This window comes from Streptomyces panaciradicis (assembly GCF_023516615.1).
Lineage (GTDB): Bacteria > Actinomycetota > Actinomycetes > Streptomycetales > Streptomycetaceae > Streptomyces > Streptomyces panaciradicis.
On record NZ_JAMGBF010000005.1, the window covers coordinates 114880 to 170887 of the forward strand.

At 72.5% G+C, this 56008-nt stretch carries 53 protein-coding genes (2 of these 53 running past the window's edge); 19 read left to right on the plus strand and 34 right to left on the minus strand.

Annotation, left to right across the window (positions count from 1 at the left end; translation table 11 throughout):
- The 3 genes from M8J74_RS02845 to M8J74_RS02855 all read right to left on the minus strand — a co-directional run.
- Window positions 1-656: the 5' portion of an SCO2523 family variant P-loop protein gene (locus M8J74_RS02845; protein WP_249834882.1), read on the minus strand. Its footprint begins 262 nt before the window's first position; 656 of the gene's 918 nt are visible here — the first part of the coding sequence; its start codon is at window positions 654-656; its stop codon lies beyond the left edge, outside the window.
- A gap of 4 nt (window positions 657-660) precedes the next feature.
- The gene (locus tag M8J74_RS02850) at window positions 661-2511 is read right to left on the minus strand and encodes an SCO2524 family protein (RefSeq protein WP_249834883.1); all 1851 of its coding nucleotides are present in this window, start codon (window positions 2509-2511) and stop codon (window positions 661-663) included.
- An 88-nt stretch (window positions 2512-2599) separates the two neighbouring features.
- Window positions 2600-3394, minus strand: coding sequence for an SCO2525 family SAM-dependent methyltransferase (locus M8J74_RS02855; RefSeq protein WP_249834884.1), 795 nt, complete (start codon window positions 3392-3394; stop codon window positions 2600-2602).
- A gap of 275 nt (window positions 3395-3669) precedes the next feature.
- On the opposite strand from M8J74_RS02855, the gene M8J74_RS02860 reads away from it, so the two are divergent.
- The gene (locus tag M8J74_RS02860) at window positions 3670-4137 is read left to right on the plus strand and encodes a GNAT family N-acetyltransferase (RefSeq protein ID WP_249834885.1); all 468 of its coding nucleotides are present in this window, start codon (window positions 3670-3672) and stop codon (window positions 4135-4137) included.
- Between the two features lie 47 nt (window positions 4138-4184).
- Here M8J74_RS02860 and M8J74_RS02865 read toward each other — a convergent pair whose 3' ends face one another.
- A complete protein-coding gene (locus M8J74_RS02865) occupies window positions 4185-4856 on the minus strand; it encodes a response regulator (RefSeq protein WP_249834886.1) in 672 nt (223 codons plus the stop codon).
- Window positions 4853-6052 carry a sensor histidine kinase gene (locus M8J74_RS02870; protein ID WP_249834887.1) on the minus strand — a complete coding sequence of 400 codons (1200 nt, stop codon included), beginning with the start codon at window positions 6050-6052 and terminating at the stop codon, window positions 4853-4855. The genes M8J74_RS02865 and M8J74_RS02870 overlap by 4 nt, the downstream gene beginning before the upstream one ends.
- Window positions 6053-6184: 132 nt before the next feature.
- On the opposite strand from M8J74_RS02870, the gene M8J74_RS02875 reads away from it, so the two are divergent.
- The 3 genes from M8J74_RS02875 to M8J74_RS02885 all read left to right on the plus strand — a co-directional run bounded on the left by M8J74_RS02875 (window position 6185) and on the right by M8J74_RS02885 (window position 9506).
- On the plus strand, window positions 6185-7099 hold the full coding sequence (locus M8J74_RS02875; protein ID WP_249834888.1) for an ABC transporter ATP-binding protein: 915 nt from the start codon (window positions 6185-6187) through the stop codon (window positions 7097-7099).
- Entirely contained in the window at window positions 7096-7929 is an 834-nt protein-coding gene (locus tag M8J74_RS02880) for an ABC transporter permease subunit (RefSeq protein ID WP_249834889.1), read from the plus strand. The genes M8J74_RS02875 and M8J74_RS02880 overlap by 4 nt, the downstream gene beginning before the upstream one ends.
- Before the next feature lie 92 nt (window positions 7930-8021).
- Window positions 8022-9506 (plus strand): alpha/beta hydrolase, encoded by a 1485-nt coding sequence (locus M8J74_RS02885; RefSeq protein ID WP_249834890.1) that lies wholly within the window; start codon window positions 8022-8024, stop codon window positions 9504-9506.
- On the opposite strand, the gene M8J74_RS02890 is transcribed toward M8J74_RS02885, so the two are convergent.
- On the minus strand, window positions 9500-10600 hold the full coding sequence (locus M8J74_RS02890) for a glycoside hydrolase family 113 protein (protein WP_249834891.1): 1101 nt from the start codon (window positions 10598-10600) through the stop codon (window positions 9500-9502). The two genes, M8J74_RS02885 and M8J74_RS02890, sit on opposite strands and share 7 nt — an antisense overlap.
- Before the next feature lie 153 nt (window positions 10601-10753).
- On the opposite strand from M8J74_RS02890, the gene bla reads away from it, so the two are divergent.
- Complete coding sequence (gene bla / locus M8J74_RS02895) at window positions 10754-11599, plus strand: class A beta-lactamase (protein ID WP_249834892.1); 846 nt, start codon at window positions 10754-10756, stop codon at window positions 11597-11599.
- On the opposite strand, the gene M8J74_RS02900 is transcribed toward bla, so the two are convergent.
- Complete coding sequence (locus M8J74_RS02900; RefSeq protein WP_249834893.1) at window positions 11589-12023, minus strand: phosphatase domain-containing protein; 435 nt, start codon at window positions 12021-12023, stop codon at window positions 11589-11591. The two genes, bla and M8J74_RS02900, sit on opposite strands and share 11 nt — an antisense overlap.
- The gene (locus M8J74_RS02905; RefSeq protein WP_249834933.1) at window positions 12020-12733 is read right to left on the minus strand and encodes a FadR/GntR family transcriptional regulator; all 714 of its coding nucleotides are present in this window, start codon (window positions 12731-12733) and stop codon (window positions 12020-12022) included. Before M8J74_RS02905 ends, M8J74_RS02900 begins: the two co-directional genes overlap by 4 nt.
- A 229-nt stretch (window positions 12734-12962) precedes the next feature.
- On the opposite strand from M8J74_RS02905, the gene M8J74_RS02910 reads away from it, so the two are divergent.
- The 5 genes from M8J74_RS02910 to M8J74_RS02930 are packed head-to-tail and all read left to right on the plus strand — an operon-like array spanning window position 12963 to window position 19510.
- Complete coding sequence (locus M8J74_RS02910) at window positions 12963-14561, plus strand: ABC transporter substrate-binding protein (protein ID WP_249834894.1); 1599 nt, start codon at window positions 12963-12965, stop codon at window positions 14559-14561.
- 4 nt (window positions 14562-14565) lie between these two features.
- Window positions 14566-15525, plus strand: coding sequence for an ABC transporter permease (locus tag M8J74_RS02915; RefSeq protein ID WP_249834895.1), 960 nt, complete (start codon window positions 14566-14568; stop codon window positions 15523-15525).
- Entirely contained in the window at window positions 15525-17561 is a 2037-nt protein-coding gene (locus M8J74_RS02920; protein WP_249834896.1) for a dipeptide/oligopeptide/nickel ABC transporter permease/ATP-binding protein, read from the plus strand. Before M8J74_RS02915 ends, M8J74_RS02920 begins: the two co-directional genes overlap by 1 nt.
- Window positions 17558-18574, plus strand: coding sequence for an oligopeptide/dipeptide ABC transporter ATP-binding protein (locus M8J74_RS02925; protein ID WP_249834897.1), 1017 nt, complete (start codon window positions 17558-17560; stop codon window positions 18572-18574). Before M8J74_RS02920 ends, M8J74_RS02925 begins: the two co-directional genes overlap by 4 nt.
- Entirely contained in the window at window positions 18575-19510 is a 936-nt protein-coding gene (locus tag M8J74_RS02930; RefSeq protein WP_249834898.1) for a dihydrodipicolinate synthase family protein, read from the plus strand.
- Here M8J74_RS02930 and M8J74_RS02935 read toward each other — a convergent pair.
- From M8J74_RS02935 to leuA, 6 genes are all read right to left on the minus strand, one after another.
- A complete protein-coding gene (locus M8J74_RS02935) occupies window positions 19507-20691 on the minus strand; it encodes a sialidase family protein (protein ID WP_249834899.1) in 1185 nt (394 codons plus the stop codon). The two genes, M8J74_RS02930 and M8J74_RS02935, sit on opposite strands and share 4 nt — an antisense overlap.
- Entirely contained in the window at window positions 20688-21356 is a 669-nt protein-coding gene (locus tag M8J74_RS02940; RefSeq protein WP_142151866.1) for a response regulator transcription factor, read from the minus strand. Before M8J74_RS02940 ends, M8J74_RS02935 begins: the two co-directional genes overlap by 4 nt.
- Window positions 21353-22531, minus strand: coding sequence for a sensor histidine kinase (locus M8J74_RS02945; protein WP_249834934.1), 1179 nt, complete (start codon window positions 22529-22531; stop codon window positions 21353-21355). The genes M8J74_RS02940 and M8J74_RS02945 overlap by 4 nt, the downstream gene beginning before the upstream one ends.
- A gap of 56 nt (window positions 22532-22587) precedes the next feature.
- A complete protein-coding gene (locus M8J74_RS02950) occupies window positions 22588-24681 on the minus strand; it encodes an MMPL family transporter (RefSeq protein WP_249834900.1) in 2094 nt (697 codons plus the stop codon).
- A gap of 137 nt (window positions 24682-24818) precedes the next feature.
- Complete coding sequence (locus M8J74_RS02955; RefSeq protein ID WP_058925391.1) at window positions 24819-25514, minus strand: TerB family tellurite resistance protein; 696 nt, start codon at window positions 25512-25514, stop codon at window positions 24819-24821.
- Between the two features lie 184 nt (window positions 25515-25698).
- Window positions 25699-27420 carry a 2-isopropylmalate synthase gene (leuA, locus tag M8J74_RS02960; RefSeq protein WP_249834901.1) on the minus strand — a complete coding sequence of 574 codons (1722 nt, stop codon included), beginning with the start codon at window positions 27418-27420 and terminating at the stop codon, window positions 25699-25701.
- 348 nt (window positions 27421-27768) lie between these two features.
- Between leuA and M8J74_RS02965 the strand changes: the two genes are divergently transcribed.
- The 4 genes from M8J74_RS02965 to M8J74_RS02980 all read left to right on the plus strand — a co-directional run bounded on the left by M8J74_RS02965 (window position 27769) and on the right by M8J74_RS02980 (window position 31777).
- Window positions 27769-28842, plus strand: coding sequence for a M4 family metallopeptidase (locus M8J74_RS02965; RefSeq protein WP_249834902.1), 1074 nt, complete (start codon window positions 27769-27771; stop codon window positions 28840-28842).
- A gap of 21 nt (window positions 28843-28863) precedes the next feature.
- Window positions 28864-29130 carry a protealysin inhibitor emfourin gene (locus M8J74_RS02970; RefSeq protein WP_249834903.1) on the plus strand — a complete coding sequence of 89 codons (267 nt, stop codon included), beginning with the start codon at window positions 28864-28866 and terminating at the stop codon, window positions 29128-29130.
- A gap of 65 nt (window positions 29131-29195) precedes the next feature.
- On the plus strand, window positions 29196-30497 hold the full coding sequence (locus M8J74_RS02975) for a GH1 family beta-glucosidase (protein WP_249834904.1): 1302 nt from the start codon (window positions 29196-29198) through the stop codon (window positions 30495-30497).
- Window positions 30494-31777, plus strand: coding sequence for an MFS transporter (locus tag M8J74_RS02980; RefSeq protein ID WP_249834905.1), 1284 nt, complete (start codon window positions 30494-30496; stop codon window positions 31775-31777). The genes M8J74_RS02975 and M8J74_RS02980 overlap by 4 nt, the downstream gene beginning before the upstream one ends.
- Before the next feature lie 13 nt (window positions 31778-31790).
- Here the strand turns inward: M8J74_RS02980 and M8J74_RS02985 are convergent, their stop codons facing one another.
- Complete coding sequence (locus tag M8J74_RS02985) at window positions 31791-32645, minus strand: NAD-dependent epimerase/dehydratase family protein (protein ID WP_249834906.1); 855 nt, start codon at window positions 32643-32645, stop codon at window positions 31791-31793.
- Between the two features lie 119 nt (window positions 32646-32764).
- On the opposite strand from M8J74_RS02985, the gene M8J74_RS02990 reads away from it, so the two are divergent.
- Window positions 32765-33628: a helix-turn-helix transcriptional regulator gene (locus M8J74_RS02990; RefSeq protein WP_249834907.1), complete on the plus strand. Its 864-nt coding sequence runs from the start codon at window positions 32765-32767 to the stop codon at window positions 33626-33628.
- Here the strand turns inward: M8J74_RS02990 and era are convergent.
- Complete coding sequence (era, locus tag M8J74_RS02995) at window positions 33608-34561, minus strand: GTPase Era (RefSeq protein WP_249834908.1); 954 nt, start codon at window positions 34559-34561, stop codon at window positions 33608-33610. The two genes, M8J74_RS02990 and era, sit on opposite strands and share 21 nt — an antisense overlap.
- A 139-nt stretch (window positions 34562-34700) precedes the next feature.
- On the opposite strand from era, the gene M8J74_RS03000 reads away from it, so the two are divergent.
- Window positions 34701-36026, plus strand: coding sequence for an ammonium transporter (locus tag M8J74_RS03000; RefSeq protein WP_283947700.1), 1326 nt, complete (start codon window positions 34701-34703; stop codon window positions 36024-36026).
- Complete coding sequence (locus M8J74_RS03005) at window positions 36023-36361, plus strand: P-II family nitrogen regulator (protein WP_142151878.1); 339 nt, start codon at window positions 36023-36025, stop codon at window positions 36359-36361. The genes M8J74_RS03000 and M8J74_RS03005 overlap by 4 nt, the downstream gene beginning before the upstream one ends.
- On the opposite strand, the gene M8J74_RS03010 is transcribed toward M8J74_RS03005, so the two are convergent.
- From M8J74_RS03010 to M8J74_RS03060, 11 genes are all read right to left on the minus strand, one after another.
- On the minus strand, window positions 36255-37265 hold the full coding sequence (locus M8J74_RS03010; protein ID WP_249834909.1) for a WxL protein peptidoglycan domain-containing protein: 1011 nt from the start codon (window positions 37263-37265) through the stop codon (window positions 36255-36257). The genes M8J74_RS03005 and M8J74_RS03010 overlap by 107 nt on opposite strands.
- Before the next feature lie 58 nt (window positions 37266-37323).
- Window positions 37324-38640 carry a WxL domain-containing protein gene (locus tag M8J74_RS03015; RefSeq protein ID WP_249834910.1) on the minus strand — a complete coding sequence of 439 codons (1317 nt, stop codon included), beginning with the start codon at window positions 38638-38640 and terminating at the stop codon, window positions 37324-37326.
- A gap of 155 nt (window positions 38641-38795) precedes the next feature.
- Entirely contained in the window at window positions 38796-39275 is a 480-nt protein-coding gene (locus tag M8J74_RS03020; RefSeq protein WP_249834911.1) for a hypothetical protein, read from the minus strand.
- A gap of 189 nt (window positions 39276-39464) precedes the next feature.
- Window positions 39465-39818 carry a cytidine deaminase gene (locus tag M8J74_RS03025; protein WP_249834912.1) on the minus strand — a complete coding sequence of 118 codons (354 nt, stop codon included), beginning with the start codon at window positions 39816-39818 and terminating at the stop codon, window positions 39465-39467.
- A gap of 37 nt (window positions 39819-39855) precedes the next feature.
- Window positions 39856-40215: an MmcQ/YjbR family DNA-binding protein gene (locus M8J74_RS03030; protein WP_249834913.1), complete on the minus strand. Its 360-nt coding sequence runs from the start codon at window positions 40213-40215 to the stop codon at window positions 39856-39858.
- Window positions 40212-41516, minus strand: coding sequence for a hemolysin family protein (locus M8J74_RS03035; RefSeq protein ID WP_249834914.1), 1305 nt, complete (start codon window positions 41514-41516; stop codon window positions 40212-40214). The genes M8J74_RS03030 and M8J74_RS03035 overlap by 4 nt, the downstream gene beginning before the upstream one ends.
- On the minus strand, window positions 41513-42010 hold the full coding sequence (gene ybeY, locus M8J74_RS03040; RefSeq protein ID WP_133041065.1) for an rRNA maturation RNase YbeY: 498 nt from the start codon (window positions 42008-42010) through the stop codon (window positions 41513-41515). Before ybeY ends, M8J74_RS03035 begins: the two co-directional genes overlap by 4 nt.
- Window positions 42011-42024: 14 nt before the next feature.
- Window positions 42025-43098, minus strand: coding sequence for a PhoH family protein (locus M8J74_RS03045; RefSeq protein ID WP_249834915.1), 1074 nt, complete (start codon window positions 43096-43098; stop codon window positions 42025-42027).
- A 154-nt stretch (window positions 43099-43252) separates the two neighbouring features.
- Complete coding sequence (locus M8J74_RS03050; RefSeq protein WP_372500098.1) at window positions 43253-44398, minus strand: carbohydrate kinase family protein; 1146 nt, start codon at window positions 44396-44398, stop codon at window positions 43253-43255.
- A 102-nt stretch (window positions 44399-44500) separates the two neighbouring features.
- Entirely contained in the window at window positions 44501-45790 is a 1290-nt protein-coding gene (locus tag M8J74_RS03055; RefSeq protein WP_249834916.1) for a glucarate dehydratase family protein, read from the minus strand.
- Window positions 45787-46752, minus strand: a complete 966-nt coding sequence (locus tag M8J74_RS03060) for a 5-dehydro-4-deoxyglucarate dehydratase (protein WP_372500099.1) — start codon at window positions 46750-46752, stop codon at window positions 45787-45789. Before M8J74_RS03060 ends, M8J74_RS03055 begins: the two co-directional genes overlap by 4 nt.
- A gap of 76 nt (window positions 46753-46828) precedes the next feature.
- On the opposite strand from M8J74_RS03060, the gene M8J74_RS03065 reads away from it, so the two are divergent.
- Together M8J74_RS03065 and M8J74_RS03070 are read left to right on the plus strand one after the other, a co-directional pair.
- The gene (locus M8J74_RS03065; protein WP_249834917.1) at window positions 46829-47614 is read left to right on the plus strand and encodes an IclR family transcriptional regulator; all 786 of its coding nucleotides are present in this window, start codon (window positions 46829-46831) and stop codon (window positions 47612-47614) included.
- 187 nt (window positions 47615-47801) lie between these two features.
- A complete protein-coding gene (locus M8J74_RS03070) occupies window positions 47802-48989 on the plus strand; it encodes an MFS transporter (RefSeq protein ID WP_249834918.1) in 1188 nt (395 codons plus the stop codon).
- Here the strand turns inward: M8J74_RS03070 and M8J74_RS03075 are convergent.
- The 7 genes from M8J74_RS03075 to M8J74_RS03105 form a co-directional block, all read right to left on the minus strand.
- On the minus strand, window positions 48986-49975 hold the full coding sequence (locus M8J74_RS03075) for an adenosine deaminase (RefSeq protein ID WP_249834919.1): 990 nt from the start codon (window positions 49973-49975) through the stop codon (window positions 48986-48988). The genes M8J74_RS03070 and M8J74_RS03075 overlap by 4 nt on opposite strands.
- A 20-nt stretch (window positions 49976-49995) precedes the next feature.
- A complete protein-coding gene (locus M8J74_RS03080; RefSeq protein WP_249834920.1) occupies window positions 49996-50901 on the minus strand; it encodes a ribonuclease Z in 906 nt (301 codons plus the stop codon).
- Window positions 50902-50911: 10 nt separating this feature from the next.
- Window positions 50912-51265: a histidine triad nucleotide-binding protein gene (locus M8J74_RS03085; protein WP_249834921.1), complete on the minus strand. Its 354-nt coding sequence runs from the start codon at window positions 51263-51265 to the stop codon at window positions 50912-50914.
- Window positions 51266-51313: 48 nt separating this feature from the next.
- Window positions 51314-54514 carry a S41 family peptidase gene (locus M8J74_RS03090; protein WP_249834922.1) on the minus strand — a complete coding sequence of 1067 codons (3201 nt, stop codon included), beginning with the start codon at window positions 54512-54514 and terminating at the stop codon, window positions 51314-51316.
- Window positions 54515-54559: 45 nt separating this feature from the next.
- Entirely contained in the window at window positions 54560-55120 is a 561-nt protein-coding gene (locus tag M8J74_RS03095) for a hypothetical protein (RefSeq protein ID WP_249834923.1), read from the minus strand.
- An 82-nt stretch (window positions 55121-55202) separates the two neighbouring features.
- The gene (locus M8J74_RS03100) at window positions 55203-55595 is read right to left on the minus strand and encodes a VOC family protein (RefSeq protein ID WP_249834924.1); all 393 of its coding nucleotides are present in this window, start codon (window positions 55593-55595) and stop codon (window positions 55203-55205) included.
- A 22-nt stretch (window positions 55596-55617) separates the two neighbouring features.
- Window positions 55618-56008 carry the 3' portion of a 16S rRNA (uracil(1498)-N(3))-methyltransferase gene (locus tag M8J74_RS03105; RefSeq protein ID WP_249834925.1) on the minus strand. Its footprint extends 362 nt past the window's final position, so 391 of the gene's 753 nt are visible here — the last part of the coding sequence; the start codon falls outside the window, past its right edge — the gene reads right to left on this strand; its stop codon occupies window positions 55618-55620.

Sequence of the window (56008 nt, forward strand, 5' to 3'; positions counted from 1 at the left end):
GGCGACTCGGGGTCGGGTACGGCGGCCCGCACGAAGCGGATGGCGCCGCGCAGCTCCTCCTCGTCGTGGCCGCGGTCGACCCCCGCGGCGACGATGCCGCGCTCGCCGAGGACCAGGCTCGCGGCGGCAGCCACATGCTGGCGGGTCCAGCGGTGGAAGACCAGCCAGCGGGCGGTGACCTGGCTCATCTCCGGCCGCGCGGTGGCCTCCAGGACCATGTCGACGGCGTAGGAGCGGCCGGCGCTCAGGTCCACGAAGACCAGGTCGAACTCGTACGACAGTTTCATCAGCAGGTCGGCGCAGAGCCGCACGTGGTCGCCGGTGGTGGCGAACTCGCCGCCGCCGACGTCGCCCGGCATCAGGACGAGCCGGCCGCAGCCGGGCGGCGGGTCGCGCAGCACCTGGTGCTCGGTGACGGCCCAGACGTCTATGCGCTCCGGCTCGACGACCTGGCCGCCGAGGTAGGAGTGCAGACCGCCGCCCTCCAGGGCGAGGCGGGCGTCGGCGACGTCGAAGACGGCGGAGGCGGTGGGCGAGCCGAAGTCGAAGTCCAGGTAGCAGACGTCGTCGCCGGCCAGCGCCCGGTGGTAGGCGAGGTTGGCGCTGGTGACGGAGCGCCCGGTGCCTCCCTTGTCGGAGGCGGCGAAGATCAGCACGCGGTCACCGTCCCTGGACCGCGGCCTCGCGGGCCCGGGTGAGCGCGTCGAGCTGGCCGAGCACGTCGAGCGCCAACGCGTAGGCGGTGCCCGGTCGTTGGTCGAGCAGGTCGCGGGCGCGGCGCAACTTGACCTCGATGTTGCGCAGCTGCATCCCGTGCCGTCCGTCGTCGGAGGGGGCGGCCTCCATCTGTTCGTTGCCCAGCAGGTGGGCGGCCTCGCTGAGCAACGCCCCTGCCAGTTCGGTCAGTTCGGCGCTGCGGACGGGGGGCTGCCGGTACATCTCGTGGACCTGGACCATGACCTCGGCGACGCGCTCGGTGATGTTCCAGGACACCGGCACATGGCGGGTGACGATCTCCGCGCCGGGGTAGGCGGCGTGGACGTTGTCCCACAGGCCGGTGCCCTCGCCCTCCCGGATGCGGCGCCGCCACATGTGGCCGAAGGCGTCCTCGGCGAGGCCGAGCAGCCGGTCGTGCGAGGCGAGGTTGCGCGAGAGGGTGCGCAGCTGGATGGTTCGCTTCAGCAGCTGCGCCGAGAAGTCGTGCAGGGACCAGGTCATGGGCGCGCCGAGCTGTTCGCCGCCCTGCAGGGGCAGTTTGACGCCCGCGTTGTGCAGTTCGAAGACCTTGGGGTCGTCGCGTGTCATCCGGCTGGTGATGCGGCCGCGTTCGGCGAGGCGCTCCATGACGGTGACGGTGCGGGCGAGGTCGTCGTCGGTGGCGCGGCGCCGCATCAGGTCGTGGACGAGGATCGCGGCCACGGAGAGGGAGAAGTACTCGGACTCCAGCTCCTGCCCCGTCGTACGCCAGGGAATGTCCTCCAGCGGCCAGCGGTCGGGGTCGAAGCGGGCGATGCCGGACCAGTACTGCTGGGTCAGCTCCCAGCGCAGCCGGAGCGCCTCGGCGAGCTTCTGCTGCTCGGCGTTGAGCAGGCCCAGGGTGAGGGTGCGCTCGGAGAACAGGTCCTGGATGCCGTCGAGGGCGACGACGGTGAAGTACAGGTACGGCACCGCGCGGGCCACGCCCTGGGGCTGCGGCCCGATGGGCTCGTCCGTCTCGACCTCGGGCGCGTCCTTGACGAGGCTCCACGCCCAGCCGCACTCGAAGTACTGGTTCTCGTCCTTCAGGCCCTCCTGGACGTCGATGCCGAGGGACAGGCTCTCGACGATCGCGGCGCGCAGGGCCCGGAAGCGGGTCTGGTACATGGTCAGCACCTGGCGCTGCGACAGCCGTCCCTGGCCGAGGAGTTCGGTGAGGTTGCGGCCCTGGTCGGAGTCGGTGTCGAAGGCGTTGACGGTGAAGGAGCGCAGCAGGCCCACCATGGCGGCGGTGAGCCGGTTGCCGGTGGCCGCGCGCAGTTCGGCGATGGTCTCCTGGATGTCGGTGCGTCTGGTCCTGGTCTCGTAGACCTTCAGGAAGCCGAGGGTGGCCAGGCAGAGGGTGATCGACATGGAGAACGAGTCGACGACGTCGAGCCGGCGCTGTTCCTCGGAGAGCTCCTGCGCCTTGTCCGCCGAGCCGAAGTAGTAACCCCCGGCGAACGTGGGTCTCTTGTCCTCGCCGGTGTGCGTGCGCATGAAGTCGGAGGCGGCCCTGACCAGGTTGGCCGGGAGGTCGAGCCGGCCGCCGCCGCGCCGGAGGGCCTGGTGGACGTCCGGCTGCGTGGTGTCGGGGTCGTCCAGCCGGAACTCCGGGATCTCGGTGGCCGGGTACAGCAGGCAGAGCAGCCGCTCCGCGTCGGCCACGCTGCTCTTCCCGCCCCACTCGCCCCAGGCCCACTGCCCCTGTTCGAAGGAGTGGCGGCCGATGGCCTGCCAGATGTCCAGCAGATGCTGGCGTGGCTTGATCTGCATCCCATGCCCCTCACACAGGCCGCACTGCCGTCACTTGAGGAATGTCCCTCTTCTGTTGTGAAGATCCGCAGTGTCGAAGAACCACTGATCAGACGGCCGGAATTTCCGCGTCCGTATTCTTTCGCCAGCCGTGAGCCAGGATCATTCCCGAATATCCGTCCCGCACACCTGGCTCGGCCTTCAACCGCTGCACCTCGAAGTGGTCGGCGAATGGTGCGAGGCTGCGCCGGACCTCGGTTTGCCCCACGTCGCAGGCCGGGAAGAAATGGTCGCCGACGTGGTAGCCCTGCGAGTGCTCCATGAAGGCGGCGGCGAAGGGGGCGCCGGGGGCGAGGGCGCCCATGAAGCGCGCGACGCCCAGGGCGAACTCCCTGGGGTCGGCGGTCATCGACTCGGCGACGAAGAACATGGTCCCGACCGACCAGCGCGCCCCGAAGCGCTCCAGGTCGAAGATGCTGCCCTGCTCGACCTTGGCGACCTTGCGGAAACGCTCGCGGGGGTCGAAGTCCGCGCCGGCGTACGCCTCGTGCTCGCACAGGGCGTCCCAGAACGGGTCCCAGCCGGCGTCGTAGGAGTCGGTCTGACTCTCGAGATAGCGCACGTTGCCCGGTGAGCGCTCGAAGAGGGTGACCTCGTCGGCCCAGGGCATCATGGAGAACGCGGGATAAAGATTGGCGCCGGCGCCCACGTCGATGCCGTATACCGGCCCGAGGCCCTGCTTCCGGAAATGACCGCCGAAATGTTCCCGAAGAATATTCAGGATCTCCGCGTCCTCTGCCTGTAAGTCGCGGTAGTTGTGATCAACGTAGGCGATCGGGTCGAATGAATCCCAGGGCGCGTCGGCATTCTGCACCCGGACATCCCCCGACGATCTCAAGGTCATTTGACCACGGTACCAGTCCTGGGAATTACCGTCATGTCCTTCGGTGACGCGGGGCGCACCGGGGGCGCATGGGGGCGAATGCATTCATGCGACCTGATCCGGCCTTGAACGGCCGGATTGTCCCGCTCAAGATGGTCGGAACTCCGCCGAACACTCCGGAAAGACGGACAGACAGGCGTCTCGCCCGTACCACCCGTACGGGTGTCAACCCACCCTTGACTCCCATCCCGCAGGGGGGCGGCATGACGGCTCTTCCAGAGAAACGTTTACCTTCCATGGTCGGCCGGGCGGACCGGCCGCTGACGCTCAGAGGCGTCGTCGAGGCCGACCTTCCCGAGCTGCACCGCCTCGACAGGGAAGCCTTCCCCGAGGAGCCGTACCACTACTTCGAACTGCGCCAGGCCTACGACGTCCACGCCGACCGCTTCCTCGTCCTCGACGACGGCGAGAGCCTGCACGGCTACGTCCTGTTCGTCACCACCTCCGACGGCTATGTGAACTGGATCAAGAGCCTCGCCATCACCCACGACCTGCGCGGGCGCGGGCTGGGCCGCCGGCTGATGCTGGAGGTGCTGCGCCGGTTGCGCGCCGAGGGCGTCCACCAGGTCCGGCTGACGGTCGAACCGACGAACGCGGCCGCGATCACGCTGTACCGCTCGCTCGGCTTCGACGTCGAGGGAGGCGTCCACAAGCACTACTTCGGGCCCGGGGAGGACCGGCTGATCATGACGCTGGGGCTGTGAACGGCGGTCCGTGAGACGGGGGTTCGCGACCCGGGGGCGGTCGCGCGTCAGGGGGAGACCAGTCCCGCCTCGTACGCCAGGATCACCAGCTGCACCCGGTCCCGGGCGTCCAGCTTGGCCAGGAGCCGGGTCAGGTACGTCTTCGCGGTGGCGACGCTGATGCACAGCTCGGCGGCGATCTCCGCGTTGGACAGCCCGCTGCCGACGAGGACGAGGACCTCGCGCTCGCGGTCGGTGATGCCCGTCAACTCGCGTCGGTGGCCGCGCTGTTCCGGGCGGGCGGCGAAGTCGTGGATCAGGCGGCGGGTCACGCTCGGGGCGATCAGCGCGTCGCCCGCCGCCACCACCCGGACCGCGCCGATGATGTCGTCGAGGGCCATGTCCTTGACGAGGAAACCGGACGCGCCGGCGCGCAGGGCGCCGTACACGTAGGCGTCGTCGTCGAAGGTCGTCAGGACGACCACGCGTACGTCGCCCTGGGTGCCGGTGATGCGGCGGGTGGCCTCGATGCCGTCCATGCCGGGCATGCGGATGTCCATCACCACGACGTCCGGGGCGAGTTCACCGGCCAGGCCGACCGCCTCCTCCCCGGTGGCCGCCTCGCCGACGACCTCCACGTCCGCCAGGTCGGCCATGACCATGCTCAGCGCGGTCCGGATGAGTTCCTGGTCGTCGACCAGGAGGACCCGGACCGGCGGTGCGGACGTAGGCGCCGTCATCGGACGCCCGCCGGCAGCGGCAGCCGGGCGGCCACGCGGAAGCCGCCCTCGGCGCGCGGCGCGGCCGTGAACTCGCCGTGCAGCAGGGCGACCCGCTCGCGCATGCCGACCAGTCCGAAGCCGGTGTCGGTCGAGCTGCCCCGGCCCAGGCCGTCGTCGGTGATCTCCACGGCGAGTTCCCGCTCGTCGCGGAAGTCGACGGTGACCCGGCACGCGCGGGTGCCGGCGTGCCGTACGACGTTGGTGACCGACTCCTGGATGATCCGGAACGCCGACAGGTCGATGTCGGGCGGCAGCGGGCACGGCTCTCCCAGCCGGCGCACCTCCACCCGGACGCCCGCCGCGGTCGTCGTGGCCGCCAGCCGGTCGACGTCCGCCAGACCCGCCGGGACGGTGTCCGGGTCCGCTCCGGGGTCGGCGGCCCGCAGGGCGACCAGCATCCGGCGCAGTCCGGCGAGGGTCCGGCGGCCCTCGGTCTCCACCGCCCGCATCGCCGTCAGGGCGGCCTCGGGGTGCGCGGTCGCCACCCGGGCGGCCGCGCCCGCCTGCAGGGCGATGATGCCGATGCTGTGGGCGACCGTGTCGTGCATCTCCCGTGCGATGCGCAGGCGTTCGGCGGTGACCGCCTGGGCGGCCTGCTCGGCGCCGAGACGCCGGGCGTGCGCCCGGGACTCGTGCGCGGAGTTGCCCAGCAGCCAGGCGATCACGGTTACCAGGGCGACGGCCAGTTCGGCGGAGGTGCCGGCGGGCCAGCCGCGCAGCATCCGCACGGCGAGGTAGAGGATCAGGGTGCCGACCGCCAGGGCCAGGGCGATGAGCCCGGTGCGCCGCGGATGGGTGGCCGCGACGAAGTACAGCGCCACCATGGTGGTGAGGTACTGCGCCATCGGCAGCTCGCCGACGCCCAGGGTGGACGTCTCGAGGATCCCGGCGAGGATCGTCAGGGTGACGGCGAGCAGCGGCCTGCGGTGCAGCAGCCGGCCGCCCTGGACGGCCAGCGCGGTCGACAGGGCCAGGAACGTCAGCCCGTCCCAGCGGTAGAGCTGGGCCGCCGGCCACTGCGCGGGCTCCGTCTCGCCGGGCAGCCGGAAGGTCGTCAGCAGGGTGAACAGCGTGCTCGCGCACCACACGAGCGCGGTCCACGCGGCCGGCGAGACGCGTTTGACCAGGGGCGGCGGAGGCGGGGCTGCGGGCATGACGCGATCGTAGGGCGGGCGCGCGGGCCGGTCATCGGCCCGTGGACGTACAACCAGGGTCGACAGGCCGCCGCCAGGAGTGTCGGCTCCCGCCCGATGCCCGGCGCCCGCCGTCCGCGGGACCGTGGTCCCATGATCGAAGTCGAGCAGCTCACCAAGCGCTACGGCCCCACGACCGCCGTACGAGACCTGTCCTTCACCGTTCGCCCCGGCCATGTCACCGGCTTCCTCGGCCCGAACGGCGCGGGCAAGACCACGACGCTGCGGATGCTGCTGGGGCTCGTCGAGCCGACCGCGGGCACCGCCACGATCGGCGGCCATGTCTTCCGCGACCATCCGCGCGGGCTGCGCCATGTCGGCGCCCTCCTCGACGCGCACGACGTGCACGGCGGCCGCAGCGCGCGGGCGCATCTGCACGCGCTCGCCCGCGGCAACCGCATCCCGCGGCGGCGGGTGGAGGAGGTGCTCGCGGAGGTCGGCCTGACCGGGGCGGCGGCCGGGCGCCGCATCGGCACCTACTCCCTGGGGATGAGGCAGCGGCTCGGCATCGCGGCCGCGCTACTCGGCGACCCACCGGTGCTGATGTTCGACGAGCCGCTCAACGGGCTCGACCCGGAGGGCGTGCTGTGGGTGCGGGGGCTGTTCCGGCGGCTCGCGCACGAGGGGCGGACGGTGTTCGTCTCCAGTCACCTGATGTCCGAGATGGAGCACACCGCCGACGAACTCGTCGTCATCGGCCGGGGAGAGCTGATCGCCGCCGAGTCCCTGACCGCGTTCGCCGCCCGCGGGACCGCGCCGACCGTGACGGTGCGGTCGCCGGACTCCGGCGCCCTGGCCGCCGTCCTGGCGAAGGAGGGCGCGGCGGTGGAACGGCACGGCGACGACACGCTGAAGGTGCAGGGGGCCGGAGCCGTCCGGGTGGGCGAGCTGGCCCACGAACACCGACTCCTGCTGTGGGAGTTGACGACACAGTCCGCCTCGCTGGAGACGGCCTTCATGGAACTGACCGCCGACAGCGTCGAGTACGCGGCAGGAGAGACCCGATGACGACCGCCCTCGCCGTTCCGCCCGCCCGCTTCACCGACCTGCCGGCCGCCGAATGGATCAAACTCCGTTCGCTGCGCTCCACTTACTGGGCGCTCGGCTCCAGCGCGCCGGCGCTGGTGGCCTTCAACGCGAACGCGGCCCGCGCCGACTACACCAACTACCCGCACTACAACGAGCCCATCCACCGCGACTTCGTGTACTGGGCGCTGCGGGACGCCTTCACCCAGGGTGCCGCGCTGATGCTGGTGCTGGCGGCGGCGAGCATCGGCGCGATCGCGGTCGTCGGCGAGTACGCGACGGGCCTGATCCGTACGACGTTCACCGCCGTGCCCGACCGGCGGGCGCTGATGACGGCCAAGGTGGCCGTGGTGACGGCGGTGATGACGGTGTACGGCGCCGTCGTCGCGGGCGCCTCCTACGCGGTCACGCAGGCGATCCTCGACGGCCGCGGCCAGGGCGTGCCGATCGGCCACCCCGGTGCCTGGCGGGTGGTCGCCGCGTCGGCGCTGCTGGCGCCGGTGAGCGCGCTGGTGGGGATGGGGGTGGGGGCGGTGGTCCGGCACAGCGCGACGACGATGGTGCTGACCACGGTCGTGCTGCTGCTCCTGCCGTCCTTCGTCACCGAGCGCTACCACTGGACGGCGTGCGTCAGGAACGCCCTGCCCCTCAACGCCTGGGCCCGGCTGGTGGACGTCGGGTACGGCACCCATCCCTTCACGATCGCCCGCAGGTACCCCACGACCGTGGGCGGCTCCTGGGTGGTGTTCGCGGTGTGGGCGGGGGTCGCGGCGGTGCTGGCGGTGGTGGTCGTGGACCGCCGGGACGTCTGAGGAACCCGCGGGCGGTGCTGGGGCAAACCCCCCTGCGCACTGGGGCGTTGACCGGATGGGACGCAGGCGGCGGGTCCGGGAGGCTCGTCGTCATGAAGCCGATCACGAAGAGACTCGCGCTGACCGCCGCCGCCTGCGGTGCCGTCCTCGGCGCGCTCACCCCGCTCCCGGCGTCCGCGGCCGGCGGCCCGCCCGAGACGCTGAAGTGGACCAAGTGCGAGGGCAGCGGCCTGGATCCACGCCAGTCGTGCACGACGGTGTCCGTGCCGATGGACTACGCCGACCCGAACGGCCCGAGGATCGAGGTCGCCGTATCCCGGGTCCCCGCCCTGGATCCGGCCCGGCGGCGCGGCGCGTTGCTGATGATCCCCGGCGGACCCGGCGGTTCGGGCCTCGACGACCCCTCGCAAAAGGGGCGCAGGCTGCCCGAGGCCGTACGGGACCGCTACGACCTGATCGGGATCGCCCCGCGCGGCAACGCCCCCTCCACGGCGGTGGACTGCGGCTGGGAGCACGCCGACCTCGGGGCCACCACACTGCGGCCCTGGCCCGCCGCGGACGGGTCGGTCGCGGGCAACCTGGCGGCCGCCCGGCGCATGTCGGCCGCCTGCGCCCGCAACGGCGGCGAGCTGGTGCGGCACATCAGCACCCGGAACAACGCCCGTGACATCGACCGCGTCCGGGCCGCGCTGGGCGAACGCAGGCTGTCGCTGTGGGGCGAGTCGTACGGCACGTACGTCGGCGCCGCCTACAGCACGATGTTCCCGGCGCGCACCGACCGCGTGGTCCTGGACAGCAATCTGAATCCGGACCCGGTGCTGGCCGAGCGCGCCTTCCTCGCCGGGTTCGAGACCGGTGTCGAGGACGTCTTCCCCGAGTTCGCCGCCTGGGCCGCGCAGCCCGGCAATCCGGACCGCCTCGCCCGCACCGCCGCCGAGGTGCGGCCGCTCTTCCTGCGCCTGGCCGGCCGCCTGGACCGCGAACCGATCCCCTGGCCGGGCGCCAACCCGCCGGTCCTGGACGGCAATGTGCTACGCCAGACGATGATGGGCGACTTCTACGACCCCGACGACTGGCCCGATCTGGCGAAGCTGATCCTGGCCGCGCGGCAGGGCGCCGTGCCGCCCGCGCCGTCGTCCCCGCCGGAGGAGGTCCTGCGCAACGTGTACTCGGTGGCCGGCGCCACCATCTGCAACGACGTGGCCTGGCCCCGGAAGGCGTCCGCCTATCAGAAGGCGGTGGACGCCGGCCGTGCCGCGTACCCGCTGACCGCAGGGATGCCCCGCAACGCGATGCTGTGCGCCGCCTGGCCGTACCGCCCGCGGGAGGCGCCGGTGCGCGTCACGGACCGGGGGCCGGCCGACATCCTGATGATCCAGAACGAGCGGGACATGGCCACCCCTCTCAGCGGCGCCCGCGAGCTGCGCGCCGCCCTCGGCCACCGTGCCGTGATGGTCGTCAACGACTCCACCGGACACGACGCCTACCTGGCCAACGGCACCGCGTGCGGCGACGCGACGGTGTCCCGCTTCCTGGCCACGGGCGAGCGGCCCCGCGCGGACGTCACCTGTCAGTGAGCGCGGCCGGCGTACCGCCGGGCCAGCGCGTGGAACGCCTCCTTCGGCTCCCAGTGCCAGTCGGAACGGGGTTCGTCGGGGCGGTCCTTGATGGTCTTGGTGATGCTGTAGCTCGCCATGTCGAGGTCCTTGCGCGGGTCGTCGGCGCGGTGCGGGGCGTCCGGGGTGACGAACTCGAAGGCCATCGCCGCGTACAGGCCCATCGCCTCGAAGACGCCCAACAGGTCGGTCACATAGGCGGCTTGGGTGTGTTCGCTGCGCACGAGCCGGCCCTTGATCTCGCCCTTGTCGTAGTCGACGACGTCCCAGCCCATGCCGCCCGCCTGCGGCGCGCCCTCGTACGTGCAGCACCCGAACTCGGTGACGGCCAGGGGCTTGCCCCAGCGCAGGTAGCGCCGCAACTCCCGGACGTAGTCGGCGCGGTGGGGGAAGCACGAGTAGTAGTCGATGCCGACGACGTCGAAGAGGCGCCAGTCGACCCGGTCGTCCTGGGCGGCGGCGTAGCTCAGCCGGCCGTGGAAGACGGACCGGCCGAGGGCCGCCGCCTTCGCGGTGAAGCGGTCGAGGCGGCGCTGCATCCGCACGGGGTCGACGTCGCCCTTGAGCAGGTTCTCGACCCGCTCCAGGACCGTCGCGCCGGGCACGATCCCGGGCACGAACAGCCAGAACTCGCAGCCCACGCTGAAGTCGACGCTCGCACCCTGCCGCCGCAGCCGCTCCGCGAACCGGCCGCACTCGGCGAGGTGCTCCAGGATGTCCCGCTCGGGGGCGTCCGCGAGCGTCGGCTGCAGCCACACGTGCAGTCCGCGTTCGGCGGCCTCGGCGGCGGTGGCGGTGAGGCGTTCGACGCCGTCGCCGGTGACGTCGACGGTGTCGGCGTGCAGGTCGTCGCGGACGGCGCGGATGTCCCGGCGCATCCGGGCGGCGCTCCACGCGGTGCCGGGCGTATCGCCCTCGCCGACGGTGTAGACGACGCCCCGGTGGCGCAGCCCGTGGCGTTCTCCGGCCGCGGCAGGGCGGCTCGCGGCGGCGACCGAGACGGCCGCCGCCCCCGCCAGGAACCGCGCCCGGCTGATCCCCTTCGTCTTCTCCATGCCCCCACTGTGGCGAGGACGGCCGCGCGCCGCCGTCCGCCGATGGTCCACGGCCGGGCAACCATGGAGGGACGAACGGCGTCGCTCACTGCAGAGATCGTCGACGAGCCCCGAGCGAAGGAGAGCAAGATCCCAGCCCGACGCACCGTCCTCATGGCCGGAACCGCCACCGTGACCGCGCTCCTGACGAGCGCCCCCGCCCACGCCGCCACCGGACCCCTCACCGAACTGGAGCGGGAACACGGCGCCCGTCTGGGCGTCTTCGCGCACCACCTGCGCACCCGGCGGACCCTCGCCCACCGCGCCGACGAGCGCTTCCCGATCTGTTCGGTGTTCAAGACCCTGGCCGCCGCGGCCGTCCTGCGCGACCTGGACCGGCACGGCGAGGTGCTGTCGCGCCGCATCCACTACACGCGCGACGACCTCGTGGACGGCGCCCCCGTCACCGGGACGGACGAGAATCTCGCGCACGGCATGACGATCGCCGAACTGTGCGACGCGGCCGTCCGCTACAGCGACAACTCCGCCGGCAACTTCCTGCTGCGCGAGCTGGGCGGCCCCACCGCGATCACCCGCTTCGCCCGCTCGCTCGGCGACCCGGTCACCCGCCTGGACCGCTGGGAGCCGGAGCTCAACTCCGCCGAGCCGGGCCGCCGCACGGACACCACCAGCCCGCGCGCGATCGGCCGCACCAACGCCCGGCTGCTGCTCGGCGACGCCCTGAACCCGTCCGACCGGGCCCTGCTCACGCACTGGCTGCTGAACAACACGACCGGCGGCACCCGCATCCGCGCCGGGGTGCCGGGGACCTGGGCGGTCGCCGAGAAGACGGGCTCCGGCTCCTACGGCACCACCAACGACGTGGGCGTGGCCTGGACCGCGGACGGCGACCCGATCGTGCTGGCTGTCCTGTCCACCAAGCCGGACCGGGACGCCGCCTGGGACAGCACCCTGATCGCCTCGGCGGCCGGCGTGGTGGCGGACGTCCTCAGCCGGTGAAGCCGCGTACGTACCGCTTCTGCCACGGCGTCTCCACCGCGCGCCGGTCGTAGTGACGCCGTACGAAGTCCACGGCCTCCTCGGCCGGTACGCCGTCCAGCACCGCCAGACAGGCCAGCGCCGTGCCGGTGCGGCCGCGGCCGCCCCCGCAGGCCACCTCGACCAGCTCGTGCGCGGCCCGCTCCCACGCCTCGGCCAGGGCGGCGCGGGCGGCCGGGCGGTCGGCGGGCAGCCGGAAGTCCGGCCAGCGCAGCCAGGTGAACTCCCAGGGCACGGGCGCAGGCCGGCGGCCGAGGAGGTAGAGGCCGTAGGAAGGGGCGGGCGCCGCGGGGTCGAGGGGGTGCCGCAGGCCGCGGCCGCGGACCAGCCGGCCCGACGGCAGCAGCAGCACACCGGGATCGGTGGGTCGCCAGGTGTCCGTCATCGGGTCAGGGTACGGGCCTCGATGCCCCGGAAGTGGTGCTCCATGGCCCGCTGGGCGCCCGCGGCGTCGCGTGCGCGCAGGGCCGTCACGATGTCCCGGTGCCGGCGCACCGTCACCTCCGGCCGCGGGTCCTCCCTCCAGCCGCGGGCCGCGGCGACCCTGCGGAAGACGGTCCAGAAGGCGCCGAGGAGCTGGGGCACGAGCGGGTTGCCGAGCGGGGCGTAGAGCAACTCGTGGAACTGGCGGTCGAGTTCGGGGAAGGGGCGGCCGGCCCGGACCGCCCTCTCCATCCGGGACACGACCGCCTCCAGCGCGTCCAGCTCCGCCTCGTCGGCCGTGCCCGCGATGCGCCGGATCAGCCCCTCCTCCAGCACCTCCCGGACCTGGAGGATCTCGGCGAGGGCGCCGGTGTCGTCGTCGTGCCGGGCGAGGGTGCGGAAGGTGAGCCCGTCGACGAGCGGGGTGAGGGAGGCCTCGCCGACGTAGGTGCCGTAGCCGTGCCGGATCTCGACGATGTCGAGGGCCTGCAGGGCCTTGAGGGCCTCGCGCACGGAGTTGCGGCTGACTCCGAGGTCCTCCATCAGCTCGGCCTCCGTGGGCAGCGGGGCGCCGGGCCGCAGCCTGCGGTCGAGGATGAGCTGCACGACCGCGCGCCGGATGCGGCTGTTGCCGGACTCCGTGTTCCTGGGCTGCGCGGGCATGCGCCGCATCGTACGCGCGCCGGACGTCCCACGTCCCATGTCCGCCGTCGACGTGCGTCAACTCCCGCCATTTCACACCGCCATTGGTGTGACCTCTGACGGCTGCGCCATTCGTGTGCGAGCCCTTGACCGCCCCCTGGGCCGCTCCTAGGGTCGCGGCTGACGAACCGGACGTAGGACGTCGTATCTCCTCGCCATCGAGGCGACTTTCCGCTGGACCTCTCCCGCTGGAGGAACCGTGCATCGCCGGACCTTCCTGAAGCACACCGGCGCGCTGGGGGCGGCCGCCGCCGTCTCCGCGTCGCTGTCGGCCTGCTCCTCCGGGCCCCAGTCCACCAACGACACCGGCGGCGGAAGCGGCAAGGACCGCACACTGACCGCCGTCATCGGCTACGGCAACGACGGCTCCTGGGACCCCACCCAGACCGCGTCCGCCTTCTGCATGGCCGCCAACAACCACATCTACGAGGGCCTCCTCGACACCGACCCCATCACCCGCGAGCCGTACGCGGCGCTGGCCACCGAGATCCCGAAGGACGCGACCGCCACGTCGTGGAGGTTCACGCTGCGGCCCGGGGCGACGTTCCACGACGGCAGGCCGGTCACCGCCGACGACGTCGTGTTCGTCTTCGACCGCATCCTCGACCCGAAGACGCAGACCCTCGCCAAGGGCTTCTTCGCGAGCTGGCTGAAGGAGGTCCGCAGGATCGACGACCGGAACGTCGAGCTGGTGCTCAAGTTCCCCTTCCCGGACGGGCTGTCCCGGCTGACCCTGGCGAAGATCATGCCGAAGCACGTCTTCTCGCAGCCGGGCGCCTGGGACAAGGCCACCGCGGGGCTCGCCATCGGCTCGGGGCCCTACCGGCAGACCGCCCACCACCCGAAGTCCAACACCACCTTCGCCGCGTATCCCGGCTACAACGGCCCGCGCAGGCCGGCCTTCGCGAGGATGAACTGGCTGACCATCGTGGACGCGGCCCCGCGCGTCGCCCGGATCTCCGGCTCAGGCGCGGGCGCGCAGATCTCCGACAACATCCCGTACGCCGACATCAAGCAGTTGGAGAGCGGAGGGCTGACGGTCGCGGGCGGCGCCGGGATGAACAACCTGTTCCTGATGTTCAACACCGCGCACAAGCCCTTCGACGACGTGCGGGTGCGCCAGGCCCTGCACTACGCGATCGACACCGGCAAGATGGTCGAGGTGGCGCTCAAGGGCCACGGCAAGCCCTCGACGTCGTTCCTGAACGAGGGCAACCCGGCCTACCGGCGGGCGAAGACCGTCTACGACCACGACCCGGAGAAGGCGAAGGCCCTGCTCAAGGCGGCGGGCGTGCACGGGCTGCACATCAACATCCTGGCCGTGAACGTCAGTTGGATCGTCGACTGCCTGCCCACCATCAAGGCGTCCTGGGACGCGATCGGCGTGCGGACCACCCTGGACCCGCAGGAGACGACCGCCGTCTTCACCAAGATGGACCAGAAGCAGGACTACCAGGTCGTCGCCGCCGCCTCGAACCCCAACCAGTTCGGCCTCGACGCCGACCTGATCATGCACTACAACTACGGCCCCACCAACCTCTGGATGGGCTACACCCGTTGGGCCGGCAACGCCGTCGCCAGGCAGCTCTTCCGGGACATGGACCGGGCCACGCGGGAGCCGGACCCGGCGAAGAAGAAGACGATGATCCAGGACTACATCGACACCGTCGCCGAACAGGCCGTGCTCTACCCGGTCGTCCACAACGAGCTGATGACGGCCTGGGACCCGAAGAAGCTCACCGGCATAAGGGCACAGCCCTACCCGGGCATCAACCTGCTGCGGGCGAAATGGGCCTGACGCGATGATCGCCGTCCTGCGCATCCTGCTGCGCCGCGTCGCCCTCCTCGTGCCGCTGCTGCTCGGCATCGTGCTCTTCGTGTTCCTGGTGATGCGCTTCTCGGACGTCGACCCGGCCTCCGCGTTCTTCCAGGGCGCCAACCCCACCCCGCGGCAACTGCACGACTTCCGCGAACGCAACGGCCTGCTCGACCCGCTGCCCGTGCGCTACGTCCACTTCGTCGGCGACCTGCTCCACGGCGACCTGGGCACCAGCGCCCTGACCCGCGCCCCGGTCGTCGACCAGGTCACGACCGCGCTGCCGCTGACCCTCCAGCTCACCTTCCTGGGCCTGGGCATCGCGGTCGTCCTGAGCCTCATCGGCGGAGTGACGGCCGCGATCCACCGGGACCGGCTGCCCGACCAGATCATCCGCGTCGTCTCCCTCACCGGCGTCGCCGCCCCCGGCTTCTGGCTGGCCCTGCTGATGATCCAGTACCTGGCCGTCGACCAGGGCTGGTTCCCGACCGGCGGCTACATCAATCCCGCCGACTCCCTCACCGGCTGGCTGAGGACGATGACCCTGCCGGCACTGGCCCTGTCCCTGCCGGTGGCGGCCCAACTCACCCGTGTCGTACGGACGTCGGTGGTCGAGGAACTCGACAAGGACTACGTCCGCACGGCGATCGGCAGCGGACTGCCGCCGCGGGTCGTCGTCGGCCGCAACGTCCTGCGCAACGCCCTCGTCAACCCGCTGACCGTGCTGGGCCTGCGCGTCGGCTATCTGATCGGCGGGGCGGTCGTCATCGAGACGATCTTCTCGCTGCCCGGCATGGGCAAGCTGATGATCGACGCCGTGAAGAACGGCGACCCGGCCGTCGTCCAGGGCGTCGTCCTGACCACCGCGACCGGCTTCGTCGTCGTCAACCTCGTCATCGACGTGCTCTACCTGCTGGTCAACCCGCGACTGAGGGAAGCGACCTGATGTTCACGCGCGCACGCCTCACCGAGGTCCTCGCCCGCCCCGGCATCCGCCTGCACGGCCCGCGCCGGCTGCCCCCGCTGTCGAGGGCCGCCGTCTGCTTCCTGGCACTGGTGGTCCTGGTGGCGGTGCTCGCCCCGCTGATCGCGCCGGACGACCCGCTCGACCAGCAGGAGCCCGTCGGCGGCACCGGGCACCCCTCCGCCGCGCACTGGATGGGCCAGGACAGCCTCGGCCGGGACATCCTCAGCCGGCTGATGTACGGGGCCCGCTGGTCGCTCGCGATCGGCCTCGGGGCGACGGCCCTCGCGCTGGTCGTCGGCGCGCTGATCGGTGCCGTGGCGGCCACTTCCCGCAAGGCCGTCGACGAGACGCTGATGCGCTGCCTGGACGTCGTGATGGCGTTTCCCGGCATCGCGCTGGCCGCCGTGCTGGTGGCCGTGTTCGGCGGCGGCATCACGGTGCTGATCTGCGCGATCGCGTTCCTGTTCACCCCGCCCGTGGCCCGCGTCGTACGGGCCAACGTCCTCGACCAGTACGGCGAGGACTACGTGACGGCGGAGCGGGTCATCGGCGCCCGCACCCCGCACATCGTGCTCCGGCACGTGGCCGTCAACTGTGCTGCCCCGGTGCTGGTGTTCTGCACCGTGCAGGTCGCCGAGGCCATCGTCTTCGAGGCGTCGCTGTCCTTCATCGGGGCGGGCGTGCGGCCGCCCGACCCGTCGTGGGGCAGCGTCATCGCCGACGGCAAGAACATGGTGCTGACCGGGGGGTGGTGGGCCACGGTCTTTCCAGGGCTGCTGATGCTGGTGACCGTGCTGTCGCTGAACATCCTCTCCGAGGGGGTGTCGGACGCGTGGGCCTCGCCGGCCGGGCGGGAAGTGGGGTTGGCGTCCGACGAGGACCGGGTGGAGGCGCCGGACGCCGGGGGCGGGGAGGTTCTTCACCTGCCGGGGCTGGCGGAGGCGGCGGCGCGGTTGCGGGGGCGGGGCGCGGGAGGGGGTGCGACGGGAGGTCGTTCGGCGGGTGCGGCAGCGGGTGGGCTTGTCGCGCAGTTCCCCGCGCCCCTTGGGGGCGCGGTCCTGAGCGTCCATGACCTTGCCATCGGGTTCGACGGGCGCCATGGCGGCGTTGACATCGTCGACGGGATCTCCTTCGAGGTGGGTCCCGGCGAAGTGCTCGGTCTGGTCGGGGAGTCGGGGTGCGGGAAGTCGCTCACCGCGCTGACGGTGATGGGGCTGCAGCCCCGTGGCGCCCGCGTCCGCGGTCAGGTCCGTTTCGACGGGCGGGAGTTGCTGTCCGAGTCACCCCGTGCCCGGCGCCGTCTCCTCGGGCACGAGATGGCGATGATCTACCAGGACGCACTGTCCTCGCTCAACCCCGCGATGACCGTCCGCGCGCAGCTGAAGCAGGTCGTACGGCGTGGAGGCCGCCGTACGCCCGAGGAGCTGCTGACGATGGTCGGTCTCGACCCCGCCCGGACGCTGCGGAGTTATCCGCACGAGCTGTCCGGCGGGCAGCGGCAGCGGGTGCTGATCGCCGTGGCCCTGTCGCGGGACCCGAAGCTGATCGTGGCCGACGAGCCGACGACCGCGCTGGACGTCACCGTCCAGGCGCAGGTGATGGAGCTGCTGCTGCGGCTGCGCGGGGAGCTGGGCTTCGCGCTGATCCTCGTCTCGCACGACCTGGCGCTGGTGGCCGACGTCACCGACCGGGTGGCGGTGATGTACGGCGGGCAGATCGTGGAGACGGGCGTGACCGCCGACCTGGTGGAGGCGCCGGCCCATCACTACACGCGCGGTCTGCTCGGCAGTGTGCTGTCGCTGGAGTCGGCGGCCGCCCGCATGACGCAGATCAGGGGCGTCGTCCCCTCCCCCGCCGACTTCCCGGCGGGCTGCCGCTTCGCCGACCGCTGTCCCCTGGCGACGGACGTGTGCCGCACGACGGCGCCCGCCCTGCTGGGCACCCCCACCCATACGGCGGCCTGTCACCATCCGGCGGTCGCCCTCGCGGCATCGGAGCCGGAGGCCGTGCAGTGAACGCGATCGTCGAACTGTCCGACGCACACGTCGTGCACAGGGCCCGCAGCGGCGGCCTGTTCACCCGGGACCGGGTGTACGCCCTGACCGGCGCCGACCTCGCCGTCGCGCCCGGTGAGACGGTGGGCGTGGTCGGCGAGTCCGGCTGCGGCAAGTCGACCCTGGCGCGGGTGCTGGTCGGCATCCAGCGCCCGACCGCCGGCACGGTGGTCTTCCAGGGCCGTGACCTGTGGTCGATGCCCGCCGCCGAACGCCGCACGGCCGTCGGCGGCACCACCGGGATGATCTTCCAGGACCCGTCGACGGCCCTGAACCGCCGGCTGCCGGTGCGGAGGATCCTGCGGGACCCGCTCGACGTGCACGGCCGGGGCGGCAGAGCCGAACGCGAGGGGCGGGTGCGGGAGTTGATGGGCCTGGTCGGGCTGCCCCGCGCACTGGCCGACGCGCTGCCCGGCCAACTGTCCGGCGGGCAAAGGCAACGGGTGGCGATCGCGCGGGCGCTGGCGCTGGACCCCGCCCTGGTGGTGGCGGACGAGCCGACGAGCGCGCTGGACGTGTCGGTGCGCGCCCAGATCCTGAACCTGCTGCTGGATCTGAAGGAACGCCTGGGCCTGGCCCTGGTGTTCGTCTCGCACGACATCCAGACGGTACGGCGGATGAGCGACCGGGTGATCACCATGTACCTGGGCCGGATCGTCGAGGAGTCCCCCGCGGCCGAGGTCACCGACCGGGCGCGGCACCCGTACACCCGGGCCCTGTTCTCGGCGACCCCCGGCCTGCTCGACCCCGTCGAACCCATCCCGCTGACCGGTCCGGTCCCGTCGGCGACGCACCCGCCCAGCGGCTGCCCGTTCCGGACCCGCTGCTGGAAGGCCGACGACGTGTGCGCGTCCCGCATGCCGGACTTCTCGGCCGCGTCGGCGCCGGGACACCGCTTCCGCTGCCACCATCCTGTGCGGGAGGACGCCTCGACCCGCGACCTCGTACGGCAGAACCATCCCAGGGAGCCCTGAATGACCTTCCCCGCCCCGCTCACCGGTGTCGTCCCGCCCGTCTGCACGCCCCTGACACCGGACCGCGAGGTGGACGTCCCCTCCCTGCTCAGGCTGGTCGACCATCTGGTCGGCGCCGGGGTGGACGCGTTGTTCGTGCTGGGCTCGACCTCGGAGGTGGCGTTTCTGCGTGACGCGCAGCGCAGGCTGGTGGTGGAGTCGGTGACCGCCCATGTGGGGGGCCGACTGCCGGTGCTGGCCGGGGTGGTCGACATGGCGACGCCGAGGGTGCTGGACCATGTGGCGGCGGTGACGGCGGCCGGCGCGGACGCGGTGGTCGTGACGGCGCCCTTCTACGCGCGGACCCATCCGGCGGAGATCGCCCGCCACTTCCGCCTGGTCGCGGCCGCCTCGCCGGTCCCGGTGATCGCGTACGACATCCCCATGGCCGTGCACACGAAGCTCCCCGCGGACGTGGTCCTGGACCTCGCCGCCGAGGGCGTCCTTGCGGGACTGAAGGACTCCAGCGGTGATCTCGCCGCCTTCCGCGAGGTCGTCACCGGTGCCCGCACCCGCCCCGGCATCACCGGGTTCAGCGTGCTGACCGGCTCCGAATTGATCGTCGACGCGGCGCTCGCGCTCGGCGCCGACGGCGCCGTCCCCGGTCTCGCCAACGTCGACCCGGACGGCTACGTCCGCCTCGACCGGCTGTGCCGCGCGGGCGACCTGGAGGCGGCGCGGGCCGAACAGGAGCGGCTGTGCGCCCTGTTCGGCCTGGTGTCCGCCGGGGACCCGGCGCGGATGGGCGGCGGCTCGTCGGCGCTGGGGGCCTTCAAGGCGGCGCTGCACCTGCGCGGGGTGATCGACTGCCCGGTGACCGCCGACCCGCAGATCCCGCTGTCGCCGCAGGAGGTGCGGCGGGTCGGCGCGTACCTCGCGGCGGCCGGCCTGCTCTAGAGTCCGTCGGCGGGCAGCCGCCGGAACTCGATCGTCTCGTAGGGGCCCAAGACGCCCGTCTCGTACAGGAGTCCCACCGCCCCGCGGTCCACCGGCACCAGGTCCGAGTAGGCGGCGGGCCGCTGGGAGAGCGTCAGGGCCCTGGTGAAGGTCGCCCCGGCGTCCGTGCTGCGCCACACCGTCATCGCCCGCCGGGCCGTCGGCACGGACGGGCCGGAGAACAGCAACGGGGCCTGCGCGCCGGGCAGTTGCAGCACGCTGCCCTGGACGACGGGGACGTCGTCCAGGGTGGGCTGGACGGCGTACGGCCGCTCCAGGGAGCGGCCGCCGTCGGCGGAGTAGGCGTCCAGGCGGTTGCCGGGGCTTGTGCCGTTCTGGTCGCGGGCGCTGAAGTACAGCCTGCCGTCGGGGAGTTCGGCGGCGCTCGACTCGTTCGGGTCGACGCGGCCGTCGTGGGCGCCGTCCACGAAGCCGATGTGCCAGGTGGTGCCGCCGTCGTCGCTGTAGAGGGCGTGGCCGCCGTAGTACCTGGCCTCCTGGCCGGTGTCGGTGGAGCCGGCGGGCGGGGCGGTGGAGTGGTCGGCGGGGATCACCAGGCGTCCGGCGTGCGGGCCGCGGGTGAGGGCGACCGCGTGGCCGGGGCCGGTCGCGTACCACCGCCAGTCCGGCCGCTTCACCTGCGCGGTGATGTCCCGCGGCGCCGAGAAGACGCGTCCGTCGTCGAGGCCGCGCTGCACGAACACCCGCCGGCTCTGCTCCGGGGTGGCCTCCCCGCGCATGATCTGCGCCTCGGTGACGGCGCCGCTGTTGAAGGAGGTGACGAGGACGACCGCGCCGGTGCGCGGGTCGACGACGGGGGCCGGGTTGCCGCGGGTGTCGCCGTCCCCGGCGGCGACCACCCGCAGCGGGCCCCAGGTGCAGCCGCCGTCGGCCGAGCGTCTGAGGACGACGTCGATGTCGCCGGAGTCGCCGGCGCCGTCGTGGCGGCCCTCGGCGAAGGCGAGGACCGTGCCCCGGGGCGTGATGACGGCCGCCGGGATGCGGTAGGTGGCGTAACCGCCCTCGCCGGAGGTGTACGGGACGGAGGAGGTGCAGCCGGACGCGGCGGAGGCGTGCGTCGTCGCGGTGAGCGGGGCGAGGAGGGCGAGGGTGACGAGGAGGGTGCGGCGCAGGAGGGTCACGGCCCCATGGTTCCCGGAGTGACCAGCCCGGACTCGTAGGCCACGATCACCAGTTGTGCCCGGTCCCGGGCTCCCAGCTTGCCCATGATACGGCTGACGTGCGTCTTCGCGGTCAGCGGACTCAGGCCCAGGGATTCACCCACCTCGGTGTTGTTCAGGCCGCGGGCGACGAGCGTCAGCACCTCCCGCTCCCGCTCCGACAGGCACTCCGGTCCGCCCGCCGCCGGCACGGAGGGGCTGCGCAGGAACCGTTCGATCAGCCGTGCCGTCGGCCCCGGCGACAGCAGGGCCTCCCCCGCGGCCACCGTGCGGATGGCGTCCAGCAGTTCGGCCGGCCGGGTGTCCTTCACCAGGAACCCCGAGGCCCCGGCCCGCAGCGCCTCCACGATGTTCTCGTCGGTGTCGTAGGTGGTCAGGACCAGCACCTTCACCGCGGCGAGGTCCTCGTCGGCCGCGATCAGCCGGGTCGCCTCGATGCCGTCCAGGTCGGGCATGCGGACGTCCATCACCACCAGGTCGGGGCGCTCGCCGCGGGCCAGCTCCACGGCCTCCCGGCCGGTGCCCGCCTGCCCCACGACCGCCATGTCCCGCGCCGACTCGACGAGCATCGCGAACGCGGCCCGCACGAGGGTCTGGTCGTCGGCGAGCAGTACGCGGATGGTCATCCGTCCTTCTCCCCCGTCGTCGTCAGCGGCAGTACGGCACTCACCTGGAAGCCACCCGCGGGCCGCGGCCCGGCGTCGAGTGTGCCACCGACGCTGCGGGCCCTCTCCCGCATGCCGACCAGCCCGAAGCCGGGCGCGGTGCCGGGGGTCGGCCCGGTGCCGTCGTCGGCGACGGTGAGGCGCAGGGCGCCGTCCGCCTCGTACAGCTCGACCCGTACGGCGGGTTCGGGCCCGGCGTGCCGGACGGCGTTCGTCAGGGCCTCCTGCACGATCCGGTAGGCGGCGGCGCCCACGGCGGGCGGGGCCTGCTCCACCCGCAGCTCCGGCTCCACCCGGGCGCCCGCGAGCCGTGCGGCCTCCACCAGGTCGGGCAGGCCGTCGAGGCCGGGCAGCGGGCCGCGGCCGTCGGGACAGTCGGCCTCGCGCAGGACCTCCAGCGTGCCCCGCAGTTCGCCGCGCGCCGACCGGCAGGTCTCCGCGATGTCGTCCAGGGCCTTGGCGACCGTCTCCCGGTCCAGCCGTTCGGGGTCGGCGGCCAGGACGTGCGCGGCGACGGAGGTCTGCACGCCGATGAGGGTGATGCTGTGGGCGAGCAGGTCGTGCAGGTCGCGGGCGATGCGCAGGCGTTCCTCGGCGACGCGGCGGCGGGCCTCCTCCTCGCGGGTGCGTTCGGCGCGCTCGGCGCGTTCGACGATCGCGGCCACGTACTGGCGGTAGTAGCGGACGTCCATGCCGCAGAAGAGGACGGCGATGACCCAGCCGGAGATCCGTAGGATCTCCACCGCGCCGGCCGGGTTGCTGAAGAGGTTGACCAGCACGGACGCGCTCAGGACGGTGGCGCCCACGCCGAGGGTGCGGCGTACCGTGCCGGTCGCCGCGACCGTGTAGAGCGCCACCACGGTCGCGGGCGTCGGGGCCACGTGGTTGTTGTCGAGGGCGTGGTAGGCGGCCAGCAGCGTCAGGACCGTCGTGGCGACGAGCAGCGGGCGGCGGCGCCGCCACACCAGCGGCACGTGGGCGGCGAGCAGCAGCGTCCAGCCGAGCGCGTCGGGGCGTCGGGCCGGGTCGGTGCCCAGCGCCAGGCACACGGCCCCCGCGGCGAGCACGGCCGCGAGGATCGCGTCGTTGCGGGTGCCGTGCGGGGCCGTGCGCGGGTCGCGGTTGATGACCGCCATGACGCGCTCGCCCCGGCGCTGCCGTGTCGCCGTCGTGTGTTCCACGGGGTTCAGCTTCACACGGTCTCGGGCTGCCGCCGCACCGGCCGCGGCTCCGGCTCCCGCGACAGCCGTCCGGGCCACCACACCCGCCGCTTCAGCAGCACGCTCGCGGTCGTGACCAGGTAGGTGCGCACCAGGAAGGTGTCCAGCAGCACGCCGACCGCGATCACGAACCCGAGCTCGACCAGCGCCGCCAGCGGCAGCGTGGTCAGCACGGCGAAGGTGGCGGCGAGCACGACACCGGCCGACGCGATCACCCCGCCGGTGGTGCGCAGCGCGGTCAGCGCGGCCGCCTGCGGTTCGGCGCCGGCGGTGGACTCCTCGCGCATGCGGTGCATGAGGAAGATGCCGTAGTCGACGCCGAGTGCCACGAGGAAGACGAAGGACAGCAGGCCGAGGCCGGGGTCCGTGCCGTGGAGGCCGAGGACGGGGCCGAAGACCAGGCCGCCGATCCCGAGCGCGGCGCCCCACACCGCGACGACGGCGACGAGCAGCATCAGCGGCGCCACGAGGCTGCGCAGCAGTCCGACGAGGATCACGAACACGGCGGCCAGGACGAGCGGCACGACGACCTCGCGGTCGCGAACCTGGCTGTCGGCCAGGTCGAGCTGCTGGGCGCTGGGCCCGCCGACGTAGGTGCCGTAGGTGTCGTCTAGTCCGGCGCGCAGGGCCTCGATGGTGCGGGTCTCCCCGGCCGACTCGGGTGCCGCGGTGGCGTAGACGGAGATCTCGGTCCAGCCGGAGCCGCTGCGTCCGGCCGTCGCCTGGGCGACCCCGTCCGTCGTGCGGGCCTCGGCCAGTACGGCGTCCGTCCGGCCGGTGGGGGCGATGACGGTGATGGGCTGGCTGCTGCGGCCGGGGTAGGCGCGGGTGAGCGTCTGGGCGGCGGCGATCGACTCGGGCCGCTGGGTGAAGGAGTCCTCCTGCTTGAGGGTGCCCGGCAGGTTGAAGGCGCCCAGCGCCAGCGCGCCGAGCAGCACGGCGCCGCCGGCGAGGACGGCGGCCGGCCGGCGCGCGGCCGAGGCGCCCATCGCCGAGAACAGCGACCCGCGGGCCTTGGGCTCGCTGCCGAAGGCGGGGATCAGCGGCCAGAAGACGCGGCGGCCGAGGACGACCAGCAGGGCGGGCAGCAGGGTCGTCATGGCGACGAGCGCGGCGAGCACGCCCACCGTGCCGACGGGGCCCATGCCGCTGCTGCTGTTGAGGTCGGCGGCGAGCAGGCACAGCAGGCCGGCCGCGACCGTGCCCGAGGAGGCGAGGATGGCCGGTCCGCAGCCGCGCAGCGCGGCCCGCATGGCGTCGTACGGCCGCTCGTGGCGCCGTAGCTCCTCGCGGTAGCGGGAGATGAGCAGCAGCGCGTAGTCGGTGCCCGCGCCGAGCACCAGGACCGTCATCACACCGCCGCTCTGGCCGGTGATGGTGACGCCGAACGCCTCGTGCAGGCCGTAGCCGGCGGCCATCGCCATCCCGGCGGCGACGCCGGCGACGCCGAGCGGCACCAGCCACAGGAAGGGGCTGCGGTAGATGAGGATCAGCAGGGCGGTGACGACGCCGAGGGTGGCGTACAGCAGGGTGCCGTCGATGCTGCCGAAGACCTCGCCCATGTCGGCGTTGAGGGCGCCGGGCCCGCCGACCTGGACGGTGAGCCCGGCGCCGCCGTCGGCGACGTCCCGCACCCCGTCGACGAAGGCGTCGCGCTTGCCGTCGTCCTGGCCGGGGGCGGTGCTGGAGACGGGGTACATGACGGTGGTGCCGTCGCGGGACGGGACCGCGTGCGGGTGCCCGGTGATGTCGTACCTGCCGGTGATCTCGGCGATCTGCCGGGCCGCCTTCTCGCGGTCGGCGGGGGTGAGGCCGCCTTCGCGGTGGTAGACGAGCACCAGGTCGGTGGACTCGCCGCCCGGCAAACGGTCCTGGATGCGGGCCACCTGGGTGGAGTCGGCGCTGTCGGGCAGGTAGTCGACGGAACGGTTCTGCTGGATGCCGGAGAACTTCCCGGCGAACGGCCCGGCGAGCACCAGGGCGGCCAGCCACAGCCCGAGCACCACCCAGGGCACGGCCTGTCGACGCCGTGCGGCTGGCCGTGTGCTTGTCCTTGCGGCCCCCATGGACGGGCCTCCCTCCGGTCGGGTGTCTGGGTCGCTTCCAGACTCCCGTCGCGAGGGGGCGCCTTCGTCGGGCGCGGGGGCGAGTTCGGGGTTACTGCCGGTGGAGGCCGCGGGCGCGCGTTACTCCCCGGGGAGTATCAGGACGGTGTACGCGCCGCCGCCAGCAGCCGGGTCACGTCGTCGGAGCAGATGGTCAGGGCGGCGCCGACCGTGCTGAGGACGTCGCGCTCGGCCGGGGTGTAGGGGCCGTCGGCCAGGGCGATGCGGGCGCCCTGGAGCAGGATCGATTCGCGGCCGACCGGGGCGAGGTGCGGGGCGAGGGGGTCGAGGGCCTCGTGGAGCTCGATGGCGAGGCCCGCTCCGCAGGACTGGCCGTAGACCCGGCCGGTGTCGGCGGCCAGCGCGTCGACCAGCGCCTCCAGCTGTTCCTCCGTGCAGTCGTCGAAGCCGGCCGCGCGGACCGCGCTCGCTGCGGTCTCCAGGGAGCTGCGCGAGCAGGTGCCGCCCGCGGCGAGCACCGCGAGGGCGACGGTGTGCACGGCGTCGCGGAGCATCGCGGAGAAGCGGGTGGTGGTGGGGTGGTCCAGGGCGTCCGTGCCGAAGTGGCGCTTGCAGGCGGCGCACTCGACGACCGGGCCGGTCTCGCCGCGCGGCAGGACCGGGACGCCGAGGAGGGTGAAGCGGCGGCGGCCGGTGAGGCGCTGGTAGTTGCGGTCGCCTCCGCAGCCCGGGCAGAAGAACTCGCCGTCCCCGACGGGCGTCCACGCGGTGCGGGTGCCCAGGAGGCGCGCAGGCCTGGCGGCTCGGCCGTTTCGTCCCCGTACTGGCAGCACGTCGCACCTCCGTAACGGCACGGCAACATCGCCGTACTGGCGTGATGTTAGCCACATCGGCCAGGCGTAGTCAGCACCCCGGAAGAGACCTTTCCGTGACCTCCACGTGGAGGTGGCCGAAAAGGGACGGGGCCCTGATCGTCGTATACGAAGATCAGGGCCCCGAAACCGCCGGTCAGAGGGGTCAGCGGGCCGCGCGGTTGACCGCGGAGACGACCGCCTTCAGCGACGCACGCGTCGTGTTCGCGTCGATGCCGATTCCCCACAGGACCTTGTCGTCGATCGCGCATTCGATGTAGGAGGCGGCCTGCGCGGAGGCGCCCTCGCTCATCGTGTGCTCCTGGTAGTCCAGCAGCCGGGCGTCGATGCCGATCTTGGCCAGGGCGTCGAAGAAGGCCGAGATCGGACCGTTGCCCGAACCGGTCAGGACGGTGTCCTCGCCGTCGACGGTGGCCTCGACGCGGAGGGTGTCCACGCCGTCGGTGTCGGTGGTCGACTGGCCGTTCCTGACCTGGACGCGGCCCCAGGGGTTCGCGGGGTTCGGCAGGTACTCGTCCTGGAAGACCGCCCAGATGTCGGAGCCGGTGACCTCGCCGCCCTCGGCGTCCGTCTTCGCCTGGATGATCTTCGAGAACTCGATCTGCATCCGGCGCGGCAGGTCCAGCTTGTGGTCGTTCTTCAGGACGTAGGCGATACCGCCCTTGCCGGACTGCGAGTTGACGCGGATGACGGCCTCGTAGGAGCGGCCGACGTCCTTGGGGTCGATCGGCAGGTACGGCACCGCCCACTCGATGTCGTCGACGGTGACGCCCTTGGCGGCCGCGTCGGCCTCCATCGCGTCGAAGCCCTTCTTGATGGCGTCCTGGTGGGAGCCGGAGAAGGACGTGTAGACCAGGTCGCCCACGTACGGGTGGCGCGGGTGGACCTCCATCTGGTTGCAGTACTCCCACGTACGACGGATCTCGTCGATGTCGGAGAAGTCGATCTGCGGGTCGACGCCCTGGGAGAACAGGTTCATGCCCAGGGTGACCAGGTCGACGTTGCCGGTGCGCTCGCCCTGCCCGAACAGGCAGCCCTCGATGCGGTCGGCGCCGGCCATCAGGGCCAGCTCGGCGGCGGCGACGGCGGTGCCGCGGTCGTTGTGCGGGTGGACCGACAGGCAGACGTACTCGCGGCGGGACAGGTTGCGGCCCATCCACTCGAAGCGGTCGGCGTGCGTGGACGGCGTCGAACGCTCCACGGTGGCGGGCAGGTTGAGGATGATCTCGCGGCCCGGACCGGGCTGGTAGACGTCCATGACCGCCTCGCAGACCTCCAGCGCGAAGTCCAGCTCGGTGTCGGTGAAGATCTCGGGGCTGTACTGGTAGCCGAACTCGGTCTCCGGGCCCAGCAGCTTCTCCGCGTACTCCATCACCAGGCGGGTGCCGTCGACGGCGATCTGCTTGATGTCGTCCTTGGAGCCGCGGAAGACCACGCGGCGGAAGACCGGGGCGGTGGCGTTGTACAGGTGGACGGTGGCCCGACGGGCGCCCTTCAGGGACTCCACGGTCCGCTCGATCAGGTCCTCGCGGGCCTGGGTCAGTACGGAGATGGTGACGTCGTCGGGAATCGCCCCGGGCTCTTCGATGATCGACCGCACGAAGTCGAAGTCCGTCTGGCCCGACGCCGGGAAGCCGACCTCGATCTCCTTGTAGCCCATCGTGACCAGCTGGTCGAACATCCGGCGCTTGCGCTCGGGCGACATCGGGTCGATCAGGGCCTGGTTGCCGTCGCGCAGGTCGGTGGAGAGCCAGCGGGGGGCGGCGGTGATCCGCTGGTTCGGCCAGGTGCGGTCGGGGATGTCGACCTGGTCGTACCGGCCGTACTTGTGGATCGGCATGCTGCTGGGCTGCTGGCGGTTCGCCATGATTGCGGGGCTCCTCTTGGTGTCCGGAAGGACGGCCGACGACGCAACGCGAAGCTCCGCGGGGAGGGAGTCGACCTGGCTTACAGGCCCTCGCCGCGGCAGCTAAGAAGAAGCAGCCCGAAACGCATGATGCGAAGCATGCTAGCCGAGCCGGTCCGAGTAGGCGGTCCCGTATCAGCATGCGGGACCACAGCGCCCCGAAAGGGGCGCGGGGAACTGCGCGAGCAACCACCTACAGCCCGCACGTAATAACACAGAGCAACCACCCACGGCGGGAGCATCCCCATATTTCACCAATCATGGTCGCACCTAGTGACACCGAGCTAACGCAGTGCAATGGTGCCGGGCATGACGAAGACCAACGGGGGCTCAGAGCCCGTCTTCTGCACCGTCGTACCGCCGCATATCCTCGACAAGCTGGCCCAGCACGAGGACCCGGCGCTCGCCGCCGCCGCTCGCAAGACCCTGGAGCGCGACGCCTTCGAGCGCACCCACCGCCGTCTGACCACGGTCATCGGCGCCCCGACCGTCGCCCCGCCCGCCACGGCGGCCGCCGACCAGCCGAACCGCACGATCTACGATGCCCGGCACGGCACCGACCTGCCCGGCCGCAAGGTCCGCGGCGAGGGCGACGACCCCGGCAAGGACGCCACCGCCAACCGCGCCTACGCGGGCCTCGGCGCCACCTTCGAGCTGTACCTGAAGGCCTACGAGCGCCAGTCGATCGACGGCAGCGGCCTCCCGCTCGACGCGAGCGTCCACTACGACAAGGACTACAACAACGCCTTCTGGAACGGCGAGCAGATGGTGTTCGGCGACGGGGACGGGGAGATCTTCCTCGACTTCACCATCCCGATCGACGTCATCGGCCACGAACTCACCCACGGCGTCACGCAGTACACGGCCAACCTCACCTACTTCGGCCAGCCCGGCGCCCTCAACGAGTCGCTGTCGGACGTCTTCGGCAGCCTCATCAAGCAGTACACGCTCGGCCAGACCGCCGCCGAGGCCGACTGGCTGATCGGCGCCGGGCTGCTCGCGCCGCGCGTCACGGGCAAGGCGCTGCGCTCCATGAAGGCACCGGGCACGGCGTACGACGACGACGTCCTCGGCAAGGACCCGCAGCCGGCGACCATGGACGACTTCGTGCGCACCGGCCGCGACAACGGCGGCGTCCACATCAACTCCGGCATCCCCAACCACGCCTTCTACCTGGTGGCCACGGCCCTCGGCGGCCACGCCTGGGAGAAGGCGGGCCAGATCTGGTACGACGTCCTGACCGGCGGCGAGCTGAAGAAGGACGCGCTGTTCACGGACTTCGCGTCGCTGACCGTGCAGGCGGCCAGGGCCCGCTTCAGCGAGGGCGACGAACTGCAGGCCGTCCTGAAGGCCTGGGAGCAGGTCGGGGTGCGCACGACGTAGTTCCGTACTAGACACGGACCCATGCGTATTCGAGTGAGGCGCACGGGTGGATTCGCGGGCATCGAGCGCTGCGCCGAGGTGGACACCTCGGGGCGGCCCGACGAGAGCGAGTGGCAGGCCCTGGCCGAGAAGGCGATGTCCGCCGGCCGAGGCCGGCCGTCCGTCGGGGTCCCCGACGGCTTCAACTACGAGATCACCGTGGACGGCAGGACGGTGTACGCCGCCGATCCGCGGCTGAGCGAGGAACAGCGGCAGCTGATCGCCAGGGTGCTCAAGGAAGGGGCGTGAGCGGGTAACAGGTCGTTCATGCGCGGGCGTTGACTTCCGTTACCAGCGGTAAGGATGATCCGCGCATGACGAACCCGATACCTCAGTTCCCGGCCGGTTTCCTCTGGGGCGTGTCGACCTCGGCCCACCAGATCGAGGGCGCCGTCGCCGAGCGCGAGCAGTCCGTGTGGGACGCGTTCACGGCCGAGCCGGGACGGGTGAAGGACGGCTCGACGGCGGCGGTCGCCTGCGACCACTACCACCGCTACCGCGAGGACGTGGCGCTCCTCGCCGACCTGGGCGTGGACGCCTACCGCTTCTCGGTGTCCTGGCCGCGGGTGCGCTCGCCCGAGGGCCTGGACTTCTACGACCGCCTCGTCGACGAACTGTGCGCGGCGGGCGTCCGCCCGGTCCCGACGCTCTTCCACTGGGACCTGCCGGTCGGACTGGACTGGCTGCGGCGGGACACGGCCGAGCGCTTCGCCGAGCACGTGGCGGTGGTCGCCGAGCGGCTCGGCGACCGGGTGACGAAGTGGATCACTCTCAACGAGCCCGCCGAACACACCCTGCTGGGGCACGCTTTGGGCGCGCACGCGCCGGGCCGGCAGCTGATGTTCGACGCGCTCCCGGTGGCCCACCACCAGCTGCTGGCCCACGGTCTGGCGGTACGGGCCCTGCGCGCGGCCGGCGCGTCCGACGTCGGGATCGCCAACTCCCACGGGCCGACCTGGCCGGCGTCCGAGGAGCCCGCCGACGTGGAGGCGGCCGCCTTCTACGACCTGCTGCTCAACCGCCTCTTCGCCGAGCCGCTGATCCTCGGCGCGTACCCGGACGGGATGGGCGAGTTGATGCCGGGAGACGTCGAGGCGGACCTGAAGGTCATCGCCGAGCCGATCGACTTCTACGGCGTCAACTACTACGCGCCGACCCGGGTGGGCGCCCCGCAGGGCGCCGACATCGAGTTCGGCGGGCTGACCATCCCGGCCGAACTCCCCTTCTCCGTACGGCAGATCGAGGGCGTGCCGGTGACCGACTTCGGCTGGCCGGTCGTCCCGTCGGGGCTGACCGAACTGCTCACCGGGTTCCGCGAGCGCTACGGGGACCGGCTGCCGCCGGTCGTCGTCACCGAGAACGGCTGCAGCTACCCGGGCCTCGACGACCGGGATCGGATCGCCTACCTGGACGGGCACGTCCGGGCCCTGCACGACGCGGTCGAGGCGGGCGTGGACGTCCGCGGGTACTTCGTGTGGTCGCTGCTGGACAACTTCGAGTGGGCGGAAGGGTACGAGCGGCGGTTCGGGCTGGTGCACGTCGACTTCGCCACGCAGGAGCGCACCCCGAAGTCCTCGTACCGCTGGTACCGGGAGCTGCTGCGGGCGCAGAGATGACGGCCCCGCCGCGGGACCGTGACGGCGACCGGGAGCAGGACCCGTCGGCGGCCCTCGCCGAGCCCGTCCTCAGGGTCGGCCGCGCCTGGACGGCGTCCCTCTCCCTGGCCAACGGAGCGATCTGGGTGGGCTGGTTCGGCCCCCTGCAGATCCTGCTGGCCTCGCAGGCGAAGGACTTCGCGCCCGGCACCGGCATGTCGAAGGAGACGATGCTGGCCTGGGTGACCGGGATCGGCGCCGCGGTGTCCCTGGTCGCCAACCCGCTCTTCGGCGCCCTGTCGGACCGCACCACGTCCCGCCGCGGCCGCCGTACGCCGTGGATCGTGGCCGGGGCCGCGGGCGGGGCGCTGTCGCTGCTGCTGCTCGCGGGGGCGGGCGGCCTGTGGACGATGACGCTGGGCTGGTGCCTGGTCCAGCTGACCCTGAACGCGGCCTTCGCGGCGGTGACGGCGGCGGTCCCGGACCAGGTGCCCCGGCTCCAGCGCGGTGCGGTGGGCGGCTGGCTGGGCGCGGCGCAGATCCTCGGCGTGGTCGGCGGCACGGGACTGGCGACCGTCGCGGGCGGGATCGGCGCCGGATATGTGGCGTGCGCGGTGTTCACGCTGGCGGGAGTGCTGCCGTACGTGCTCGGCCACCCGGATGTGCGGCTGGGGCCGGCGGACCGGCCGGCGTGGTCCTGGCGGTCCTTCCTCGCCGGGTTCTGGCTGAGCCCGCGCCGGTACCCGGACCTGGGCTGGGCCTGGCTGACCCGCTTCCTGATCAACCTGAGCAACGCGCTGGTGCTGCTGTACCTGCTGTACTACCTCCGCGACCGCCTGCACCACCACGACCCCGAGCAGGGCGTGCTGGTGCTGACCGCGGTGAACGGCCTCACCCTGCTGGCCACGGTCGTCGTCGGCGGGGTGTGGTCGGACCGGGTCGGGCGGCGCAAGCCCTTCGTGATCTGGTCCGGGGTGCTGATGGCGGTCGCGACGGGCGCGCTGGCCGGCTGGCAGACCTGGCCGGGCGCGGTCGTCGCCGCGGCGGTCCTCGGGATCGGCTTCGGCGTGTTCACCTCGGTCGACTTCGCCCTGATGACGGACGTGCTGCCCGCGGCCCTGGACCGCGGCAAGGACCTCGGCGTGATCAACGTGGCCAACGCGCTGCCCCAGGTGGCCGCCCCCGCCCTGGCCGCGCCGATCGTCACCTACCTCGGCGGATACCGGGCGCTGTACGGGGTGGCGGCGGTCATCGGCCTGGCGGGGGCGGTGCTGGTGCGCCGGATCAGGGGGGTGGAGTGACCCGCGGGCCTGCCTACAGGGCGCCGGCGTCCCGGGCCGCGTACACCGACGGATACACGGGCCGGTAGCCCAGCTCGCGGCGGATGCGGTCGGTGGACATGATCACCAGCCAGGGGTCGGGGTCGGTGCGCTCGTGCAGTGCGGCGGGCACCTCGGCCCCGTTGAGCTGGTGCAGTTCGACCGCCGTGACGGGGGCGTCGTCGGCGATGTTGTAGATCCGGCCGGCGATGCCGGGGGCGTGCAGGACGCGCAGCAGACCCTGGGCGACGTCCGCGTGGTGGCCCATGTGCAGGCGCTGGGTCGCCGCCCACTGCCCGGCCCAGCGCAGCGACTGGGCGAGGTGCGGGTCGCCCTCGCCGTAGACGAAGGGCAGCCGGGCGATCCGCACGTCCATGCCGTCCATGGCCAGCAGTTCCCGTTCGGCCTCCGCCTTCGACGCGGGGTAGGCGCCCCACATCGCCCCGCCGGGCCGGCTCTCGTCCTCCTCCGTCACCGGCCGGCCCCGTCCCGTGCCGTACACCAGGCCGGTGCTGACCTGCACGAACCGCCGGACGCCGGAGGCGAGCGCGGCGCGGCCCAGCTCCACCGCCGCGTCCCGGTTGACGGCCCGCGCCTCCTCGTCGGGGACACCGCGGAAGGCGGCGGCGACGTTCAGCACGGCGTCCGCCCCGGCCACCGCCTTGCCGAGCACCTCCGTGTCCCGCAGATCCCCGACCACGACCTCGGCGCCCAGCGCCGCGAACGGCTCCCCGCGCGCCGCGTCCCGTACCAGGACCCGTACGGTCTCCCCCGGCCGCCGCTGCGCCAGCAGCCTCGGCACGAAACGCCGTCCGACCTGTCCTGTCGTACCCGTGACCAATGTCAGCATGTGCTGCTCCTCTCGTCCCCACCCACCTTTCAGGGGGACGGCCGCCACCGGGAGAGACCTTCCGATCAGGGGATCGGCAGTCCCTGGATAAGCCGGGCGGCCTCCCGCACGCTTGAGGGGTGAACCGAGCCGAACTCGCCGACTTCCTGCGCCGCGGCCGCGCCCGCCTGGAGCCCTCCGACGTGGGCCTCGCGCCCGGCGCCCGCCGCCGCACACCGGGGCTGCGCCGTGAGGAGGTGGCCCAGCTGGCCGGCATGTCGGTCGACTACTACACGCGCCTGGAGCAGTCCCGGGGTCCGCGCCCGTCTCGGCAGATGCTGTCGGCGATGGCGCGGGCGCTCAGGCTGACGGCAGCCGAGCACGACCATCTGTTCCATCTCGCCGGGGAGGAGCCGCCGCGGCGCGAGACGGCGTCGGCGCACGTCCGGCCGGGGCTGCTGCTGATCCTGGACCGGCTGTACGACACTCCGGCCCAGCTGGTGAACGACTGCGGCGAGGTGCTGGCGCAGAACGCGATGGCGAAGGCGCTGGTCGGCGACGTGATGTCACGGCCGCGGCGGGAGCGGAACCTGGTCCGGCGCTTCTTCCTGGACCCGGACGCCCGGTCCCTCTTCCTCGACGAGGACCACGCGCCGCACGCCCGCTCGCACGTGGCCAACCTCCGCGCGGTGACCGCGGCCCGCCCCGACGACCCGGAACCGGCCGCCCTGGTCGCCGAACTGCGCGCCTGCAGTGAGGAGTTCGCGCGGCTGTGGGACGAGCACGAGGTGTCCCTGCGCAACCGCGCGACCAAACGCTTCCAGCACCCCCTGGTGGGCCTGCTGGAGCTCGACTGCGAGGTCATGCTCAGCCACGAGCACCACCACCTGCTGATCGTCCACACGGCCCGCCCGGGCACCGAGTCCTACGAACGCCTGCAACTGCTGCGGGTGGTCGGACTGCAGGACATGGCCCCGTCGGAATCAGAAGCCGAGACGCCGTAGCTGCTTGGGGTCCCGCTGCCAGTCCTTGGCGACCTTCACGTGGAGGTCGAGGAAGACGGGCGTGCCCAGCAGGGCCTCGATCTGCTTGCGGCTCTTGATGCCGACGTCCTTCAGGCGCTTGCCCTTGGGGCCGATGATGATGCCCTTCTGGCTGGGGCGCTCGATGTACAGGTTGGCGTGGATGTCGAGCAGCGGCTTGTCGGCGGGGCGGTCCTCGCGCGGGAGCATCTCCTCGACGACGACCGCGATGGAGTGCGGCAGCTCGTCACGGACGCCCTCCAGGGCCGCCTCACGGATCAGCTCGGCGATCATGACCTGCTCGGGCTCGTCGGTGAGGTCGCCCTCGGGGTAGAGCGCCGGCCCCTCGGGCAGGAGCGGGACGAGGAGGTCGGCCAGCAGGTTCACCTGCTTGTCGCCGACCGCGGACACCGGCACGATCTCCGCCCACTCGAAGCCGAGCTCCTTGCCCAGCTGGTCGATGGCGATCAGCTGCTCGGCGAGGGTCTTGGAGTCGACGAGGTCGGTCTTGGTGACGATCGCGATCTTGGGGGTCTTGCGGATCCCCGCCAGCTCCTTGGCGATGAACCGGTCGCCGGGGCCGATCTTCTCGTTCGCGGGCAGGCAGAAGCCGATCACGTCGACCTCGGCCCACGTCGTGCGCACGATGTCGTTGAGCCGCTCGCCGAGCAGCGTGCGCGGCTTGTGCAGCCCGGGGGTGTCGACCAGGATGAGCTGGGCGTCCTCCCGGTGCACGATGCCCCGCACGGTGTGCCGCGTGGTCTGCGGCTGGTTCGCGGTGATCGCCACCTTCTGCCCGACCAGAGCGTTCGTGAGGGTGGACTTGCCCGCGTTGGGGCGGCCCACGAAGCAGGCGAAGCCGGCGCGGTGGACGGTTGCGCCCGACTCTTCGGATGACTGGGTACGAACACTCATGGCGTTCATTGTCCCTGATCCACGGAGCGCCGCCGCACGGTGAGATTCCGGTAACCCCAGCGCAACGAAACGTCACGGAAACATCCTCGTACGCGTCCGGAAACGCGGGCCGGTGACCCTCTGACGAGCCCCCACCCCGTTGGAGACGACCGTGACGACCTTCGCCGCCGCGCACGCGGACACCGGTGACACCGCCTGGCTGCTCGCCGCCACCGCCCTCGTCCTGCTGATGACCCCGGGTCTGGCCCTCTTCTACGGCGGCATGGTCCGCACGAAGAGCGTCCTCAACATGCTGATGATGAGCTTCGTGTCGATCGCGCTCGTGACGGTGGTCTGGCTGGCCTGCGGCTACTCGCTGGCCTTCGGCGAGGATGCCGGCGACGGCCTGATCGGCGGCCTGAAGCACGCCGGAATGGCCGGTCTCGGCCCGGACAGCGTGCAGGGCACCGTCCCGACCCTGCTGTTCGCCACCTTCCAGCTGACCTTCGCGATCATCACGGCGGCGCTGGTCAGCGGCGCGATCGCGGACCGCGCGAAGTTCTCGGCCTGGCTGGTGTTCGTGCCCCTCTGGGCGGTGCTCGTATACGTTCCCGTCTCCCACTGGGTGTGGGGCCCGGGGGGCTGGATCGCGCACCACCTCGGCGCGCTCGACTTCGCGGGCGGTCTGCCCGTCGAGATCACCTCCGGCGCCTCCGGTCTGGCCCTGTGCCTGGTCCTCGGACCACGGCTGGGGTTCAAGAAGGACGCGATGCGGCCGCACAACCTGCCCATGGTGATGCTGGGCGCGGGTCTGCTGTGGTTCGGCTGGTTCGGCTTCAACGCGGGCTCGGCCCTCGGCGCGAACGGCCTCGCGGCCGCCGTCTTCCTCAACACCCTCGCCGCCGGCTGCACCGGCCTGCTGGGCTGGCTGTTCGTCGAGCAGAAGCGCGACGGCCATCCGACGACGCTGGGCGCGGCGTCCGGCGCGGTCGCGGGCCTGGTCGCGATCACCCCGTCCTGCGGGTCCGTCTCCCTGCTGGGCGCCCTGGTGGTGGGCCTGGCCGCCGGCGCCGTCTGCTCGTACGCGGTGAGCTGGAAGTTCAAGCTGAACTACGACGACTCGCTCGACGTCGTCGGCGTCCACCTGGTCGGCGGGATCGTCGGCACGCTCCTGATCGGCGTCTTCGCCGAGAAGGCGATGACCGGCGGCACGGAGGGACTGCTGTACGGCGGCGGGCTCGCCCAGCTCGGCAAGCAGGCGGTGGCGGTGGCCGTCGTCGGCGCGTACACCTTCGGCGTCACCTACGGGATCGGGAAGCTGCTCGACAAGGTCATGGGCTTCCGGGCGACCGAGGAGCAGGAGCACACCGGCTTGGACCTTACGGTGCACGCCGAGACGGCATACGATCACGGCGTCCTGGGGCACGGCGCCCCGGTCAGCTCGTCCGTCGTCCCCTCCGCGCAGAAGGTCCAGAGCCAGGCATGAAGCTCATCACCGCGATCGTCAAGCCCTACCGCCTCGACGAGGTGAAGACGGCCCTGCAGGAGCTCGGCGTGCACGGCCTGACCGTGACCGAGGCCAGCGGGTACGGCCGGCAGCGCGGCCACACCGAGGTGTACCGCGGCGCCGAGTACCAGGTCGACCTGGTGCCCAAGGTCCGTATCGAGGTCGTCGTCGAGGACGCCGTCTCGGACGCCGTGATCGACGCGATCGTCAAGGCCGCGCAGACGGGGAAGATCGGGGACGGAAAGGTGTGGGCACTGCCCGTCGAGACGGTCGTACGCGTGCGGACGGGCGAGCGCGGCCCCGACGCGCTCTGAGCACCAGCACCGTCCCCACAGCGGCCATCGCCGCGAGCACCAGCGCCGCGAGCCACGGCAGGGCGAGGAAGGACGCGCTCGCCGACTCCCGGGTGTCCTTCGCGCTGGCCGTCAACTCCACCTTGCCCCAGTCGAGTTGAGGGGCGCCACGCCAGGGCTCGGTGAGGCGGACGCGCTGGCCCGGCAGCAGCTCGGCGGGGACCCGGGTCAGGTCGCGGGCCAGGAGCGTGCGGCCGAACAGGCCCTTCGCGCGCAGCTCCACCTCGGGGTCCAGGGTGACGTTGCCGGTGTTGTGCAGGGTGTAGGAGACCGTCGCCGTGCTGTCGCCGATGCCCGGCACGAGGGGCTGGTGGTGGACGAGGCGGACGTTCTCCACGGCGATCGCGGGGACGGCCGGGCCGCCGACGCGCAGGTAGACGCGGGCGGCGACGGCGCGCCGCACGCCGAGGGCGAGGGAGCCCGCGCCCTTCTCGATCCGCTCGTCGAGCGCCACCAACGCGCCCGCGTGGTCGCCGGGTTCGGCGCCCTCGGGCACGCTCAGGGTGAAGGGGACGGTGACCCTGCCGTGCGCCGGGACGGTCACCCGGGACTTCGCGGGCCGCGCCCAGGCGCCGACCCCGCGCTGCCGCTCCTGCGCCGTCCGCACCGCGAACCCGCCGTCGCGCGGGGTGTTGTAGGCGTCGGCGGCGTAGAGCCGGAAGGTCAGGGGTCCGCCGGTCTTGTTGGCGACGACGACCTTGTCCGCGATCGTCGCGCCGGGGTCGGCGGAGAGATAGAAGTACGGGCGCGCGGCGATCTCCGAGGAGACGGGGTACACGGACCAGCTGCCGTTGTCGGCGGCGTGCGCGGGCGCGGTCAGGCCGGTCAGGAAGAGCGTCAGGAGCAGGGCGTACAGCTTGCGCATGGGTGCGGACCCCCACGGGGACGAGGTGATGGACGGGCGGGTGCGGACGCCCGTACGGTCAGCTGAGCGTGAGGGTGAGAATCCCGGAGTAGGAGCCGGGAGGCGTGAACGCCGGTACGTCCAGGGAGAGCTGGGCGTCCGCGGTGAACTCGCCGCCGGTGAGCGTGCCGTTGGCGGTGGAGGCGAGTGTCGCCCCCGTGGCGCCCACGGTGCCCGCCGAACCGGCCTTGCAGGTGCTGGGGCTGCCCGCCTTGGTGGCGCAGGCGGGGGTCCAGCTCAGCTTCCCGGCATCGATCTTGGCGCCGGGTCCGGTGAAGTCGGTGACCTTGCCGGTGAGCGACCAGCCGGCCGGTCCGCCGCGGAAGTCCTTGACGGTGACCGTCTGCAGCGCGCCGGTCGAGGCACCGCCCTTGCCGAAGTCGACCGCCGACAGGGCGACGGCGTCCCCGGCCTGGGACATGGAGAGGGTCCCGGCCTTCACGGTGGTCGTCAGCTTCTGACTGCCGTCCGGGACGGGGGTGGTGTCGGTGACGGTGTAGACGGCGGGCCCGGCGCCCAGGGCGTCGCTCCACGCGCTGCCCTCGTACGCCACGATCCCGGTCGTCGTCTTGTCGCTGACGGTGAGGGAACCGCTGATCTTCCCGTCGGTGCCGGCGGTGACCGTGGCCTTGTCCGCGGTCTGGTTGGCCCCGGAGCGTCCGGCGAGGGTCACGGCGGCGCCGGCGGTGAAGCCGCTGCCGGTGACGGTGACGCTGTCACCGGGCGCGCCGGTGGCCTTGCCGAGCTGGATGGCCCGGTTGTTGACCGGGGTGGAGTCCGTCGCCGTGATTGTCGCGGACGTCGGCGCGGGTGGATCGGTCACCGTGCAGGGGGTGTCCAGCTCCAGGATGTAGCTGGTGTGGATGTTGTAGTCGCCGGGCGAGAGCGTGATGGAGCCGGCGGTCGTGACCTTGAAGGTGCCGCTCATGGAGAACGACGGGAAGGCGCCGTTGCCCGGCACCGGGTCGTTCTTCTTCGGCCCCGCGACCGTGACGGAGCCCGTCTGGGCGCCGCCGAGGGTGACCTTGCCGGTGGGCGTCATGATGTCGGCCGGCAGGGCGATGGCGGTGGGGTTGCTGGCGGCGGGTTTGACGACCGTGTAGGTCACGGTGACGGTGTCGCCGACCTTGGGGGTGGGGTTGTCCACGGCGATGGCGGCCGTGGTGGTGCCGTCGATCGGCGGGATGCCCGCGACCGCGGGCGGGATGCAGTGCGTGGGGAAGTCCACGTTCGTGGCGGCGCCGGCCGGACAGGCCAGCGCGCCGCCCGCGGTGACCGCGAGCGCGGTCGCCCCGAGCAGAGACGCCCAGCGGCGTCTTCGGGTGATCGGACCCATGGGAGGTGCCCCCTTCTGTGTGCGCTCACTGGGGGCATTGATGTGTGGATCGCGTGAGAAGTCAATGGAGACGCCGAAATGAACTGATGAACCGTCAGTTCCTGTGTGGCGTACAGGAACTGACGGCACATCGGCGAGAAGAGAACCCGCGTCCGTCAGTCGAAGACGAAGGGGCCCGGGGACTGCGGAGCGGTCGCGGTGCAGGTGATGGTGATGCCGAAGACGGTCATCCGCAGCGAGCCACCGTAGGCGTCCAGGCTGTCACCGGAGGTGACGGTGCCCGAGAGGGGCCCGACGGTGACCGGGTCGCCGGCCGCCATGGCCGGGTTCTGCGTGCCGCTGAAGGTGTTGGTGCCGCCGGTCGCGCCGTTCGCCATGGTGAGGGTGGAGGTGATCGAGTTCGCCGAGAGGGCGATCGGAGCGGTGATCGCGGACGACGTGAGGGTGAGGGTGGCCGACGTGCCGTCCTGGGTGGCGGTGAGTGTGGCCTCGCCGCCGCCGAAGGCACCGCAGTCGGCATTGATGGTCGCCGTGCCGGGGGCGACGGCGAGGGCGCTGGGCGCGAACGCGAGCGACGCGGCCGCGAGGGCCCCCACCGCCATGGCCGCACCTGTGGTCAGTCGTTTGACTCTCATGGGGATCCGGCTCCCTTACTGCCATGCGGGGATGGATGGGAGAGGTCCGCGGCCGTCAGGGGCGGCGTGGTGCGGTACGCCGCGTGGGGGGTGGATCTGACGGCCCGTCGGAACTACCGGTTCCATTGATGCCGGTGGGGCGGGCAGAGGACAAGGACGAATTCCGGACGGTTCTGAAACGGCCGGTATTCAGCCTGCAACCAGGCTGGTCCGTACCGTTCCGTCGGGCCCGGCCAGCAGGACCGGGGTCCCGGCGCCGCCCAGCTCCGCCACCGCCGCCCGGTCCGCGTCCTGCACCGACTCGGCCTCGGTCACCACGGCCGCCGCCTCCAGCGACTTCGCCCCCGAGGCCACCGCCATCGCCACCGCCGTGCGCAGGGCACTCAGTTTCAGTGACGGAAGGTCGACGGTCCCGGCGACGTACGTACGGCCGGTCTCGTCCCGTACGGCCGCCCCCTCGGGCACGCCGTTGCGGGCCCGCGCGGAACGGGCCAGGGTGACGATCTTGCGGTCCTCGAGGTCGAGCGCGCTGCTGTCGGTCATGAACCGAGCATACGGAGCGGGTGCGCCGGGGGTGCGCTCAGGGACGGTCCAGGCGCAGCCGCTCGGCCCTCGGCAGACCGGCCACGACCAGGTCGTACGAGTCCTCGACGAGCTCGCGCAGGAGCCGGTCCGGGAGATCGGCGTCGACCGTGACGGTGTTCCAGTGCCGCTTGTTCATGTGGTAGCCGGGGATGATCAGGCCCGGATGGTCGGCGCGCAGCCGGACGGCGTCCTCGGGGTCGCACTTGAGGTTCACGGTCAGGGGGCTCGCGCCGAGGTTGCTGAGCGCGAACATCTTGCCCAGCACCTTGAAGACCGAGGTCTCCGGGTTGAACGGGAAGTCCTCCACCACCGCGTTGAAGGACAGACACAGGCCGCGCAGTTCCTCGGGGGTCATGCGTCCTTCTCCTCCTCGGGCCCTTCCGCCGGCGCCACCGGCTCCACCAGCACGGTCACGATCTTGTTCCGGCGGCCGGCCGCCGCCTCGGCCGTCAGGCGCAGCTCGCGGCCGTCGGGGAGTTCGACCGTGCTGGAGGCGCCCGCGATGGGCACCCGGCCCAGGGCCTTCGCCAGCAGGCCGCCGACGGTCTCCACGTCCTCGTCGTCGTACTCGTCGAGGCCGTACAGCTCGCCGAGGTCGGTGATGTCGAGCCGGGCGGTGACGCGGAAGCGGTCGTCGCCGAGGTCCTCGACCGGGGGCAGCTCGCGGTCGTACTCGTCGGTGATCTCGCCGACGATCTCCTCCAGGATGTCCTCGATGGTGACGATGCCGGCCGTGCCGCCGTACTCGTCGATGACGACGGCGACGTGGTTGCGCTCCTGCTGCATCTCGCGCAGCAGGTCGCCGGCGTTCTTGGTGTCCGGGACGAAGGCGGCGGGGCGCATCGCCGTCGAGACCAGTTCGGACTCGGCGTCGCGGCTGATGTGCGTCTTGCGGGCCAGGTCCTTCAGGTACACGATGCCGACGATGTCGTCCTCGCTCTCGCCGGTGACCGGGATGCGGGAGAAGCCGGAGCGCAGGGCGAGGGTCAGGGCCTGGCGGATCGTCTTGTAGCGCTCGATGACGACCAGGTCCGTGCGCGGGACCATGACCTCCCGCACGAGCGTGTCGCCGAGCTCGAAGACCGAGTGCACCATGCGGCGCTCCTCGTCCTCGATCAGCGACTCCTTCTCCGCGAGGTCGACCAGCGCGCGCAGCTCCGCCTCGGAGGCGAACGGACCGCGGCGGAAGCCCTTGCCGGGGGTGAGGGCGTTGCCGATGAGGATCAGCAGGTTCGGGATCGGCCCCATGATCCTTGCCAGCGGCAGCAGCACGTACGCCGCCGCCGTCGCCGTGTTCAGCGGGTGCTGGCGGCCGATGGTGCGCGGGGAGACGCCGACGGCGACGTACGACACCAGGACCATGACGCCGATCGCGGCGAGCAGGGCGCGTGTGGTGCCGTGCACGGACTGCAGACAGGCGTACGTCACCAGGGCTGCGGCCGCCATCTCGCAGGCGACGCGGACCAGCAGGGCGACGTTCAGATAGCGGGTGGGGTCGGCCGCCACCTGCGCGAGCCTGTCGCTGCCTCGGCGGCCGGAGCGGACCGCCTCCTCGGCGCGGAAGCTCGAGACGCGGGCGAGGCCCGCCTCAGCACAGGCGGCGAGCCACGCGACGACGACCAGGGCGACGGCGCCCGCGACGATCTGCCCACTCATGAGACGGTCGGGGCCGGGGACGGGCCGGTCAGGCCCTTCTCCGCGCGCCAGCCGTCCACGATGGCCGCCTGCAGGCCGAACATCTCGGCCTTCTCGTCCGGTTCCTCGTGGTCGTAGCCGAGCAGGTGCAGCACGCCGTGGACGGTGAGCAGCTGGAGCTCCTCGTCCATGGAGTGCTGCGTCTCGGCTTCCTCGCCCTGCTTCTTGGCGACCTCGGGGCACAGCACGATGTCGCCGAGGAGGCCCTGCGGGGGCTCGTCGTCGTCCTTCGACGGCGGACGCAGCTCGTCCATCGGGAAGGACATGACGTCCGTCGGCCCCGGCAGGTCCATCCACTGGATGTGCAACTGCTCCATGGCGTCGGCGTCCACCACGATCACCGAGAGCTCGGAGAGCGGGTGGATGCGCATCCGCGCGAGTGCGTAGCGGGCGATGTCGAGGATCGCCTGCTCGTCGACCTCGGTTCCGGACTCGTTGTTGACGTCGATCGACATGGCGCTGTGGTTTTCTACTTCCCCTTGTGCCCGGACTGCCTGCCCCGGCCGCCCTTGTGGGAGCCGTTCTCGGTGCCGTGCTTGCTGTCGTACTTCTCGTACGCGTCGACGATACGGCCCACCAGCTTGTGCCGTACGACGTCGTGGGAGGACAGCCGGGAGAAGTGGACGTCGTCGAGGCCCTCGAGGATGTCCTGGACCTGGCGCAGACCCGACTTGGTGCCGTTCGGCAGGTCGACCTGCGTCACGTCACCGGTGATCACGATCTTCGAGTCGAAGCCGAGGCGGGTGAGGAACATCTTCATCTGCTCGGGCGAGGTGTTCTGGGCCTCGTCGAGGATGATGAAGGCGTCGTTGAGCGTGCGGCCGCGCATGTACGCCAGCGGCGCGACCTCGATCGTCCCGGCCGCCATCAGCCGCGGGATCGAGTCCGGGTCGAGCATGTCGTGCAGCGCGTCGTACAGCGGGCGCAGGTACGGGTCGATCTTCTCGTAGAGCGTGCCGGGAAGGAAGCCCAGGCGCTCGCCGGCCTCGACCGCGGGGCGGGTCAGGATGATCCGGTTGACCTGCTTGGACTGCAGGGCCTGCACCGCCTTCGCCATGGCGAGGTAGGTCTTGCCCGTACCGGCGGGGCCGATGCCGAAGACGATCGTGTGCTTGTCGATCGCGTCGACGTACCGCTTCTGGTTGAGGGTCTTGGGGCGGATGGTGCGACCACGGGAGGACAGGATGTTCTGCGTCAGTACCTCGGCCGGGGTCTCCTGGCCGTCGCTCGTCCCGTTCTCGCTCGCCTTCAGCATGGCGATCGAGCGTTCCACTGCGTCCTCCGTCATCGGCTGCCCGGTGCGGAGCACCAGCATCATCTCTTCGAAAACGCGCGAGACGAGGGCCACCTCGACCGGGTCGCCGACCGCGCTGATCTCATTGCCCCGGACGTGGATGTCGGCCCCCGGGAAGGCCTTCTCGATCACGCGCAGGAGGGAGTCGCCGGACCCCAGGACGGTCACCATGGGGTGCTGGGCGGGGACGGTGAACTGCGCTCTCGCCTGCTCCTGCGCGGGGGTGTGAGCTGTGGGTGTCTGAGTCATGGGCCGGCTCTGTAGGCCTTGCTCGTCCTCCTAGATACGGCACGCACGCCACAAGGGCGGCCTGGCGGTTTCCAGGGTACGCCGGTGAACTGACAACGCCGTAGGACTTTTCGACGGCCCGACCCCCCGCGGGCCGGGTGCGGTGCGGCGGGGCCTACGCCTGCCGGAAGCCGATGGTGGGGACCGCGCGGCGCAGGGGCCAGGGGCGTGCGGCCTCCTCCGGGATCAGGTGCTCCAGGAAGGCGTACCGGCGCAGGGCGGCGGGGTCCTGGCCCTCCACCGACTGCACCCTGCGCCACCAGGCCGCGATCTCCGACCAGCCCGGCGCCGACAGCGACCCGCCGAACTCCTGCACCGACAGGGCGGCGGTGAGCCCCGCGAACGCCAGCCGGTCGGCGAGCGGCCAGCCCGCGAGGGTGCCGGTGACGAAGCCGGCGACGAACACGTCCCCCGCGCCGGTGGGGTCCATGGCCTCCACGTCGATGGCGGGCACCTCGGCGCTCTCGCCGGTGCGCCGGTCCACGGCGTAGGCGCCCTCCGCGCCGAGGGTGACGACGGCGAGCGGCACGTGTTCGGTCAGGGCGTGGGCGGCGGCCCGGGGGCAGCCGGCCCCCGTGTACCGCATCGCCTCCTCGGCGTTCGGCAGGAAGGCCTCGCAGTGCTCCAGGTCGGCCAGTCCCGCCAGGTCCCAGGCGCCGGTGTCGTCCCAGCCGACGTCGCCGAAGACCCGGGTGCCGTGGGCGGCGGCCCGGGCGATCCAGGGCTCGCGCCGGCCCGGCGTGAGGGAGGCGACGGCGGCCCGCGCGCGGGGCGGGCAGTCGGGGGCGGCCGCCCGGCGGAGGGCCGCCTCGGGGGGCGGCTCGTGGCCGTGGGAGACCATGGTGCGCTCGCCCTCGTACGCCATGGAGACGGTGACCGGGGAGTGCCAGCCGGGGACGGTGCGGGAGGGCGAGAGGTCGATGCCCTCACCCTGCTCCAGGGCGTCCCAGCAGTACTCGCCGTAGTGGTCGTCGCCGAAGGCGGCCGCGAGGGACGTCCTCAGCCCGAGGCGGGCGAGCGCGGTGGCCATGTTGGCGACGCCGCCGGGGCTCGACCCCATGCCGCGCGCCCAGGACTCGGTCCCGCGCACCGGGGCGGAGTCGAGCCCGGTGAAGATGATGTCCAGGAAGACGGTACCGGTGAGGTACACGTCCCAGGGCGGGTCGTCCGGCGCGCGCAGGGCGGCCAGGGGGTCGACCCGGGCCTGGCACTGCGGTCCCTCGGTGATGGGCGACGGTCCCTTTCCGTTGGGCGCGATCACGGGCACTCCCCTGGCGTGGTGCGGTTCAGGCCAAGTGTGCACCACATCACCGGCGGTCGGCCGCCGCTTGGGCCCCGCCCGTCCCGTCCCGCCGGGGCGCGGCTACCAGCGCGGTACGGCCGGTGTCCGCCACTCGGGGTCGGCGACCCGCATGGCCGCCGCGTCGTCGCGGTCCCGCAGCGAACCGTCGTCGTCCAGCCACCGCCGGTGCAGGAACCGCAGCTTGTCGGGGTCGACCCGGACGCCGAGACCGGGTGCGTCGGAGACCTTCACCGCGCCCGCGTCGAAGGTCAGCCGCTCGGTGAGCACGTCCTCCGACTGCCAGGGGTAGTGGGAGTCGCAGGCGTGGTGGAGGTTCGGGACGGTCGCGGCCACGTGGGTCATCGCGGCCAGGCTGATGCCGAGGTGGGTGTTGGAGTGCATGGAGACGCCGACGCCGAACGTGCGGCAGATCGCGGCCAGTTGCTGGGTGTTGCGCAGTCCGCCCCAGTAGTGGTGGTCGGAGAGGACGACCTGGACGGCGTCCTTGGTGAACGCCTCCCTGATCTCGGCGAACGTCGTCACGCACATGTTGGTGGCGAGCGGCACGTCGGTGCCGGCGGCGACCTCGGCCATGGCGGGGGTGCCGAGCGCGGGGTCCTCCAGGTACTCCAGGACGTCGCCCAGTTCCTTCGCCACCTTCAGTGAAGTGGCGACCGACCAGGCGCCGTTGGGGTCCAGGCGCAGGGGGTGGCCGGGGAAGGCGGCGGCCAGCGCCCGGACGGCGGCGATCTCCTCCTCCGGCGGGAACACCCCGCCCTTGAGCTTGAACGAGGTGAACCCGTACCGCTCCGTGAACCGCCGTGCCTGCTCCACGATCCCGGCCGGGTCGAGGGCGGCTCCCCAGTCGTCCTGCTCGCAGGGCACGCCCTCGGGATGGCCGGCCCACTTGTAGAACAGGTAGGCGCTGTACTCGACGGTGTCGCGCACCTTGCCGCCGAGCAGGGCGTGCACGGGCAGCCCGAGCGCCTTGCCGAGGGCGTCCAGGCAGGCGACCTCGAAGCCGGAGACGACGGACAGCCGCAGCTTGTCGGCGGTCTGCACCCCGCGCAGCCCGCCGACGTCGACCTGCCCGGAGGTCCGGGCCTCGTCCACGGCGACCTCGTCGGCGACGGTGAACAGGCCGTTCAGATCGCTGACCGGCCGCCCCACGAGCCTTTGCGCGAAGGGCCGGGCCAGCTCCAGGTACTTGGTGTCGCCGTAGGTCTCGCCGACTCCCGTGACCCCGTCGGCGGTGACGACCTCCACGATCAGCCGCGGGGTGTACGGCTGGTGCACGCCCTGTGTGTTCAGCAGCGGCGGATCGGCGACCAGGATCGGGGTCAGCCGTACGTCGGTGATCGTGAGGTTCACAGGGTCGCTCCTACGAGGTCGAGTCCGGAGGCGAGCAGGGTCTCCAGGTCGGCGAGATCGGCGGGTGAGGGGTCGGTGAGCGGGGCGCGGACGGGGCCGACGGGGCGGCCGCGGAGCCGGGCGGCGGCCTTGACCAGGGACACGGCGTATCCCGGCACGCGGTCGCGGAGTTCGACGAACGGGACGTAGAAGTCCCGCAGCAGCCGCTCCACGCCCTTGTCGTCGCCCGCGCGCAGGGCGCCGAAGAAGGCGTTCGCGATCTCGGGGGCGAAGGCGTGGACGGCGGAGGAGTAGGCGGGGACGCCGACGGTGGCGTAGGCGCGGGCCTGGATCTCGGCGGTGGCGGCGCCGTTGAAGAACAGGAAGCCCTCGGGGGCGGCCAGGGTGAGGCGCTGGAGGCGGTCGAGGTCGCTGTGTCCGTCCTTGAGGCCGATGACGTTCGGGATGTCCGCGATCCGCCGCAGTGCGGCCGGTGTGTAGGCGACCTGGCCGCGCTGGTAGGCGACGAGCGGGAGCCGGGTGCGGGCGGCGAGCCGCTCCAGCTGGGCGACGAGGCCGTCCTGCGGGGCGGCGACGAGGTAGTGCGGGAGCACCAGCAGCGCGTCGGCGCCGGCCTCCTCGGCGACGCGGGCGAACCGGGCGGCCTGCGCCCAGCCGTAGCCGACCCCGGCGACGACGGGGACCCTCCCGCCAGCCTCCTCGACGGCGGCGGTCACGACCTGCCGGTACTCCTCCTCGTCCAGCGAGAAGAACTCGCCGGTGCCGCAGGCGGGGAACACGGCGCCGGGCGCGGTGGCGAGCTGGGCCGCGACATGGGCGCGGAAGCCGTCCAGGTCGAGGGAGCCGTCGTCGTGGAAGGAGGTGAGGGGGAAGGAGAGCACCCCGCTCTCCATGCCGTGCCGCAGCCTTCGCGCAGTCGTTTCCGTCTCGCCCGTCACGTCGTCTCCCCATGTAGATGTCATCCACGTATGAAGACAGAGACTAGATAGGTGAACCACGTCCGTCAACGGGCACGTACCGGCGGACTACCATCGCCCCATGTCGGAGACAGGCGGTGGCGTACGCGAGGTGAAGTCCGCGGCGCGGACGGTCGAGCTGCTGGAACTGCTCGCCGCGCGCGGCGACCGGCCGGCCCGGCTGCAGGAGCTGGCCGAGGCCCTCCAGGTGCCGCGCAGCTCGATGTACGCCCTGCTCCAGACGCTGATCGGCCGCGGCTGGGTGCGCACGGACGTCACCGGCTCCCTCTACGGCATCGGCATCCACGCCCTGCTGACCGGCACCAGCTATCTGGACTCCGACCCCCGCGTGCGGGCCGTACGGCCGTACCTGGACGAGGCGTCGGAGGCGCTGGGCGAGACGATCCACCTGGGGCGCCTGGACGGCCGGGACGTCGCCTATCTGGCCACCCGTGAGTCGCACGAGTACCTGCGCACGATCAGCAGGGTCGGCCGCCGCCTCCCGGCGCACGTGGGCGCCCTGGGCAAGGCGCTGCTGGCCGAGCGCCCCGACGAGGACCTGCCCGAAGGCCCCTATGAGGCCCTCACAGCCAACACCCTCACCACCCGGCCGGCGCTCGCCGCCGATCTCGCCGAGGTGCGCGCCCGCGGCTACGCGATCGACCGCGAGGAGGGCGTCCTCGGCATCGTCGGCTTCGGCTTCGCGCTGCGCTACGACACACCGGCACAGGACGCGGTCAGCTGCTCGGTGCCGGTAGCCCGGCTGACACCCGGGCACGAGGAGCGGATCGTGGCGGTGATGCGGGAGATCAGGGCCAAGATCGAGGCGACCGCACCGGGCGCGGGTGGCTCGGCGCACTGGCGCTGAGGCGCCGAGCGAGGCCCGCTCCTACCCGAACCCTCCCACCCCAAACACAACGTGCGCCACATCACACCCCCGCCCCTTCTTCCGTAACCGCGTGCTTGATACAACTTGCTCGCGCGTTCCTGTCCGTCGACGGCCTGCGCCCCACCCCCTTCTCGCACCGCTCCTTTCGCATGCCCTGGGAACGCCCGTGTTCGCCCCCCGCACCATCGCCTGGCCCCTCGTCGCCCTTTTCACGGCCGGGTACCTCGCTCCCTACCTGCTGCCCACCACCGTGGGCCGGCTGGACTCGGGACTGCCGCTGACCACCACGCAGGCGGGCGCGCTCGGCAGCGCGCTGCTGCTGAGCTCCGCCTCCGCCGGATTCGTCCTCGCCTCGCGGGTGGAGCGGATCGGCGCCCGCACCCTGGCCCGTATCGGCCTGACCCTGGCCGTCCTCGGCTACGGCACCGCCGCGCTGACCGGCAGCGTCCCGGCGGTCGTCGTCGGCGCCCTGATCGGCGGCCTCGGCTCCGGCACGGCCACGACGGTCGCCGCGACCGGAATCGCCGCACAGCCCGACCCGCACCGCACGACCACCCTCGGCCTGCTCGGCGTCTCCGCCCTCGCGGGCGCCGTCTATCTGACGGTCCCCCACCTCGGCCCGGGCCACGGGCAGCCGCTGGCCGCGATCGCCCTCACCGCCCTGGCCGTCTGGCCGCTCACCGGCCGCCTCCCGGTCCGTACGGCGGCCGCGCACAGCCCCCTGGACGGCGGCCGCCTCCCCCACCGCCGCCCCGGCGCGGTCCTCGCCGCCACCATGCTCTGCTGGTCCCTCGCCCAGAACGCCCTGTGGGGTGTCAGCGGCCGGATCGGCCTGGCCCAGGCCCACTTGACGGAGGCCGCCGTCGGCGCGGTCTTCGCGGTGGCGCTCGGCGCCGGGCTGCTGGGCGTGACGGTCGCGGGCGCGATCGGACCCCGGTTCGGACGGGCGCTGCCGGTCGGCGGCGGCACGGCCGTCATCGCGGGCTGCGTCGTGCTGAGCGCGTCCGCCGCCGACCTGACGTCCTTCGCGGCCGGCGAGATCGCCTGGAACCTGCTCTACCCGGTCGTCCTGTCGTACGTCATCGGCCTCGCCGCGTCCCTGGACCCACGGGGGCGCTGGGCGGTGCTGGTGGGGTCGGCGTCCTCGCTGGGGACGGCGGCGGGGCCGCTGACGGGGAGCGTGCTGGCGACTCGTGCGGGGTTCCCGATGATGGGGGCGGTGCTGGCGTGCGGGCTCCTGGTGATCGCCGTGCCCATGACGCTGGTCGCGCTGGGCGCCGGACGACGCTCGCTGCCGGTCGTGGAGATCCCCGTGGAGACCACGCTCGCCTACGACACCACGGCCGCCGCCTAGAACGCGTACGCCTCCACCTCGGCGAGGTACCGGGCCCGGCGCTCCTCGTCGTCCTCCAGGAAGGAGGCGAGGAAGGAGTTGCGGGCCAGCTCGCGCAGCCGGTCCTCCGACAGCCCGAGCGTCTGCCGCACGGCGTCGAAGTTGTCGCCCGCGTAGCCGCCGAAGTAGGCCGGGTCGTCGGAGTTGACCGTGCACATCAGTCCCGCGTCCAGCATGGCCGGAAGCGGGTGGTCGGCCAGGGTGTCGACCGTGCGCAGGCGGACGTTCGACAGGGGGCACAGGGTCAGCGGGACGCGGTCGCGGACCAGCCGGGCCACCAGCGCGGGGTCCTCCATGCAGCGCAGCCCGTGGTCGACCCGCTCGACGCCGAGGACGTCCAGCGCCTCGGTGACGTACTCCGGCGGCCCCTCCTCGCCCGCGTGCGCGACGCGCCGCAGTCCGAGGGCGGCGGCGGCCTCGTACACCTCGCGGAACTTCACCGGCGGGTGGCCGACCTCGGCCGAGTCCAGACCGACGCCGGTGATCCGGTCCAGGTACGGCTCGGCGGCCCGCAGGGTCTCCAGCGCCGACTCCGCGGACTCGTCACGCAGGAAGCACAGGATGAGCCGGGTGGAGATGCCGTGCCTCGCCTCGCTGCTCCCCAGCGCCCGCCACAGCCCCTCCACCACCGTGCCCATGTCCACGCCCCGCGCCAGATGGGCCTGCGGGTCGAAGAAGATCTCCGCGTGCCGCACGCCCTGCGCGGCGGCCCGGGCGAGGTAGGCGTCCGCCAGGTCCGCGAAGTCCTGCTCGGTGCGCAGGACGGCCATGAGCTCGTAGTACAGGTTCAGAAAGGACTGCAGGTCCTGGAAGTCGTAGGCCTTGCGCAGGGCGTCCGTGTCGGCGTACGGCAGCTCGACGCCGTTGCGGGCGGCCAGCTCGAAGGCGAGCTCCGGCTCCAGGGTGCCTTCGATGTGGAGGTGCAGTTCAGCTTTGGGGAGGGGCATCGCAGTATCGTACGGGTGTTTTACCGACGTTTCGGAACCGGTACCCGCAGGAGATCGTGCGCGACGGTCAGCTCTCCCTCGAAGCCGGCCGCCCTCGCCTGCCGCTCGAACTCCTCGGGGTCGGTGTAGCGCTGGCTGAAGTGCGTCAGCACCAGGTGCCGCACACCCGCGTCCCGGGCCACGGCCGCCGCCTGGCCCGCGGTCAGGTGGCCGTGCTCGACCGCGAGGTCGGTGTCCTCGTCGAGGAAGGTCGACTCGATGACGAGGAGGTCGCAGCCGTCGGCCAGCGCGTGCACGCCCTCGCACAGGCGGGTGTCCATGACGAACGCGAACCGCTGACCGCGGCGGACCTCGCTGACGTCGTCGAGCGAGACGCCGCCCAGCGAACCCTCGCGCTGCAGGCGGCCCACGTCGGGGCCCTTGATGCCGTGCGCGGCGAGCCGGTCGGGCAGCATCCGGCGGCCGTCGGGCTCGGTGAGGCGGTAGCCGTAGGACTCCACGGGGTGGGAGAGCCGGTGGGCGTCGAGGGTGTACGACGGGGTGGCGGCCAGGGGGCCGTCCCGGTCCACCGGCGCCTCCGTGACGCCGACGGTCTCGCGGTACGCCGTCGCGTACCGCAGCCGGTCGAAGAAGCGCTGCCCGGACTTCGGGTAGTGGGCGGTGATCTCGTGCGGGACCTTGTCGAGGTTGATCCGCTGGATCACGCCGGCCAGGCCGAGGGAGTGGTCGCCGTGGAAGTGGGTGACGCAGATGCGGTTCAGGTCGTGCGCGGCGACCCCGGCACGCAGCATCTGGCGCTGGGTGCCCTCGCCGGGATCGAAGAGGATGCCCTCGCCGTCCCAGCGGAGCAGATAGCCGTTGTGGTTGCGGTGCCGGGTCGGGACCTGGCTGGCCGTGCCGAGGACCACCAATTCGCGTACGGACACGATGCGTCGGCTAGCCGGGGGGCCACTGCAGGCCGCGGCCGCCGAGGACGTGGGCGTGCGCGTGGAAGACGGTCTGGCCGGCGCCGGGGCCGGTGTTGAAGACGACGCGGTAGCTGTCGAGCTTCTCCTCGTCGGCGACCTCCTTCGTCTCGTGCAGGACGTCGGCGGCGAGTTCCGGTGCGGCGGCGGCCAGTTCGGCCGCGTTCGGGTAGTGGGCCCTGGGGATCACCAGGACGTGGGTGGGCGCCTGGGGGTTGATGTCCCGGAAGGCGACGGTCGTGTCCGTCTCGCGCACGATCGTCGCGGGGACGTGCCCTGCGATGATCTTGCAGAACAGGCAGTCGTCCTGCGGTTCCCCGGCCATATCGGTTCCTCCAGGCGGTTGATCGTCTAGGTGGGCATCGTATCGCCGTCAGGTGGGCAGGTCCGGCGGTGTTTTGGCGGGCTGTTCCTCCAGGGCCTCCAGTGCCAGGCGGACGGCCTCGTCCAGTTGGGCGTCCCGGCCGGCCGCGTAGTCCTGCGGGCGCTGTACGACCTCCACGTCCGGGTCCACGCCGTGGTTCTCCACGCCCCACCCGTAGCCCTCCAGCCAGAACGCGTACTTCGGCTGGGTGACGAGCGTGCCGTCGACCAGGCGGTAGCGGCTGTCGATGCCGATGACGCCGCCCCAGGTGCGGGTGCCCACGACCGGGCCGATGCCGAGCGCCTTGATGGCGGCGTTGACGATGTCGCCGTCGGAGCCGGAGAATTCGTTGGCGACGGCGACCACGGGTCCGCGGGGCGCGTCCTCGGGGTAGCTGTAGGGGCGCAGGCCGCGGGGCAGGTCCCAGCCGACGATCTTGCGGGCCAGTTTCTCGACGACGAGCTGGGAGGTGTGGCCGCCGCGGTTCTCGCGGACGTCGACGACCAGACCCTCGCGGGCGACCTCGATCCGCAGGTCGCGGTGGATCTGGGCCCAGCCCGGGGCCTGCATGTCGGGAACGTGCAGGTAGCCCAGGCGGCCGCCGGACTTCTCGTGGACGTAGGCGCGGCGGTCGCCGACCCAGGCGTGGTAGCGCAGGGGTTCCTCGTCGGCGACGGGGACGACGACCGCGTGGCGGGGGTCGCCGCCGCCGGAGGGCAGCACGGTGAGCTCGACCGGCTTGCCCGCCGTGCCGACCAGGAGGGGGCCGGGGCCCGTCACCGGGTCGACCGGCCGGCCGGCCACCGCGACGATCGCGTCCCCGGGGCGTACGGCGACGCCGGGCGCGGCGAGCGGGGAGCGCGCGGCGGGGTCGGAGGTCTCGGCGGGCAGGATGCGGTCGATGCGCCAACTGCCGTCCTCGTGACGGGAGATGTCGGCGCCGAGGAGCCCCTGGCGCTCGCCGTGGCCGTGGTTGCCGCGCGGGGTGACGTAGGCGTGCGAGGTGCCGAGTTCGCCCTGCACCTCCCAGAGCAGGTCGACCAGGTCGTCGTGGGTGGCGACGCGGTCGAGGACGGGACGGTAGCGGTCGAGTACGCCGGTCCAGTCGACGCCGCCGAGGTCGGGACGCCAGAAGTTGTCCCGCATGAGCCGGCCGGTCTCGTCGTACATCTGGCGCCACTCGGCGGCCGGGTCGACGGTCTGGCGAATGCGGCCGAGGTCGACGGTGATGTTGCTGTCGCTCTCGTCGTCGTTCGAGGCCCGCCGGTCGCTGGGGACGACCTTGAGCTTGCCGTCGGTCCACAGCAGGACGCGCTTGCCGTCGCCGCTGACGGCGAAGTGGTCGGCGTCGGAGGCCAGGTGCTCGATGCGCTGCTGCGCCAGGTCGTAGCGTTCGAGCCGGCTCTCGGGGTCGGGGTCGTCCGGGTTGGCGCGGGAGGCGCCGAGGACGCCGCGCACCGGGTGACGCAGCCACAGCACGCCGTCCTTGGCGGCCCGCAGGGTGGAGTAGCGGGCGGCCTCGACGGGGAAGGGCACGATCCGGTCGGCGAGCCCTTCGAGGTCGATACGGGTGCTGGGGGCGCCCTCGCTGTCCGGGGTCTCGTCCTTGTCCGGCGCCTCGAAGGGGCGGCCGTGGCGCTGCGGGCCGAACGGGGACGGGGTGGTCGCCGCCAGGGTGATCAGGTGCGGGCGGGAGCCGCCGACGAACGCCAGGTCGAAGACGTGCTCGTCGTAGACGGGGTCGAAGGAGCGCGCCGAGAGGAAGGCGAGGTGCTTGCCGTCCAGGGTGAAGGTGGGCGAGTAGTCCCGGAAGCGGAGCGGGGTCGCCTCGGTGACCGACAGGTCGGTGGTGTTGGCCAGCCGGAGCTGGCGCAGCGGGCGCGGGCCCGGGTGGGACCAGGCCAGCCAGCCGGAGTCGGGCGAGAAGACCAGGCCGCTCACCTCGCCGTCGGCGCTGCGGTCGACCTCGCGGACCTCGCCGCTGTCCCGCTCGACGAGCAGGACGCGGCCGTCGTGGGTGGCGACGGCGACCCGGCTGCCGTCGGGGGCGACGGCGAGGCCGAGGACCCGGCCGAGCTGTCCGGCGGCCAGCCGGCGCGGGGTGGCTCCGGGCGCGGTGCCGGTGGCGGGCGCGAACTCCAGGGCGTCGTCGCCCTCGGCGTCGGTCACCCAGACGACGTGCTCCTCGCCGTCGGCGCGGAAGGTACGCGGCAGCCGGGCGCGCACGCCCGGTTCGGCGGCGAGGGCGCGGGCGGGGCCGGAGCGGTGGGTGACCCAGTGGATCGCGCCGCGGACGGCGACCGCGCTGCCGCGGGCGGTGTGGTCGGGGTGGGCGGAGCCGAACCAGCGGGCGGTGTTCACCGGGAACGGCTGGAGGTCGACGCGGGGGCCGCCGAGCCGGACGTCGAGGCGGCGCGGCTCGGCGCCGTCGAGGTCGTCGAGGATCCACAGCTCACCGGCGGACATGTACACCAGCCGGCTGCCGTCGCCGGCCAGGTGGCGGGCGTAGAAGCCGTCGACGGGGGTGTGCCGGCGCAGGTCGGACCCGTCGGCGAGGGAGGAGTAGACGGCGCCGACGCCCTCGTGGTCGGAGAGGAAGGCGATGCGGTCGCCGGCCCAGACGGGGCTCTCCAGGTTGCCGTCCAGCTCCTCGTGCAGCCGGACGAACTCGCCGTCGCCGTCCGGGTCGATCCACAGCTTGCCCGCCGTACCGCCCCGGTAGCGCTTCCACCAGGCGGCCTCGCGGCCCATCGGCGCGGACAGCAGGACGGTCGCGGGGCCGAAGGCGACGTCGCCGACGGGGCCGTGCGGGAGGGTGGTGGCCGGGCCGCCGTCCAGCGGGATCGCGCGGGCCCAGCTGCGGCGCAGGCTGGCCTGGCCGTAGGTGCTGATGGCGAGGACGTGGCCGTCCGGGGTCCAGCCGCGCACCTGGGTGCGTGAACTCCCCCAATAGGTAAGGCGTTTGGCGGGGCCGCCGTCGACGGGGGCGACGTGCACCTCGGGGGCGCCGTCGCGGGCGGAGGTCCAGGCGACGGTGGCGCCGTCGGGCGAGATGCGCGGGTGGTCCACGGGGACGTTGTCGGCGCTGACCCGCCAGGCCCGGCCGCCGTCGAGGGGCGCGATCCACACGTCGTCCTCGGCGGTGAAGGCGATCAACTCGCCGTGCAGATGCGGATACCGGAGATACGCGGAGGCTGCGAGCTGGGTCACCCGATCACTGTAGGCAGCAGGACCGGCGCGGGGCAGGGGTTTGGATCACTTGCCCTGGACCGGCCAGCACGTCGGGTCGCCCTTGCACCAGATGGTCCGGGTGACGGTCACGGTGACGGTGGGACCCGGCTGGTTGCCGTTGCCCGGGTTGTGGACGATGGGCGACGGGGTGGAGGTGCAGTTGCCGAGGCCGCTGACGTGGAACCAGGTCTTGCCGCCGACCTTGGCGGTGAGGTCGCCGCGCACACAGGCGCCGTCGACCGCGCGGGTGACCTTCCCGGTGACGGTGATCTCCTTGCCGTCCTTGGTCTGCCCCTGGCAGTCGACGTCGGCGACGGTGGTCTCGCTCGCCGAGGGTGCGGCACCGCCGGACGCGTTCTGGTTGTTGTTGCCGTAGTTGGCGGTGCAGCTGAGCCACTGGACGTCGACGTGCTGCCGTTTGAGCTCGGCGGTCGCGGTCAGGTCGGTCGTGTAGGCCACGGCCGCGGAACTGAGCCCGCCCGGATCACACGCCACGGCCCCGCCGAAGGCCAGCAGGGCGAACCCCGCCCCGGCCACCACTCGCCGTCCCCGCGGCCGCCGCCCGATGCGCCTCAACGCCCCCATGGAAGGCAGCCTGCCACTGACGGCGGCCGTACGGTAGGGCGCATACGGCCACGAAAGCGCCCCACGCGCCCCCTTGCGGTGTTCAGCCCCGCAGCAGCAGCCACTCCTGCAGCTCCACCAGGTTCCCCTCGGGGTCCTTGAGATGGGCGACCCGCAGACGGTCCGTCATGGGGGCCGGGCCGTGCAGCAGGACGGCGCCGCGCCCGGTGACGGCCTCGCAGTACGCGTCCAGGTCGTCGACGCGCAGCACCACCAGGGAGCGGTGGCCGCTGGCCTCGTCGCCGATCTCGCCCAGGACCTCGGCCATCATCGAACGGTCCTGCAGCGCGATGCCCGCCGCGCCGGTGGCCGGGCTGAACTTCTCGTACGGTCCCTCGGCCGCCCCCGACTGCGGTTTGAGGCCGAGGACCTCGGCGTAGAAGCGGTAGCAGGCGGCGAAGTCGCCGACGAGGAGCCGGACCTGGGCGAGTTCCATGGTGTTCTCCGTACCCGCCCGGTCAGGACCAGCGGCCGGTGCGGCCGAGGAGCAGGGCGGTGGCAGCGGTGCCGGCGGTCGAGGTGCGCAGCACGCTGCGCCCGAGCCGGTACGCCTTCGCGCCCGACTCCTCGAAGAGCTCCAACTCCTGCGGGGCGATGCCCCCTTCGGGCCCGACGACCAGCACGATCTCGCCCTCGGCGGGGAGTTCGGCGGTCGCCAGCGGCTCGCTGCCGTAGTCGCGGTCCTCGTGCAGTACGGCGGCGAAGTCGGCTTTGGCGAGAAGTGCCGCAACCTGCTTGGTCGTCGCCGCGTCCGCGACCTCCGGGAAGCGCAGCCGGCGGGACTGCTTGCCGGCCTCGCGGGCGGTGGCCCGCCACTTGGCGAGCGCCTTCAGTCCCCGCTCGCCCTTC

Bases quoted from the DNA above. Each gene is read 5' to 3' on its own strand.
- M8J74_RS02850 (WP_249834883.1), bottom strand. From the start codon at position 2,511: ATGCAGATCAAGCCACGCCAGCATCTGCTGGACATCTGGCAGGCCATC.
- M8J74_RS02855 (WP_249834884.1), bottom strand. From the start codon at position 3,394: ATGACCTTGAGATCGTCGGGGGATGTCCGGGTGCAGAATGCCGACGCG.
- M8J74_RS02860 (WP_249834885.1), top strand. From the start codon at position 3,670: ATGGTCGGCCGGGCGGACCGGCCGCTGACGCTCAGAGGCGTCGTCGAG.
- M8J74_RS02865 (WP_249834886.1), bottom strand. From the start codon at position 4,856: ATGACGGCGCCTACGTCCGCACCGCCGGTCCGGGTCCTCCTGGTCGAC.
- M8J74_RS02870 (WP_249834887.1), bottom strand. From the start codon at position 6,052: ATGCCCGCAGCCCCGCCTCCGCCGCCCCTGGTCAAACGCGTCTCGCCG.
- M8J74_RS02875 (WP_249834888.1), top strand. From the start codon at position 6,185: ATGATCGAAGTCGAGCAGCTCACCAAGCGCTACGGCCCCACGACCGCC.
- M8J74_RS02880 (WP_249834889.1), top strand. From the start codon at position 7,096: ATGACGACCGCCCTCGCCGTTCCGCCCGCCCGCTTCACCGACCTGCCG.
- M8J74_RS02885 (WP_249834890.1), top strand. From the start codon at position 8,022: ATGAAGCCGATCACGAAGAGACTCGCGCTGACCGCCGCCGCCTGCGGT.
- M8J74_RS02890 (WP_249834891.1), bottom strand. From the start codon at position 10,600: ATGGAGAAGACGAAGGGGATCAGCCGGGCGCGGTTCCTGGCGGGGGCG.
- bla (WP_249834892.1), top strand. From the start codon at position 10,754: ATGGCCGGAACCGCCACCGTGACCGCGCTCCTGACGAGCGCCCCCGCC.
- M8J74_RS02900 (WP_249834893.1), bottom strand. From the start codon at position 12,023: ATGACGGACACCTGGCGACCCACCGATCCCGGTGTGCTGCTGCTGCCG.
- M8J74_RS02905 (WP_249834933.1), bottom strand. From the start codon at position 12,733: ATGCGGCGCATGCCCGCGCAGCCCAGGAACACGGAGTCCGGCAACAGC.
- M8J74_RS02915 (WP_249834895.1), top strand. From the start codon at position 14,566: ATGATCGCCGTCCTGCGCATCCTGCTGCGCCGCGTCGCCCTCCTCGTG.
- M8J74_RS02920 (WP_249834896.1), top strand. From the start codon at position 15,525: ATGTTCACGCGCGCACGCCTCACCGAGGTCCTCGCCCGCCCCGGCATC.
- M8J74_RS02930 (WP_249834898.1), top strand. From the start codon at position 18,575: ATGACCTTCCCCGCCCCGCTCACCGGTGTCGTCCCGCCCGTCTGCACG.
- M8J74_RS02940 (WP_142151866.1), bottom strand. From the start codon at position 21,356: ATGACCATCCGCGTACTGCTCGCCGACGACCAGACCCTCGTGCGGGCC.
- M8J74_RS02945 (WP_249834934.1), bottom strand. From the start codon at position 22,531: ATGGCGGTCATCAACCGCGACCCGCGCACGGCCCCGCACGGCACCCGC.
- M8J74_RS02950 (WP_249834900.1), bottom strand. From the start codon at position 24,681: ATGGGGGCCGCAAGGACAAGCACACGGCCAGCCGCACGGCGTCGACAG.
- leuA (WP_249834901.1), bottom strand. From the start codon at position 27,420: ATGGCGAACCGCCAGCAGCCCAGCAGCATGCCGATCCACAAGTACGGC.
- M8J74_RS02965 (WP_249834902.1), top strand. From the start codon at position 27,769: ATGACGAAGACCAACGGGGGCTCAGAGCCCGTCTTCTGCACCGTCGTA.
- M8J74_RS02970 (WP_249834903.1), top strand. From the start codon at position 28,864: ATGCGTATTCGAGTGAGGCGCACGGGTGGATTCGCGGGCATCGAGCGC.
- M8J74_RS02975 (WP_249834904.1), top strand. From the start codon at position 29,196: ATGACGAACCCGATACCTCAGTTCCCGGCCGGTTTCCTCTGGGGCGTG.
- M8J74_RS02980 (WP_249834905.1), top strand. From the start codon at position 30,494: ATGACGGCCCCGCCGCGGGACCGTGACGGCGACCGGGAGCAGGACCCG.
- M8J74_RS02985 (WP_249834906.1), bottom strand. From the start codon at position 32,645: ATGCTGACATTGGTCACGGGTACGACAGGACAGGTCGGACGGCGTTTC.
- era (WP_249834908.1), bottom strand. From the start codon at position 34,561: ATGAGTGTTCGTACCCAGTCATCCGAAGAGTCGGGCGCAACCGTCCAC.
- M8J74_RS03005 (WP_142151878.1), top strand. From the start codon at position 36,023: ATGAAGCTCATCACCGCGATCGTCAAGCCCTACCGCCTCGACGAGGTG.
- M8J74_RS03010 (WP_249834909.1), bottom strand. From the start codon at position 37,265: ATGCGCAAGCTGTACGCCCTGCTCCTGACGCTCTTCCTGACCGGCCTG.
- M8J74_RS03015 (WP_249834910.1), bottom strand. From the start codon at position 38,640: ATGGGTCCGATCACCCGAAGACGCCGCTGGGCGTCTCTGCTCGGGGCG.
- M8J74_RS03020 (WP_249834911.1), bottom strand. From the start codon at position 39,275: ATGAGAGTCAAACGACTGACCACAGGTGCGGCCATGGCGGTGGGGGCC.
- M8J74_RS03025 (WP_249834912.1), bottom strand. From the start codon at position 39,818: ATGACCGACAGCAGCGCGCTCGACCTCGAGGACCGCAAGATCGTCACC.
- M8J74_RS03030 (WP_249834913.1), bottom strand. From the start codon at position 40,215: ATGACCCCCGAGGAACTGCGCGGCCTGTGTCTGTCCTTCAACGCGGTG.
- M8J74_RS03035 (WP_249834914.1), bottom strand. From the start codon at position 41,516: ATGAGTGGGCAGATCGTCGCGGGCGCCGTCGCCCTGGTCGTCGTCGCG.
- ybeY (WP_133041065.1), bottom strand. From the start codon at position 42,010: ATGTCGATCGACGTCAACAACGAGTCCGGAACCGAGGTCGACGAGCAG.
- M8J74_RS03045 (WP_249834915.1), bottom strand. From the start codon at position 43,098: ATGACTCAGACACCCACAGCTCACACCCCCGCGCAGGAGCAGGCGAGA.
- M8J74_RS03060 (WP_372500099.1), bottom strand. From the start codon at position 46,752: ATGACATCTACATGGGGAGACGACGTGACGGGCGAGACGGAAACGACT.
- M8J74_RS03065 (WP_249834917.1), top strand. From the start codon at position 46,829: ATGTCGGAGACAGGCGGTGGCGTACGCGAGGTGAAGTCCGCGGCGCGG.
- M8J74_RS03075 (WP_249834919.1), bottom strand. From the start codon at position 49,975: ATGCCCCTCCCCAAAGCTGAACTGCACCTCCACATCGAAGGCACCCTG.
- M8J74_RS03085 (WP_249834921.1), bottom strand. From the start codon at position 51,265: ATGGCCGGGGAACCGCAGGACGACTGCCTGTTCTGCAAGATCATCGCA.
- M8J74_RS03095 (WP_249834923.1), bottom strand. From the start codon at position 55,120: ATGGGGGCGTTGAGGCGCATCGGGCGGCGGCCGCGGGGACGGCGAGTG.
- M8J74_RS03100 (WP_249834924.1), bottom strand. From the start codon at position 55,595: ATGGAACTCGCCCAGGTCCGGCTCCTCGTCGGCGACTTCGCCGCCTGC.